Source organism: Blastomonas sp. CCH9-A1 (genome assembly GCF_001557175.1).
GTDB classification, from domain to species: domain Bacteria; phylum Pseudomonadota; class Alphaproteobacteria; order Sphingomonadales; family Sphingomonadaceae; genus Blastomonas; species Blastomonas delafieldii_A.
Genome location: NZ_LSHM01000050.1, coordinates 1 through 55,580 on the forward strand (window position 1 = coordinate 1; position 55,580 = coordinate 55,580).

At 64.0% G+C, this 55,580-nt stretch carries 53 protein-coding genes and 1 pseudogene; 33 read left to right on the plus strand and 21 right to left on the minus strand.

Annotated elements, in window-relative coordinates:
* Nucleotides 1–166: 166 nt before the first annotated feature.
* From AX725_RS14340 to AX725_RS14365, 6 genes are read right to left on the minus strand one after another with little or no spacing between them, the layout of a single operon-like run.
* Complete coding sequence (locus AX725_RS14340) at nt 167–481, minus strand: DUF3768 domain-containing protein (protein ID WP_066114725.1); 315 nt, start codon at nt 479–481, stop codon at nt 167–169.
* The gene (locus AX725_RS14345; RefSeq protein WP_066114728.1) at nt 478–1,440 is read right to left on the minus strand and encodes an adenine nucleotide alpha hydrolase family protein; all 963 of its coding nucleotides are present in this window, start codon (nt 1,438–1,440) and stop codon (nt 478–480) included. Before AX725_RS14345 ends, AX725_RS14340 begins: the two co-directional genes overlap by 4 nt.
* On the minus strand, nt 1,437–1,757 hold the full coding sequence (locus AX725_RS14350; protein WP_066114730.1) for a DUF5983 family protein: 321 nt from the start codon (nt 1,755–1,757) through the stop codon (nt 1,437–1,439). Before AX725_RS14350 ends, AX725_RS14345 begins: the two co-directional genes overlap by 4 nt.
* Nucleotides 1,754–2,392, minus strand: coding sequence for a DUF7007 domain-containing protein (locus AX725_RS14355; protein WP_066114732.1), 639 nt, complete (start codon nt 2,390–2,392; stop codon nt 1,754–1,756). The genes AX725_RS14350 and AX725_RS14355 overlap by 4 nt, the downstream gene beginning before the upstream one ends.
* A 45-nt stretch (nt 2,393–2,437) precedes the next feature.
* Nucleotides 2,438–4,831, minus strand: coding sequence for a DNA cytosine methyltransferase (locus AX725_RS14360; RefSeq protein ID WP_066114734.1), 2,394 nt, complete (start codon nt 4,829–4,831; stop codon nt 2,438–2,440).
* 44 nt (nt 4,832–4,875) lie between these two features.
* Nucleotides 4,876–6,174: a DUF8535 domain-containing protein gene (locus tag AX725_RS14365; RefSeq protein WP_066114736.1), complete on the minus strand. Its 1,299-nt coding sequence runs from the start codon at nt 6,172–6,174 to the stop codon at nt 4,876–4,878.
* 75 nt (nt 6,175–6,249) lie between these two features.
* Between AX725_RS14365 and AX725_RS14370 the strand changes: the two genes are divergently transcribed.
* Entirely contained in the window at nt 6,250–6,735 is a 486-nt protein-coding gene (locus AX725_RS14370; protein ID WP_066114740.1) for a hypothetical protein, read from the plus strand.
* A gap of 28 nt (nt 6,736–6,763) precedes the next feature.
* Here the strand turns inward: AX725_RS14370 and AX725_RS14375 are convergent, their stop codons facing one another.
* Genes AX725_RS14375 through AX725_RS20965 form a run of 3 tightly spaced genes read right to left on the minus strand, consistent with a single transcriptional unit; the run spans nt 6,764 to nt 8,372 of the window.
* Nucleotides 6,764–6,970 carry a hypothetical protein gene (locus tag AX725_RS14375; RefSeq protein WP_066114737.1) on the minus strand — a complete coding sequence of 69 codons (207 nt, stop codon included), beginning with the start codon at nt 6,968–6,970 and terminating at the stop codon, nt 6,764–6,766.
* A 46-nt stretch (nt 6,971–7,016) separates the two neighbouring features.
* A complete protein-coding gene (locus AX725_RS14380; protein WP_066114739.1) occupies nt 7,017–7,661 on the minus strand; it encodes a DUF6927 domain-containing protein in 645 nt (214 codons plus the stop codon).
* A 15-nt stretch (nt 7,662–7,676) separates the two neighbouring features.
* On the minus strand, nt 7,677–8,372 hold the full coding sequence (locus tag AX725_RS20965) for a hypothetical protein (RefSeq protein WP_156458501.1): 696 nt from the start codon (nt 8,370–8,372) through the stop codon (nt 7,677–7,679).
* Between the two features lie 65 nt (nt 8,373–8,437).
* Between AX725_RS20965 and AX725_RS20970 the strand changes: the two genes are divergently transcribed.
* The 3 genes from AX725_RS20970 to AX725_RS14395 are packed head-to-tail and all read left to right on the plus strand — an operon-like array spanning nt 8,438 to nt 9,678.
* A complete protein-coding gene (locus AX725_RS20970) occupies nt 8,438–8,614 on the plus strand; it encodes a hypothetical protein (protein ID WP_156441990.1) in 177 nt (58 codons plus the stop codon).
* A gap of 9 nt (nt 8,615–8,623) precedes the next feature.
* Nucleotides 8,624–9,307, plus strand: coding sequence for an AAA family ATPase (locus AX725_RS14390; protein ID WP_066113939.1), 684 nt, complete (start codon nt 8,624–8,626; stop codon nt 9,305–9,307).
* On the plus strand, nt 9,304–9,678 hold the full coding sequence (locus AX725_RS14395; protein WP_066113936.1) for a hypothetical protein: 375 nt from the start codon (nt 9,304–9,306) through the stop codon (nt 9,676–9,678). The genes AX725_RS14390 and AX725_RS14395 overlap by 4 nt, the downstream gene beginning before the upstream one ends.
* A 10-nt stretch (nt 9,679–9,688) precedes the next feature.
* Here the strand turns inward: AX725_RS14395 and AX725_RS14400 are convergent, their stop codons facing one another.
* The 4 genes from AX725_RS14400 to AX725_RS14415 all read right to left on the minus strand — a co-directional run bounded on the left by AX725_RS14400 (nt 9,689) and on the right by AX725_RS14415 (nt 18,093).
* Nucleotides 9,689–10,642: an ArdC family protein gene (locus AX725_RS14400; RefSeq protein WP_066113933.1), complete on the minus strand. Its 954-nt coding sequence runs from the start codon at nt 10,640–10,642 to the stop codon at nt 9,689–9,691.
* 124 nt (nt 10,643–10,766) lie between these two features.
* Nucleotides 10,767–12,869 (minus strand): ParB/RepB/Spo0J family partition protein, encoded by a 2,103-nt coding sequence (locus AX725_RS14405; RefSeq protein WP_082741368.1) that lies wholly within the window; start codon nt 12,867–12,869, stop codon nt 10,767–10,769.
* A 73-nt stretch (nt 12,870–12,942) separates the two neighbouring features.
* Complete coding sequence (locus AX725_RS14410; protein ID WP_066119167.1) at nt 12,943–17,184, minus strand: strawberry notch-like NTP hydrolase domain-containing protein; 4,242 nt, start codon at nt 17,182–17,184, stop codon at nt 12,943–12,945.
* A gap of 69 nt (nt 17,185–17,253) precedes the next feature.
* Nucleotides 17,254–18,093: a DUF7146 domain-containing protein gene (locus tag AX725_RS14415; protein WP_066119169.1), complete on the minus strand. Its 840-nt coding sequence runs from the start codon at nt 18,091–18,093 to the stop codon at nt 17,254–17,256.
* Nucleotides 18,094–18,230: 137 nt separating this feature from the next.
* Here AX725_RS14415 and AX725_RS14420 point away from each other — a divergent pair, with 137 nt between their 5' ends.
* Nucleotides 18,231–19,115, plus strand: coding sequence for a lytic transglycosylase domain-containing protein (locus AX725_RS14420; RefSeq protein ID WP_066119173.1), 885 nt, complete (start codon nt 18,231–18,233; stop codon nt 19,113–19,115).
* On the opposite strand, the gene AX725_RS20630 is transcribed toward AX725_RS14420, so the two are convergent.
* From AX725_RS20630 to AX725_RS14435, 4 genes are all read right to left on the minus strand, one after another.
* Nucleotides 19,082–19,357: a hypothetical protein gene (locus AX725_RS20630; RefSeq protein ID WP_082741369.1), complete on the minus strand. Its 276-nt coding sequence runs from the start codon at nt 19,355–19,357 to the stop codon at nt 19,082–19,084. The genes AX725_RS14420 and AX725_RS20630 overlap by 34 nt on opposite strands.
* 78 nt (nt 19,358–19,435) lie before the next feature.
* Nucleotides 19,436–20,797, minus strand: a complete 1,362-nt coding sequence (locus AX725_RS14425) for a helix-turn-helix domain-containing protein (protein WP_066119177.1) — start codon at nt 20,795–20,797, stop codon at nt 19,436–19,438.
* A gap of 391 nt (nt 20,798–21,188) precedes the next feature.
* Nucleotides 21,189–21,416: a hypothetical protein gene (locus AX725_RS14430; RefSeq protein ID WP_066119180.1), complete on the minus strand. Its 228-nt coding sequence runs from the start codon at nt 21,414–21,416 to the stop codon at nt 21,189–21,191.
* A gap of 92 nt (nt 21,417–21,508) precedes the next feature.
* Nucleotides 21,509–21,997, minus strand: a complete 489-nt coding sequence (locus AX725_RS14435; protein WP_066119183.1) for a hypothetical protein — start codon at nt 21,995–21,997, stop codon at nt 21,509–21,511.
* Between the two features lie 386 nt (nt 21,998–22,383).
* Here AX725_RS14435 and AX725_RS14440 point away from each other — a divergent pair, with 386 nt between their 5' ends.
* The 20 genes from AX725_RS14440 to AX725_RS14535 all read left to right on the plus strand — a co-directional run bounded on the left by AX725_RS14440 (nt 22,384) and on the right by AX725_RS14535 (nt 42,264).
* Nucleotides 22,384–22,692, plus strand: coding sequence for a hypothetical protein (locus AX725_RS14440; RefSeq protein WP_066119259.1), 309 nt, complete (start codon nt 22,384–22,386; stop codon nt 22,690–22,692).
* A 33-nt stretch (nt 22,693–22,725) separates the two neighbouring features.
* Nucleotides 22,726–23,010 (plus strand): type IV conjugative transfer system protein TraL, encoded by a 285-nt coding sequence (traL, locus tag AX725_RS14445; protein ID WP_066119186.1) that lies wholly within the window; start codon nt 22,726–22,728, stop codon nt 23,008–23,010.
* Nucleotide 23,011: 1 nt separating this feature from the next.
* Nucleotides 23,012–23,590, plus strand: a complete 579-nt coding sequence (locus AX725_RS14450; protein WP_066119189.1) for a type IV conjugative transfer system protein TraE — start codon at nt 23,012–23,014, stop codon at nt 23,588–23,590.
* Nucleotides 23,587–24,411 carry a type-F conjugative transfer system secretin TraK gene (locus AX725_RS14455; protein ID WP_353646944.1) on the plus strand — a complete coding sequence of 275 codons (825 nt, stop codon included), beginning with the start codon at nt 23,587–23,589 and terminating at the stop codon, nt 24,409–24,411. The genes AX725_RS14450 and AX725_RS14455 overlap by 4 nt, the downstream gene beginning before the upstream one ends.
* On the plus strand, nt 24,408–25,718 hold the full coding sequence (locus AX725_RS14460; RefSeq protein WP_066119192.1) for a TraB/TrbI/VirB10 family type IV secretion system protein: 1,311 nt from the start codon (nt 24,408–24,410) through the stop codon (nt 25,716–25,718). The genes AX725_RS14455 and AX725_RS14460 overlap by 4 nt, the downstream gene beginning before the upstream one ends.
* A 14-nt stretch (nt 25,719–25,732) precedes the next feature.
* The gene (locus AX725_RS14465) at nt 25,733–26,542 is read left to right on the plus strand and encodes a DsbC family protein (protein ID WP_066119195.1); all 810 of its coding nucleotides are present in this window, start codon (nt 25,733–25,735) and stop codon (nt 26,540–26,542) included.
* Nucleotides 26,539–27,294: a hypothetical protein gene (locus AX725_RS14470; protein ID WP_066119198.1), complete on the plus strand. Its 756-nt coding sequence runs from the start codon at nt 26,539–26,541 to the stop codon at nt 27,292–27,294. The genes AX725_RS14465 and AX725_RS14470 overlap by 4 nt, the downstream gene beginning before the upstream one ends.
* Before the next feature lie 3 nt (nt 27,295–27,297).
* Nucleotides 27,298–29,850: a type IV secretion system protein TraC gene (gene traC / locus AX725_RS14475; protein ID WP_066119201.1), complete on the plus strand. Its 2,553-nt coding sequence runs from the start codon at nt 27,298–27,300 to the stop codon at nt 29,848–29,850.
* Nucleotides 29,851–29,912: 62 nt separating this feature from the next.
* Nucleotides 29,913–30,281: a hypothetical protein gene (locus tag AX725_RS14480; RefSeq protein ID WP_202185047.1), complete on the plus strand. Its 369-nt coding sequence runs from the start codon at nt 29,913–29,915 to the stop codon at nt 30,279–30,281.
* Nucleotides 30,278–30,829 carry a TrbI F-type domain-containing protein gene (locus tag AX725_RS14485; protein ID WP_066119209.1) on the plus strand — a complete coding sequence of 184 codons (552 nt, stop codon included), beginning with the start codon at nt 30,278–30,280 and terminating at the stop codon, nt 30,827–30,829. The genes AX725_RS14480 and AX725_RS14485 overlap by 4 nt, the downstream gene beginning before the upstream one ends.
* Nucleotides 30,830–30,850: 21 nt before the next feature.
* Nucleotides 30,851–31,390, plus strand: a complete 540-nt coding sequence (locus AX725_RS14490; RefSeq protein WP_066119212.1) for a S26 family signal peptidase — start codon at nt 30,851–30,853, stop codon at nt 31,388–31,390.
* Nucleotides 31,387–32,046, plus strand: coding sequence for a type-F conjugative transfer system protein TraW (traW, locus tag AX725_RS14495; RefSeq protein WP_066119215.1), 660 nt, complete (start codon nt 31,387–31,389; stop codon nt 32,044–32,046). The genes AX725_RS14490 and traW overlap by 4 nt, the downstream gene beginning before the upstream one ends.
* Entirely contained in the window at nt 32,046–32,339 is a 294-nt protein-coding gene (locus tag AX725_RS14500; protein ID WP_066119218.1) for a hypothetical protein, read from the plus strand. Before traW ends, AX725_RS14500 begins: the two co-directional genes overlap by 1 nt.
* Nucleotides 32,336–33,343: a conjugal transfer pilus assembly protein TraU gene (traU, locus tag AX725_RS14505; protein WP_066119222.1), complete on the plus strand. Its 1,008-nt coding sequence runs from the start codon at nt 32,336–32,338 to the stop codon at nt 33,341–33,343. The genes AX725_RS14500 and traU overlap by 4 nt, the downstream gene beginning before the upstream one ends.
* An 11-nt stretch (nt 33,344–33,354) precedes the next feature.
* Nucleotides 33,355–34,098, plus strand: a complete 744-nt coding sequence (gene trbC, locus AX725_RS14510; RefSeq protein WP_066119225.1) for a type-F conjugative transfer system pilin assembly protein TrbC — start codon at nt 33,355–33,357, stop codon at nt 34,096–34,098.
* Nucleotides 34,095–36,152: a conjugal transfer protein TraN gene (locus tag AX725_RS21555; protein ID WP_066119228.1), complete on the plus strand. Its 2,058-nt coding sequence runs from the start codon at nt 34,095–34,097 to the stop codon at nt 36,150–36,152. The genes trbC and AX725_RS21555 overlap by 4 nt, the downstream gene beginning before the upstream one ends.
* Nucleotides 36,152–36,583, plus strand: coding sequence for a hypothetical protein (locus AX725_RS14520; protein ID WP_066119231.1), 432 nt, complete (start codon nt 36,152–36,154; stop codon nt 36,581–36,583). The genes AX725_RS21555 and AX725_RS14520 overlap by 1 nt, the downstream gene beginning before the upstream one ends.
* A gap of 4 nt (nt 36,584–36,587) precedes the next feature.
* Nucleotides 36,588–37,421: a conjugal transfer protein TraF gene (traF, locus tag AX725_RS14525; RefSeq protein WP_066119239.1), complete on the plus strand. Its 834-nt coding sequence runs from the start codon at nt 36,588–36,590 to the stop codon at nt 37,419–37,421.
* On the plus strand, nt 37,421–38,902 hold the full coding sequence (locus AX725_RS14530; RefSeq protein WP_231733296.1) for a conjugal transfer protein TraH: 1,482 nt from the start codon (nt 37,421–37,423) through the stop codon (nt 38,900–38,902). The genes traF and AX725_RS14530 overlap by 1 nt, the downstream gene beginning before the upstream one ends.
* Before the next feature lie 35 nt (nt 38,903–38,937).
* Nucleotides 38,938–42,264 carry a conjugal transfer protein TraG N-terminal domain-containing protein gene (locus AX725_RS14535; protein ID WP_066119245.1) on the plus strand — a complete coding sequence of 1,109 codons (3,327 nt, stop codon included), beginning with the start codon at nt 38,938–38,940 and terminating at the stop codon, nt 42,262–42,264.
* A gap of 53 nt (nt 42,265–42,317) precedes the next feature.
* Here the strand turns inward: AX725_RS14535 and AX725_RS14540 are convergent, their stop codons facing one another.
* Together AX725_RS14540 and AX725_RS14545 are read right to left on the minus strand one after the other, a co-directional pair.
* Entirely contained in the window at nt 42,318–42,593 is a 276-nt protein-coding gene (locus AX725_RS14540; protein WP_066119250.1) for a hypothetical protein, read from the minus strand.
* A gap of 96 nt (nt 42,594–42,689) precedes the next feature.
* On the minus strand, nt 42,690–43,073 hold the full coding sequence (locus AX725_RS14545; protein WP_353646945.1) for a hypothetical protein: 384 nt from the start codon (nt 43,071–43,073) through the stop codon (nt 42,690–42,692).
* Between the two features lie 31 nt (nt 43,074–43,104).
* Between AX725_RS14545 and AX725_RS14550 the strand changes: the two genes are divergently transcribed.
* Nucleotides 43,105–43,746 (plus strand): SOS response-associated peptidase family protein, encoded by a 642-nt coding sequence (locus AX725_RS14550; RefSeq protein ID WP_502686120.1) that lies wholly within the window; start codon nt 43,105–43,107, stop codon nt 43,744–43,746.
* A gap of 6 nt (nt 43,747–43,752) precedes the next feature.
* Here AX725_RS14550 and AX725_RS14555 read toward each other — a convergent pair whose 3' ends face one another.
* Nucleotides 43,753–44,346, minus strand: coding sequence for a recombinase family protein (locus AX725_RS14555; protein ID WP_066119256.1), 594 nt, complete (start codon nt 44,344–44,346; stop codon nt 43,753–43,755).
* Between the two features lie 354 nt (nt 44,347–44,700).
* Here AX725_RS14555 and AX725_RS14560 point away from each other — a divergent pair, with 354 nt between their 5' ends.
* The 7 genes and pseudogenes from AX725_RS14560 (at nt 44,701) to AX725_RS21790 (ending at nt 54,340) form a co-directional block, all read left to right on the plus strand.
* Nucleotides 44,701–44,946 carry an AbrB/MazE/SpoVT family DNA-binding domain-containing protein gene (locus AX725_RS14560; protein ID WP_066114286.1) on the plus strand — a complete coding sequence of 82 codons (246 nt, stop codon included), beginning with the start codon at nt 44,701–44,703 and terminating at the stop codon, nt 44,944–44,946.
* Nucleotides 44,943–45,332 (plus strand): type II toxin-antitoxin system VapC family toxin, encoded by a 390-nt coding sequence (locus AX725_RS14565; protein ID WP_066114282.1) that lies wholly within the window; start codon nt 44,943–44,945, stop codon nt 45,330–45,332. The genes AX725_RS14560 and AX725_RS14565 overlap by 4 nt, the downstream gene beginning before the upstream one ends.
* 97 nt (nt 45,333–45,429) lie before the next feature.
* Nucleotides 45,430–50,346 (plus strand): DEAD/DEAH box helicase, encoded by a 4,917-nt coding sequence (locus AX725_RS14570; RefSeq protein WP_066114279.1) that lies wholly within the window; start codon nt 45,430–45,432, stop codon nt 50,344–50,346.
* A 9-nt stretch (nt 50,347–50,355) separates the two neighbouring features.
* A complete protein-coding gene (locus tag AX725_RS20980) occupies nt 50,356–50,796 on the plus strand; it encodes a hypothetical protein (RefSeq protein ID WP_066114276.1) in 441 nt (146 codons plus the stop codon).
* A 42-nt stretch (nt 50,797–50,838) separates the two neighbouring features.
* Nucleotides 50,839–51,570, plus strand: a complete 732-nt coding sequence (locus AX725_RS14580) for a DUF5131 family protein (protein ID WP_066114271.1) — start codon at nt 50,839–50,841, stop codon at nt 51,568–51,570.
* On the plus strand, nt 51,567–52,736 hold the full coding sequence (gene tcmP / locus AX725_RS14585) for a three-Cys-motif partner protein TcmP (RefSeq protein ID WP_066114266.1): 1,170 nt from the start codon (nt 51,567–51,569) through the stop codon (nt 52,734–52,736). Before AX725_RS14580 ends, tcmP begins: the two co-directional genes overlap by 4 nt.
* A 172-nt stretch (nt 52,737–52,908) precedes the next feature.
* Nucleotides 52,909–54,340: pseudogene (locus AX725_RS21790) on the plus strand (ISNCY family transposase).
* A gap of 41 nt (nt 54,341–54,381) precedes the next feature.
* Here AX725_RS21790 and AX725_RS14595 read toward each other — a convergent pair.
* Nucleotides 54,382–55,580, minus strand: a 1,199-nt coding sequence (locus AX725_RS14595) for a Tn3 family transposase (RefSeq protein WP_156458503.1), incomplete at its 5' end; no start/stop codon positions are given.

Genomic DNA, 55,580 nt, shown 5'->3' on the forward strand with positions numbered 1-55,580 from the left:
AGTTTGGTCCGCATCCGCCTTTGCTCGATCCGGGGATGTGAATACGGATTATGGTACGCGGCCACGGCCTCGACCGGATACAAGTCTATGCACGGATAGTGCATCAGCTGACCTCGGAACTAATGAAGCCAATCCTTGAGCATTGCGTGTGGGGGCCCCCAACCCGTCAACAGAAGGAACCGTTCAATGCGAACTTGACAAGGCCCGGATCATACAAGTCGATCTTGAACCACACGGGCGTGTCGCGGAACGTCATCTGCCCGAAGTCGCGCTCGCCATGGGCGTCGTTGACGAAATCGTGCTGACGCATGGCCTTCATCATTTCGGCCTGGGCGAGGAGCCCGCTTGGCGTGTCGTCCGAGCAGAACTCAGCGAGGCATGCCCGGGTGAAGTTGACGAGTGCGGTTCGATCGAGCCCTTGGCGCGCGCGATCGTTGAGGCGCGCGATCTGTTCGGCGCGGGTGAGTGTTTCGCTTATCATGCGGCCAGCTCCAGCTGTGCGTTGAATTGGGAGATCCAGTCCGCCAGGTGCGGGCGTTCCGGGAGCGGGATGTCAGCCGCGGCGTCCTGAAAGAGCCGCAGCGCAGTCGGCGCTTCGTGCGCGATGCGATCGATCTCGCCCGCAGGGAGCAGCTGCTCCGCGCGGATGAAGTCGGTCATTCGGCCAGGGCGCTTCTTGGTCGTGGTGCGCCAGAGGCCTTCCACGGTGCGGAGCCTCGGCGCGGCCCGGGCCTCGATCAGGACGATGAGCCGCAGGCACCATGCAGGGAGGTCGCGGATCTCGTCAGGCTGCGAGCCGCAGCACATGAAGCAGGCCGATTTCGGCGGGACCGGGAGGCCTTCGGCCTCGATCCGAGCGATGCAATCGTCGCGCGTCCATCCCCATTCCCGCAAGGGGTAACGGCATTCGAAGCGGTCGCTGGGGATGGTGAGCGCATGCGCGTGACGCCGTGTGTCCGCCGGCGAGGCGTCGTAGCCGATCAGGCGGATGACCTTCTGGCCCCGCGCCCATGCGTCGATGGCCGGCTGCCATGTTTCGACGAACTTGTCCTGGGGCGCGATCTTCCATTTGAGGCTGCAGCTGTGTCGGCCGAGGCTGATCGACGGCAGCGTGGCGTTGGTCAGCACGTTCTCGAGCAGGCTCATGTAGGGCGGCCAGTGCTTGAAGCGCTGCGGGACGTAGCGGCAGACCCGAAAGTCGATGCCGTGCGCGGCCATCCATGGCCGGATGACGTCGAGGTAGGCGTAAGTGGCTGGCTTTTCGCTCCCGGTATCCGCGGTGAGAACCAGATCGGGCCTTCGGCCCTGCGCGACGAGCTCGATGAGCATCGCGGTCGAGTCGACTCCGATACCGTAGGCGAGCACCACGGGCGGGTTGCGCAGGTCGAGCACGTCCACCGCGCGCCGCGGCCTCGTCGTGAGGAACGCCGGCGCGTTCATGCTGCGATCGGCAGCGACGCCGTCCAATCGTATTCGGGGAGCTCCGCGACAAGAGGTCCGTCGCAGTCCCACATAATCCACTGGCAGCCTTCGCGCTTGGCGACGTGGATCGCGGAGCGGATTTCCAGGGGCACGTCATGCGCTTCGGTAATGCCGACGTCGTCGCAGACGTGCATGAACCACCCGTAGTCGCCCTTTTCGAAGCACGACCAGGGGCACCGGGGCATCCAGTCGCGCGCCGTCGCGGGGTGCATGTGGGCCGTGCTGAGGACGAGCGAGCGCGCGATCTCGAGGCCGTTGCCGATGCCGCCGGTCACAGCGCGACTTCCTTGGTCGCAGGGGCATCGCCATCGATGCGCACAGCGCCGATCGCGTCGAACCCGTTGATCGCCGAACTGTTGTAGGCGTCCTTGTCGACGAGGCCTTGGATCGTCTCTCCGTCGGCGTAGCGGGCGAAACCGAGCGCATCGACGCCGGTCACGCGGCGAGCGACAACCCCGACCTTGCCCTTCGGAACCCAGTCGGCCCAATCGCCGCTGGCGCTTGTGACGACGAATTCACCGATCAGCGCGGTGTAGGCGGCGCGTCGTTGCAGGACCGGGCTCGCATCTTCCGGCACCGCTTCGCCGGTATAGCCGGCGAACCGGTCGGGATGCCACGCGCGGAGGCTCGATCGCGCATTGTCAGCGACAAGCGCTGCGCATCGACGTCCCGACGCGCGGTATTCAGCTTCGAACGCAACGAGGGCGAGGCACCAGTCGACGTCCTCTTCGTAGAACGGTTCCGCCAGTCGCAGCGCAGCGGGCATCGCGGCCTGACGCTCGTCCGACAGGACGATGCCGCCATGGCTGGCGGTGTGAACTTCCCACACTCCAGGAAGGATCTGCTCGGACTGTTGCGGGGAGCCCCACAGGGTCTCGACAGGCGCTGGAACGGATTGAAACTTGGGCATTGCTCGTCTCCTCAACCGGATCGGGCACCCCCTCCCCCTTCCCTTTCATCCCAGGGCGTCGAGCCGAAACGCGGATTGATCGTTGTCGATCGCCAAAGCCATCGCGCCGGGTTTGACCCAGATCTCCCGGGTGCTGAGGAAGAAGGTCTCCCCCTGCTCGGCCAGGAGGATCGTCTCACCGATCGTCTCGGCCATTCCGGTAGCGGCTGCGCCGGGGACCATGTTTCCAATCCATTCGCGCTTGGTGACGTCGCTTCCGTCGATGAGGTCGAACGCCTCCCGGCAGTGCCATTCGATGCCCTGCTCGCCCTCGACTGCGGTGAAGATCTCTTCGGGGTCGAACAGCGCCTGCAGCGCGGCAAGATCGAGTGTTGTGAACGGCCGATGCCATGTGCCGTCGGTCGCGATGATCCGGCAGACGAGGCGGTCGTTGGCGGCGGGCAACTCGAAGTGCTCGGCCTCGATATCCGTTGGGCGCGGGTCCGCCACCGAATTGAAGCCGTTGTCGTGGCAGGCCGATCCGCTCACGGAGTACGAGGACTGATTCCAGTCGACGACACCGTAATGCCCGCCGGTCTGGTAGTGCACGCGGCGTTCGTCGGCGACGCACGGTTGCCCTCCGGTGGCGCTGTAGCCGCCCGCGATGGTTCCCGACGGGTCGCTGTAGGGTGTGACTCGCAGGATGTTGCGATGCCGCTGGTTTCCCCAGCTGGGGCGGGGATCGGCGACGGCGAAGGCACCCTCGCCCGTCGAGCTCGCACCGATCACGGCTCGGCTGCTCTCCGAGAACGGCGTAACCTTGTATTTCCGGCTGCTGTAGGTCTCGCTGGTAGCGCCGCGCGGATCCGCGACAGCAATTCCGCCTGCTGCCCCGCCCGGTCCGGCTACCGCTGGTGACGGGGTGTCGAACGGCACGATGCGGAAGACGTTGTTGTACCGGGGGCGGTCGCCGGTCAGACGCGGGTCGCTGACCGCATAGGGGCCGGTTCCGACGCTGACGTCGCCTTTGACGCAGGCCGCGGGCTTGTCCCAAGGGCGCACGCCGAGCTGGACGCTGCGGGCATGGCCATTCACGCGAGGGTCCGCGACCGAGAAGGCCCCGGTGCTGGGTTTCGGATCGCCGGTTACCGTGCCGGTCGGCTCGCCCGACCAGGTGTTGACGCCGAGGACGTGGCGATGCGTCGCGGGTCCGTAATTCGGCCGCGGGTCGGCAACCGAGAGCGCTCCCCCTGCCGGGTGACGAGCACCCGTGACGGCCTTGGCCGGTCGGACGAAGTCGGCGACAGCCAGAATGTTCTGGTGGGTGCCCGCGCCGTGACCCGGTCGGGGGTCGGCAACGCTGTGCGCTCCGTTGTGCGGGCTGCTCGCGCCGGCGACGACACGGCTGCTGTCCGCCCACGTCCGAACCCCTAGGGCCTCGTTGTGCCAGGCCTCCTCGGGGCGGGGATCCGCGACGGCAAATCGGCCCTGCCCCGGAGCACGCTGCCCGGTGATGACGGGCGCGCTGTCGGTCCAAGCGTTCACACCAAGGGCGTTATCCCGCAGCTGGGCTTCGGGCACGATCCCGAAATCGCGCAGCTGCCCGTCGACGACGGCGAGATCGTTGAGGGCGCGCCAATCCTTTCCTGCCGGCACGAGCGCGAGGCGCAGCCAGGTCTTCCACTGCAGCGCCGGGATGCGGTGCATCGGCCCCGCGATCGGGTCACCCGGCAGCGGGAGCTTGCCGATCACTTCGCCGACGCCGCGAAGGCGATGGTGGCGCGGCTGATAGACGAACGGCGGGATCTTCTTCGTGTGGCGGGCGATCAGCAGCGCACGTTTGCGGCTCTGCGCCAGATTTCCGATGATGCCGCAGTCGTGAACGTCGATGTTGACGCTGTAGCCGTAGCAGCGGAACAGCGCGGTTATCTGGTCAAGGAGCCAGCGGCCGCGATTGAGGATGCGCGGCACGTTCTCGAACAGGATGATCGGGATGGGGTCATCCTGATATGCCTCGAGCGTCAGCCAGACACCGCGCAGCGCGAGGCGGTTCAGCGCTTGGTACTTGTCCGTTTTCGACTGCTTGGCGGACAGGAGGCCGGAGAAGCCCTTGCATGGGCTGGACTGGAAGAGGACGTCGACGTTTTCGCCGAAGATTCGCCGAATGTCTGCCGGCGCGGCCTCGCGCCAGTCCGACGGGGGTTCGGCGCCGTGGAAGGCGCGATACTGCTCGCGATCGAACAGATCGAGGACGGTGCCCGGAGTGCCGGTGATCCGCTCGAAATTGCGGATGGCGCCGGGGTCGACGTCGATTCCGCCGGCGCAGACGAACCGACCCTGCATCGGGCCGACGCGCACCTTCGCCTTCTGGAAGCCGATGGCCCCGCCACCGATCCCGCAGAACAGGTGGGCGTGGCGGATGTCGCGGACGATCGTCGGCGAGGAAGTGAAGGGAACCATGGCTCGTCTCCTGTTGGATTCGAGCCGCTCTTCCCCCTCCCCTTTCAGCCGATGCCCAGGTTCGCCTTCAGGATGGCCTCGATGCCGTGGTCGCGAAGCGTCGCGGCGCGCGCAAAGACGGTTGGGCCCAGCTCGGCCAGCGCGGAGATCTTGCGCTGCTTGGCGTCGATGTAGTCGGGTTCGTCGTTGGCGATGACTTCGAGCGCCGCCTCGATCAGTTCGCCGGTACTGTTGTCACGGATGTCGAGGACGAGATCCGGCCTTAGCGGACCTGCCTTGGTGGTGAGATCGAAGAGAGGGCGCTTGAAGCCTATGTCGATCTGCCGCCGACGCCAGCGGTACTGAAGGTCGAGAAGGCCGATGACGGCGTCACGCTCGGCCTGGTTGTGCACCACGATGAAGCTGGATGGGCGGGCGATCGGCTGAGCATAGCCGCGGAGCGCGGCAAAGCCGTCACGCGGGTTGTGTTCGCCTACGACGACGAGGACGAGGTAAGGCGGTCCGACCCGCGCTCCGGCATATTGGACCCGCGTTTTGACCTCGAGCTCGCGGCCTTCGGCGAGTGTGATGGTCGTTCCTGAAATGTCGAGAGCGTAGAGCGCAAGGAAGGCTTGCGGTGCCAGGCCCGAAGGCCATTTCGCCGCGGCTTTGCGCAGGCGGGCGAACACCACATTCCGATCGTAGGGGTCGACATGGGTGTAGAAGTGCTTCGCGAGGGGAATACCTGGCGCGATGTCCAATCGCTCTGCAGCGCGGCGTAGGCGAGCGAATTCCTTCGCCATCGAAGTGTCCCGTCCTTGATCCGGAGGGAGGGGTTCGACGACGTTGACGTGCGCCATTTCCATGAGGAGCCACAGCAGGCGCGCGAGACGCGGTATCGCAACGCCCCGGGTTCGGTCGTCGGGCTCGCTGTCGTCCGGCATGGCCGCCAGCTTCTCCGGCGCCAAGCGGTGCGCGTTGAACAGGCCGTGCGGCTCATCGATCGTCGAAGGGATTGCGCTGCGCTTTTCGCGGAATCGCTGTGGGGCCTGCTCGCGGTAGAAGGGACAGTCTGTCAGATGCTCGGGGCGCTTCTGCCGGGTGCTGGTCAGCCGCCGAAGATAGTAGGTCTCTGCCTCGGACAGGTAGGACGGCGACATCAATGGCGGCGGCGTTTCGCCGCCCAGGCAGTCGCAGGCGATCCACTGGCCGTGTGTCCGCGCTTTGACGACCATCGTGACGCTGGCCCGATGATCAGCGTCAGTGCCCTCCCCTTCGTACCAGCGCACGAGCGCGTCGCGGACAACAATTGGCACGTCCGTGCGGAGAGACAGGCCTCTCGAATGGCGAGGCACCAACCACATGCGCGACACCTACCGCATTGATCGTTGACGGTCTAGTCTGTTCACCGTATGTTCATGGACAAGGAGACCCTCGTCATGAAGCGTTCGATATTCATCAATCGGTTCGATCTTGACATCACGCTGCGCGATGCCAGCGTCGACCTGGGCAATCACCCGACCCGGCGCATGCTTGCGGCGGCGGCGATCGGTATGGATGTCGAGGACAGCTATTTCTCGACGGTCGAGCTGCGCGAAGCGGTCGAGTGGGTCCACGAAGGTGTGGCGGGCGCCAAGCTGAAGCTGTCGATGATCCTCGGTAACGAGTGCGACGATTTCCAGCGCTGTCTCTACTACATTCTGGCGGGCCGGGGCGTCGTGCAGATGCTCGACGACCTCATGTGGCTGGAAGAGTTGCTCAAGGCGCGCGGGAAGGTCGCTGGCAAGCTGGCCAAGCGCCGCGTCGCCACGATGCCGCTGGTCAAGCCTTATGTCGCGAGTGAGCCGGACGGGCCGGTGGTAAAACCTGACCGGGATTTCCGGCAGGGTGCCTCGTGGTATCTCGATCCGACTCTGGCCGAGTAATAGGTCGATTGAGGGTGGTCAGAGTGCGTTACGAGCGCACCTCGACCACCACCCTTCCCGAGGTCTCTGACGGATCGCCAACCCGAAAGGGCTGCAACGGGTTGCCGGTGTGAATGACGGCCGTCGGCTTGCCGAGGACATCCAGCAATCGGCCCGCGACCCTCTGGGCATGGGTCCGGCTGCAGAGATCCTGGCGCTTTCTGCTGAGCTGGCCGTTGGTTGATGCGGCGGGCATGATCGAACTCGCTTCCTGATGTGAGGGTGATCGTGGCGGGTAACGGTCAGAAAACCGTCCGGTGGACCTTCGTTTGCGGCACGACCGAAAAGGCCATGCGCGCCATGTTTGTGACCCGGTAGCGGGCCGAGCCATGCTCGCTGATCGCCAGCGCCGTCTTGCGCCCGCGCTTCCGGACAAAGAACTCCTGTCCTTCGTAGCCGTCGGTAAACTTGATCGGCGAAGCGAAGCGTATTCGCATGCCGTCCTCGAGTTTCGCCGTCGGCCGTGCGAGATTGCGGATGCAGCGCCGGCGCCATTGCAGGGCGGAATGGTTCTCGGTAGGCGAGAGGAGCGCCAGGATACGCTCCGGGCATTCAGCCTCGTTCGGCCCGGCGGTCTCGTCCATGTCCTTGTACGCGAAGACATAGCCGTCCTTGGCGCGCGGATTCCAGCGCACGAGGCACACGACCGCGAACACCGGCCCATCGACGCCGTCGGTCGTCGGTGCCACCGCGGCGTAATAGACCTTGTTGCGCAAGCACGACGACGCGATGACCCGCAGGCCCTTCCGGCTTGGAAGCGGACCGCCCTCCCCTTCGGCCTCGGCCGGTTCGTCGATCACGCGCTCGTAAGTCAGCTGTGCATCGAGATAGGCCTTGGGGGTCGAATGCGGGTGCATGCTCGACAGGGGCATGGATAGCCATCCCATGGTATTATCCTTTCGTCAGAGAATGACCGGCTGCACGGCAACCGGCAGGTGGAGCGTCCGGCGAAGCGTCCGCGCGAATTGACCGATGTCGGCGAGGAGGCCGATCTCGCCGGTGGTTGCCGAACCCTCCCACCCTCCCCTGCGGGTCGCGGTCCTGAGCCAGCGGACTTCGCGGCCCGGCATCAACCGTTCGGGCGCAATCGTGACGCGAAAGTGATCCGTCTGAAGATCCAGGATCGGCACGGGCCCCTGATCGGAGCGTGTTCGCAGCTCGTAATCGGCTGCCTCCAGATCCAGCGCATGCGCGACTGCGCGCAGACGATCGCGCGCGGCGCTTCGATAGACTTTCGTCAGATGAGCATCATGAGCAAAGCCGCGACGCACCAGGGGGATCAGGACATCGGCCGATCGCAAGGCCGCAATCCGCCTTCTACATAGGGTTCGCAGATCCCGGTCCTCACTGTGCATCGCTTCGGGGTCTTGACCAGCGGCAACCCGGCCCAAATGGCGCGCAAGGAGAAGGACGGCGGGATCGCGCTCCGGATCGAGACCCGCGTTCGTCGCGTCGGCTATGGCGTCGTTGACGGCTATCGTGCAGGTGGCGACCACGCGCAGAGCGTCAGGCTGCAGAGCGCGCTCAAACCGGAACGGCAGGTCGTATCTGGTGAAGGGTGGCACCGGCGATCTCCCAAAGCTGATCGCCTTTTCCACCCCTCTCCCCTCTCCTGGCGTTCCGGTGTCCTGCAAGCAAACGTGCAAGCCAACGTGCAAGCATCATGATCGCGCAGGCGCAAGCGATTGCGCAGGCTATTGCGCAAGCCATGACGCAAGCACTAGCGCAAGGGCTTGCAAAAGCGAAAGCGCAAGGTAATGCGCATGCGCAAGGTAAAGCGCAGGCGCGAGCGGAAGCGATTGCGCTTGCATCGTTGCAAGCTGGAATGCTTGCAGGATAAGGAGCGTGTATGTCGGTGATCTCGGTCAGCAACTCGAAGGGCGGTGCGGGAAAAACCACCCTGGCAATGATCCTTGCCGATCAATTGGTCGAAAACGGGCTCAGCGTTGCGGTGATCGACGCCGATCCAAATGGCATCATCACGAAGTGGGCGGCGAAGCGTGCCGAAGCGGGGCGCGAAATGCCGTATTCCGTGACGTCTCAGCCAAAGGAAGCCGCGATGATCGAGACGATCGCGCAGCTCGCCAACGAGAATGACATGGTCATCATCGATCTCGAGGGCACGGCGTCTCGGATGATGTCGCGCGCGTTGATCCGATCGCACCTGGTGCTGGTTCCGTTCAACCAGTCGCCAGTCGATGCCGAACTGGCCGCTGCCGCTGTGTCCCTCATTGAGGAGGAGGAAGAGGCGGTGGAGCGCAAAATCCCGTTCCGATTGGTACGAAGCCGCGACAGCGCCGCCTTCGCCACGAAGACGTCGAAGCGCATCACCAGCGCGATCGAGCAAGCCGGTCTGCCGATGCTTCCGATCGGCGTGGTCGAGCGCGCGGCGTACCGCGACATTTATGAATTCGGTCTTCGGTTGAGCGAGCTCGATCCATCGCAAACCTCGGGTGTGCCCAAGGCCATCGAGAACGCACAGGACTTGGCGCAGGCCGTTGTCGATAGCCTGAAGGAGGACCACCGCCGATGACCAGCTTCGGTTTCGGAAAGCCCGCAGAGAAGCGTGAAAAGACCATCGACAAGGCGGGACTGCCTCGGGGGCCGATCGTGGTAGATCCGGCTAGCGAGCGGGACGCCGTGGCGCGCGGCGAGCAGCTTGGTTATGTCGATCGTGGCCAAACGGACACGGAACCGAGTACCGTGGCGGGTAGGGGAGGGCGCAAGCGTCCGCCTGCGCCTCCGTCTCAGACCCTGTATATCAGGGCTCCCCAGGAATTGGCCGAGTGGTTCGAGCGTTATACGGAGCAACGCGGCCACCGCGCGTTGTGGAATTCGATCGAGGATTTCAGGAAGCTCGTGGAGCAGGCGGCGACCGCCGATGCGGAGCGACCGGCATCCTGACGAGTTGGCTTTAAGCCGGCTCTTCGATCTCCGTTGCGCGATCGTTCTCCGCGTCGCATGGCTCCTCGGGCGGGCGGAAGGCCTTGAGGTAGTTGAACGCCTGTTCCGCCTTCGAGGCGGCGTGTATGATCGCGCTCGCGTCGCCTTGAAGGATGCGCAGCCAGTGTTCGATATAGCTCGCATGGTTGTCGTGAAGTTCGCCCGGTAGGCCGAGGTCGGCGCAGACGAGACACTGGCCGATCGACGCGACGAGTTCCTCGAACGCATAAGCGTTATCGCCGAACCGCTTACCGAACTTGCGTTCGAGACGGCCGGTCCCGCCGGACCAATGGATGGACTCGTGGGCGCGGGTGCTCGCGTACAGATCGTCCGAGTGGAAGGCGCCCCGGGGCGGCATCTGGATGTACTCGCCGACGGGTGAGAAGAATGCCGCGTTTCCGCCGTGCCGGACCTCCACGGGGATTGCGTCGAAGAACGCGTCGATAGCGCCGCGGTGAGCGCTTTCCTCACGAGGCTCGGGCGGCGCCGGGGTGGGGTAGTATTGCGCGGGAAGCCCGTCGATCTGGTCGGCGTTGAAGACGTTGTACGCCTTGAGAAAACGGATCGCGCGGTTCTGCTCCTCGCCAGTGATCCTGTTCGTGTCGGTCTTGCTGATCTGCGAATAATACACGCTCAGCGACGAGGCTTCGCCCTTGCGGACCTGACCGCCGAGTTCTTGGGCCTGGCGATAGGTCATCCAGTACCGGCTGTTATACCCGTTTGCATCGGCCATGGCCCACAAGAACAGCGTGTTGATGCCGGTGTAGGCGGTGCCGCAATGTCGGAGCGGGCGGCCGCCGCCGCTGGTGCGGTCCCACGGCCTCGCCCACGGCAAGACGCCGGCTTCGAGCTTTGACAGAATGAGGGCCGTGATTTCGCTGGCGATGTCGCGGCGCGGGCGGGAAATGCGTGAAGGCTTGCGCATGTGAGAACCTTTCAGCGGGGAAGGGCTCGCGCGGGTGCGCGAGCGGATTGGAAAGCGGTGAAAAAATGGCGGCAGCCGGGGTGTCGCGGCTGCCGCCAAGTCGCCCAGGAGAGAGGCGAGGGGGCTATTCGGCGGGCTCGAGCGCCTCGTCGGGATGCTCGACGTCGAAATCGTTGATGTCATCGCCGAAGTCGTCGGCGGGATCGTCATCCGGATCTTCGTTGCTATCGGCATCGGGATCGAGATCCGTGTCGTCGGCCGAAGTCTCACCGGTGTCGTCGGCCTCGTCGTCGTCGTCCGAGAGGCCGTCGATGGTCGGACGCTCGATGTCGAAGCGCATGGCGTCGGGCACCCAGGCAAGGGCCGCTTCCTTGGTCTCGGTCTCGGTGATCGCTTCGCCGGCGAAGATCTTCTCGCAGGCGGAGGAGACCTCGCCCTTCTTGGACGCGCTGTAGCGTGCGGCCAGGACCGTCCCGCCGACCTCGGTCAGAAGCGCGAGCAGCGTGCCCTTCGCGACGCGGTCGAAGAAGTTGGCCGACGTCGGCCGCCACCACTGCGCGACGTCGATCTCGAGGATCGTGGCGAGGCGGGCGTGGAGCGGATTGGTCGTCGCCGAATACTCGGGCTTCGCCTCGAGCGACCCTGCGACCATGACCGCGAGCCAGGCAGCCTTAGCGTCGTCTTCGAGAGCTCGGAAGGCTTCGAAGCGCGCGACGACGTCACCAGCCTCGATCCAGCTGCTGTCCAGCGCCTCGCGGGCCTGTTCCATGGCGATGCGGGCCTGCGTCGGCTCCATCTCGCCGCCGATGACCGGATCCTGCGGCCGCGGCGCCTTCATGGTCGTGCCATAGCGATCGTATCCGCGATTGCCGTCGATCATGGCGAACAGCGCGTAATCGAGGGCGAGGGCAGGGTTGGCCAGAATCGACGCGGCGAGAATGTCGCGCCGCTGCATGGCCAGTTCGTCCGACAGGCGGGCGCTGAGCGGCTTTCCACCGGGTGCCACGGCTTCCGGGGCGGGCGCTGCCGCGGTGCCGCGCTGCCGGCTCGATCCGTCGTCGTCGTCGTCGTCGCCGGTGCGGATCGGCGTCTCGCTGAAGTAGCTGGTTTCCAGCTTCATCGTGCCGTCGGGCGCGAGGGTGAGGAAGGTGCCGACCTGTGCCTTGAGTTCATCGGTCAGGACCGAAGGACGGTCCTGCAGCTCGTCGTATTCACGGTCGAGCTTCTGATACTCTTCCTCGAGGACGGCGGCCGCAGTGTCTTCGAGCCCGCCCGCCTCGATCTGCTCGGCGATGTCGTCCATGCGCGCGGCGATTTCTTCGACGCGCGCCTCTTCGGCTTCGGTCATCGGCGTGGTCGGCAGCGTGACGCGATGAAGATCCGCGGTCGCGTTGTAGATGTGCGAGCTGGCGATCGGGCGGATCCAGGCCAGGCCGGATTCCGTGCCGAGCCGTTCGGCCTCGGCCTCCATGATCTTGCCGACCAGTTCGCGCGCGATATCCGGGTCCGACCAGCGGTCACCGTCCTCGCTGAACAGTTCGCGCTCGACGGTGCCGCCCGCGGCGACGTAAGCGTCTTCGCCGACGAGGATCGCGATCGGATCGCTCGCCTTCAGGGCATCGCCGGCGATGGCGCGACGGATCTGGTCGGGCGTGGTGTAGCCGTAGCGGGCGTACTGCTCGTAGATCCGGACCTGCTTGGCCTGGTCGTCGGTGGACGCATAGGCTTTCGCCATGTCGAGCGTCATCTCACCCTTGGCGAGCGCCTCGAACACTGGGTCAGCAAGCCCAGCGAGCCGCAGGCGGCCTTCGACGAAGCGGCGGGTTACGCCGAAGCGCTTCGCGACGCCATCGACGTCGCCGTCCATGCCGAGGAAGTGCTGGAACGCGCGGCATTCGTCTGCGGGCGTCATCGCCATGCGCTGGAAATTTTCGGCCAGCGAGGTTTCGCTGAGCATGGCCTCGTCGCCTTCGAGCACCTTGCAGGCGATCTCGGTGTTGGGATCGATGCGGGCGCCCTCGACGAGCAGCTGCAGGGCGGCAAGCCGACGGCCACCGGCAAAGACGGCGTAGTGGCCGCGCGGCTTCTTCAGCGGGGTGACGAGCAGGTTCTGCAGCACGCCGCGCGCTTCGATGTCGGCCGCAAGCTGCTCGATGGAGGTGGCGCCCGACTTGCGGACATTGCTGTCCGAGAGCCGCAGCTTCGAAAGGGGGATCAGTTGGGTCATCGGTCTTCTCCTGGTGGATGGCCCGGCAAAACCTTCACCGGACACCTTTCCCGATCCCCCTCGTCTTTCCTCTTCAGGCCGCCTCCGGATTGGTGGAGGCGACCAACCGCTCGATGATCTCCGAAGCGCGTTCCGCGGGGACGAAGACCCGCGTGCGGTAAGAGATGATCTCGCTGAAACACCCGAGCGACTTCAGCCAGGGGAGCTGGCTCGCGGGCGCGCCAACGATCTCGATGCGAGGCGAACCGTTCACGCGCGAGCGTTTCAGCTCGCAGGGGAAGGGCCGCTGGATGGGCATCGCACTGCCGCCGACTACCGCTGCGGTGATCTGCGCAGGCGTGAGTGACGAGGTCTGCTCGACGCCCAGCGTCGTCAGCAGCTTCGCGACGTCCTTCGGGAACACGATGCGGCCGAGCCACGAACGACCTTCGGCGTCGACGATCCGGTTCACCTCGAGGTGGTCAGAGGGCAGGGCAGACCAGATGGGCAGGAGGAGGCCGGTCGCCAGCTGGACGGTTTCATGGTCGAGCCGTGTGGCTGCGTCCTCGGCTTCGGCGGTCCACCCCTCTTCGAAGGTCTTTCGCGAGCAGGGTTCCCACGCGGATTCGAACATGTCGAACTCGCGGAGATATTCGCGCCGGGTCGGCCGCATGAGCTCGATGCGCGGGACCGATGTGCCGTCGTCGGTCATGCCCGACCGCGCCTTGGTGCTCAAGGCGACCTTGCCCGAACGTCCGTTCCTGAGGAATCGCGCGGTGCTGTCGCTGTCGGCGATGCGGATCGCGCGTTCGAGGCTGACCGGATGCCGCCGTCGTGCGACTTCGATCGTCAGGAGGTGCGAGGTGGCTCCGCTCACCGGATCGGTGCGCAGCACCGTGTCCTCGAGGACGGTGGCGGTTTCCACGGGCATGGTCTCGACACCCACGTCGAGCGTACCTGCCTCGCGGGCGGCTGCCACGCGTGTTTCGACCAGCGCCAGGAACTCGTCGAAGATCAGGTTCTGCAGGCCGATGGGGAGCGCCAGCAGACGGTTGAGCCAGCGCTGGATGGGCGGCAGATCCTCCTTCAGGATCCCGTCGCTGTCGGTGAGCTCCAGACCGGTCCGCTCGGTGAATTCGGCGAAGCTGATGCTGGTCAGCTTGCCCCCGACAAGGAGATGGAACCAGGTGATGAGCGCCGACTTCGCATAATCGCTCTCGAGATTGTCTGCTGGATCGAACAGGTTCTGGCCGCCGGTCTGCCGCTGGCCGCGCGTCAGGGCACCGAGGCTGTCGAGGCGCCGCGCGATCGTCGATGTGAAGCGCAGCTCGCCCTTGCAGGACGTCGTAACGGGCCGGAACAGGGGTGAGCAGGCCTGATGTGTCCGGTGGGTTCGCCCGAGGCCCTGAATGGCCCTGTCGGCTCTCCAGCCCGGTTCCAGGAGCAGATGGACGCGCTGCTGCTGGTTCGGCACATCGAGACTGGCGTGATAGGACCGGCCAGTGCCGCCCGCATCCGAGAAGATCAGGATGCGCTTCGTGCCCTCCATGAACGCCGCGGCGTCGGCCTGGGTCGACCGGGTGGTGCGTGTTTCCAGCTTCTGGCCGCCGTGACCGGTGGGAACGAGGCGCTTGGTCCTGCCGGTGACCTCAGCGACGTTGTCGTGACCGAACCGCTCAAGGATCGCGTCGAGCGCCGCCTTGATCGGGGGGAGGGCGCACAGATGCTCGATCAGTTCGGCGCGCTTCGCTTCCGCCTCGGGATTGACGACGGGATTGCCGGCGGCGTCGAACATTGGTCGCGAGCGAACCTCGCCCGTGTCATCCGTATAGGTTTCCATCTGGCGGGTCGGGAAGGCGCGCGTGAGGTAGTCGATGACGTATTCGATCGGGCTGAGCTCAAGCTCGGGATCGGCGCGTTCTTCCGGAGACAGCTCGTTCAAGCGCCGTGTCAGGATCGATTCCGCTGTGGTGACAAGCTGCAGCACGACCGAGGTGCCGTCGGCAATATGCTGTTCGACAGCGGCGATCACGGTCGGCAGCTTCATGGCCAAAAGTACCTGCCCGAAGAAACGCTGCTTCGTGCTTTCAAAGCGGGAACGTGCCGCAGCCTTCGCGCCCGAGTTGAGCGTCGACTTGTCGAGTTCGTCGACCACGCCGGTCAGTTCGAGCGCCGCTTCCATGTTGCGGTGGATGATGCTCCATGCGTCGGCGTAAGTGTCGTAGATCGCGATCTGCTCCTCGGTGAGCTCGTGCCGCAGGATCTCGTACTCGACGCCGGCGAAGGACAGCGCGCGCGCCATGTAGAGGCCGGTTGCCTTCAGGTCGCGGGCAACCAGTTCCATGGCCGCGATCCCGCCCTGACGGATCGACGAGATGAACGCCTCGCGATTCGCGAAGGCCGTTTCCGGACCCCACAGTCCGAGCCGGACGGCGTAGGCGAGGTTGTTGACTTCGGATGCGCCGGTGGCCGAGGCGTAAAGCACCCGCGCGGCGGGGAGCCTGTTCTGTAGGAGAACGCCGGCGATGCCCTGCTGCGAACCCTTCTTTGTTCCCATGGCGCCTTCGCCGCCGGCAACGCCGCCCATCTCGTGGGCTTCGTCGAAGGCGATGACGCCCTCGAATTCGTCTCCCGCCCACTGGATGATCTGCTCCAGGCGGCTCGCGTCACCACGCATCGACCGCAGCGTCGGATAGCTGACGAACAGCACGCCCTCGTCGAGCGTGATCGGCTGATCGATCTTCCAGCGCGAAAGCGATTGCACGTCGGCCGCGATCCCGCCCAGCGCGGTCCAGTCGCGACGGGCGTCGTCGAGGAGAGGTTCGTTCTTCGAGATCCAGATCGCGCGGCGGCGACCTTGCAGCCAGTTGTCGAGAACGACCGCAGCGACCTGGCGTCCCTTGCCGGCGCCGGTGCCATCGCCGAGGAAGAAGCCCTTGCGATACCGTGCGCCGTTCTCGTCGAGCAGCAGCCCGACGCCTTCCTTGTCGGGTCGGAAGCTCCCGGGGATCCATTGCGTCCACGCGCTCCCGGCGTACACGACAGTTTCCAGCTGGGAAGCTGACAGCAAGCGTTCGCTGACCGTCCGCTCGGGCAGGTGCGGAACGTGGTTGGGGATGGGGGCGGGGATGGAGCCCATCGCTACCGACTCGACAAGCGCCGTCGGGTGTTCGCCAGCGGCCGCGAACACGATCCGGCTCGGCCGATAGGGCAGATAGACCCCGGTCTGTTCCAACAACGCGGCGGGAGTCTCGAGCGCCTCGTAGGCGACCGGGAGGACGTTGTTGCGCACGGGTGCGCGGAAGGTGCGCGGCTCGGCAGGCTTTGCCCTGCGGGCGCTGCCGAACAAGGACACCGCCTTGGGCGCAGCGGGGGAGGGGGCTCGTTCGGGGATGAGGGCACAGCGCGGGGTCGGCTCGACAGTGTCGAGCAGCTCGACCGTGGTCTGGCGCTGGATGGTCGACGGAAGACGATCGCCGGGGATCTTGTCCATCACGTAGAGACGGACGGCGATGCCCGTGCCGTGCTTCGTGTAGGCGCGTTCCAGTCGGAGCGACGTGCGCACGGTCATCGGTGCCAGCGTCGTCTTGAGAATGTCGCCCATTTTCGCGGAGGTGGTGAACCAGTCGGGCATGATCGCGACCAGGCGGCCTCCGCCCCGCAGATGCCGGATCGCTGCGGCGAGGTGACGGACCGCTGCAAGATGGTCGGCACCGCGCCCGAGCGAACGCGAGAACGGCGGGTTCATCAGGATGAGGGAAGGGCGCGCCGATTTTGCCAGCAGCGTCGGAATAGCAGCGCCGTCGTACCCGGTGATGACGGTGCCCGGAAAGCTGTCGGCAAGTCGCGAACGGCGTGCGGGATCGAGCTCGTTGAGCTGCAGTTCCTTCACGCGCGGAAGATGAGCGACCAGAAGGCCGTTGCCGGCGCTCGGCTCGAGGACAATGTCGTCAGGCAGGGGCTGCGCGAGATAGACAGCCATCGCGGCGAGATCGGCGGGCGTCGAGAATTGCTGCCAGTCAAGCTGATCCTCGCTGCGAACCGTCTGGGTCGGCATGCGGGAGGCGAGGGCGATCGCCGTTTCGATCGTGGTGCGGTCGGGCGCTCCGCAAGTCCGTTCGCGGAGTGCGAGCACCTGAGCGTGTTCGAGGATTTCGAAGCTGTCTCGCTGGCTCCACTTGCCGTCGGCATCGGATCCGCCGTGGGTGGTCTTCATCGCATCGTTCAGCACGGCGCGGGTGATGGCCTGGTCGGCAAGGATCAGCTCGGCCAAGGTGCGGGCGGCGGCAAGTGGCGGCGAGCGGCGCTGTTCGGCCGCGTCGAAGAGATCGGACATGGGTCGGGACTCCTGGGCTGGCCCGATGCAGATCACACCAGGCTCAAGTCTCCCGTTCCCTCTCCCCTTTCACTGATCCGCCAGGACTTCGGCCCAATCGCCGTATCGTCTTGGCGGCGGCATTCGCCGGACTGTCAGGCCCTGATCGCGATATGCGCGAAATGCGATTCCGCCAGCCTTGCGGCCTTCGCGCCCGTTGTCTTCGGCGAGGATCACGCACGACACAGTCGCGGGAACGCTGAGGAGACCGAGGCGCTTGGCTCCAAGGGCGGCCCAGCAGGGAACGCCGTGCAGCTGCATGAAGGCCGACGCGTCCTCGTAGCCCTCCGCGATCGCGAGCGTGTCGGTGACCGGCATGCCGCGCCAGCTTCCCGTCCCGGTCTCGCCGATGAGCATTTTGTCGAGATAGCCGCCGCTCTCGAGGTCCAGGAAAATGCGCTGGATCGCTGTGATCCCGACGTCGTTGCGAACGCCGACAAGCAGCGCGGGCAGGAAGACCGTGAGCGGCTTGGCGCCTTTCGGACACCGGGGATGATAGCGCAGGTCGGCAAAGCGTGGGTTGAGGCGCCGCCCCAGCAGATAGCGTTCGGCCGCGGTACCGGCGATCGGGCGACCTTCGCTCCACATTCGCGTGATGAGCAGTCCTGGATCGCGCGGCTCGGTGATCTCGGGGCGGGAATAGGTCTGCCCCGGTCGAACCCTGCGCAGTTCGCGAAGCACATCGTCCAAGGCACAGCCGGCGAAACAGTGGACGAGGATCCCGCGGTCACCCTGTCGAAGCGATAGGCTGGCTTCCCCGTCGGCATGGCTCGGGCAGCGGCACATGGCCGTCGCGCCGTGCCACTTCCCGCCGAGCGCGCCGACAAGGTTGACCAGTTCCTGGGTGGGCGGTCGAGCAGTAATCGGCATCGTCGCCTCCTTTCGCCCGCTCAGACCCCTCTCTGTCTTTGGCCTCGGTGCGATCCTTGGACTGGGGAGGGGGGCGGAATTTTTTTCCGGATTGACCAGGAAGCCAAGAACCGGCCTTTTCTATCACGGAGGGCGGGATGATGAAGATCTCATTCGCAACTGTTCTGTTGGCGTCAGCGGTTATCGCAGCGCCGGTCAGTGCTCAGCAAGTTCAGCTCATGAACTTCGACGGGGCCGAGCCCGGCGTGGTCCTCAATGTGGGGCCCTCGCCGCGTACCGAAGTGCCACCTGCAGCAGTCCAATCGCTGGAGAATGCGCTCGCGACCGATTTCGGTGCGATTGGTGCGCCGGTTCTTCAGGATGCCAATTACGTCGTCGAGCCCTCGCGGATCGATGTTCCGCTGTGGATGCGCAGCGGCGTTCCGACAGGGCGCATGACGATCCCGTCGGTGGGTTCGCTTGGAAGCGTCGCGGGCAACTGCGCGCAGCCGGTCTATCGGCCGCGAGGCGATCTCGCCGCCAGCACGGAGCAACGACGGGCCGCCCTGTTCCCGTTGATCGCCGCGATCGCGTGCGAGCAGAACATTCCCGTCGGTCTGTTCGACGCGCTGGTAGCCCAGGAAAGCCGGTACAATCGCACGGCGCTTTCGCCGGTCGGCGCGATGGGGCTGGCACAGCTCATGCCAGGCACGGCCCGATATCTCGGGGTGACCAACCCCTGGGACGTCGTCCAGAACCTGCGCGGCGGTGCAAAGTACCTGCGGGAGCATCTCGACGAATTCGGCCGCGTCGACCTTGCACTGGCTGCCTACAACGCAGGACCGGGACGTGTTCGCCAGCGGCGCGCGGTGCCGCGCATCCTTGAGACGTTGAACTACGTGGCGACCATCACGAGCGCGTGGAGCGGGGCAACCCGGCAGGTCGAGCTCGTTCGTGCCGATCAACCGTCAGTCGTACGAAACCCGTTCAGGCAAGCCGCTGTCCTGGCCTACACATCGCCGAGCACCGCGAACCCGATGTGATGAGCGTATAGGCCGGCGATCACCAGAATGACCGGAGCCCCGGTCAGGTAATTGACCTGCCATCGCCACCACAGTTTGGGTGCCGCCAAGACTCGATTGCGCCATGTCGAAAAGGGCAGCTCCAACGTGCCGGTTCGTAGATCGTAACCGGTCTTCGCGACAGCACAAACGGCGCACATCGCTACAACCAAACCGACGCCCGCGTAGAGCGAAAGCCATGCCTGATAGGTAGCAATTGGCATTGTCGTTGATGAGCCTCGCGGTTGTTGTACCGTTAACCGTCATATCGCCCAATGGTTTCTGGCTGGTTGACAGGCGGCTCACACGCTTTGGCCCGTTTTACTCTTCACGCGATGCAAACCCAACGATTCGCGGCGGCCAAAGAGCGTGTGCCCGATGTTGAGGTCATCCTCGCGCGCGCGTTTCAGCATGCCGCGGAAGTAGATCTCGGTGGTCCGACGGATGTCGCCTTGGACGAAATGCTGCCCCGCGATGAGGAGGCACAGGGCGGTTGCATCAGCCCCTATCGCCTTCACAGCGCGGTCGACCGTGTTGGCCTCGACCTTGATCATCGCGCCGATGGCAAAGGCGGTACGGCGCATGTCGCGCTCTTTGATCTGCACCAGACCGTCGATGAAGGGGAAGAGGTGAGGGACTTCGGTCCATTCGAACCCGCTTCTCTTGATCCCGAACCGGTCGTCCTGTTCCAACGCTTGAGACGACGGACCACGATCGCCGCTACGTCCTTCCGCCAAGCCATCTACAGTGACTGACGTTGAGTGATCGTTTGTATAGGCGGGAACAGACTCGTCTCGTTGGACCGGACCATTTTCGTCCCGTGGCAGTTCGCGATCACCAGGGATCGCCTGTGAGAGAAGGCCGTGGAGAAGCGCTTCGGCGTGTGCGGCGGCAGCCTGAAGGCGCTCCAGACGCCCTTTGCGTGCGTTGTCGCGCTCCTTCGCGAGGTCGGCCGCCTTGCCCTCGGCTAGTACGGCATCCTCGGCGCCAATGGCGCCCGACAGGAGTATGCGCCTGATCGCTTCGAGGGCCACTGTGATCCGCTGGGGCAATTCGCAGCGCAGTCGCAGCCGTTCGTGTTCTTCGTCGACGAGCAGCTCGATTGCATCGACTAGGAAAATGAGAGGGGCGAGGGACCAACCCGAAGCATCGACCGTGCCGTCGAATCTGCGGCGCCAATGCCGTCGGCCGTTGCGTTTGCTGTTCCAGCGCATAACCAGGCCGTGCTTCTCCAGCTGGCGGAACATCCGGCCCGGGTTCTGCAGGCCGGTGCGTTCCTGCAACTGCGCGTCGTCAATCCCCACGACTGGCCCGGTCGGAGACCAGAAGTCCGCATCGCAAGCTGTGAGCTTCAGGAGCGAGACGATATTGCGCCATTGGCTGCGCGTTGACGGGTGCGAGACCGCGCCATGCCGTTCGAGAAACAGCGCGGCTCGAAGAACGCGATCGCGGACGGCCTTCCCGCGCGCGGCGTCTGGGATTGCCGGGAGCATGGCAAGTCGCGCGGCTACGAGACCCTCCCACTCGGCTCGGTCGCCGCCAGTTTTCATTGGCGCCGGAAGCTCCAGCCCGAGAGGCTCACAGTCGAACATCGGGAGGATCGGCAACAGGCTCCCGATTCCCCCTGATACGCCCCTGCGGACCTCGTTTTCGGCAATACTCATCCCTTCGCTCCCTCGCGATCGAAGAGCGGCCGCAGACACAGGCCATCGCCGCGAAAATCACGGTTCAGACTTGCCATTTGTCGGGCGGGAGCCTAGGTAGGCGATGCGTATTTCAGCTGGGGACGACCCAACCGGTCGCTCTCCCAAGCGTCACCCTCACAAAGCCCGGCCACTGGCCGGGTTTTTTTTGGTCTGTGGCCGTTCCCTCCTTCTTCCTTCTACATGCCGACCAGGTTCCGGTCGGCGGCTCATTCGGCGGTTCGCGAGCAGGCACAGCTCAGCTGTGCGCAAAATCGCTTGCGCCAAATCCGGTCTGTCTCTAGGAGGGGCGTCGACAGGACGATCCTCCAGACAGGATTTCAAAAAAGGCCCGGCGGCAACCGGGCCTTTTTTATTGCATCCCAAGCTCCATCTGGGCGCTGTCCGCCGGCAAGCGGGCATCGTCTAAGGTGCCGTGGATTAGGTGAAGCAACACCTCGTTGCGGGACTCCGCTCCGAGGGCTGTCTTAAGCCGATCGATCCGCTCGACAGTCTGGCTGGGCAAGCAGACTTCCAGGAATTTGAATCCCTGATCGCGCAGCTGGCTGCGTTGCTGGCGTTTTTGCTGAGCTGATGCCACAGGTACCTCCGCCTGACGTCCGTTCGAATCCAACGGAACTAGTTCAGACTCGGGACTAGTCCTTGCACAACCAGCTGGCAAGTAAGAATGTGTTAACCTGCGGCCTTCTGACGGGCGGGCGAGTGCAGATGCACCGAAAACTGCTCGACAACGCTGTGCCCAGCTTCGCGCGCGACGCGCTCGATGGTCGGCTTCGAGAAGGCGGCAAATATCGCGCGCTTGTCTGCGTCCTCATCGGCGTCGAGCGTGGTCACCAGATCCTGCAGGAACACCACCGCGGCATGGGAAGCGTTCTTGAAAGCGGGATCGAAATAGAGATCGCCATTGCCGGCAATCTCGATCGCCAAGAACAACCGCGCGCGGTCGAGGGCGAAGAGTTCGATCAGAAGATTCGCGATTTTGGAGCAGATCGGCGCACGTCCGTTGCGGATCTTGCTGACGAGACTGGTCCCGCGCCCAATAAAGGCAGCGACCTCGGCGTTGGTGATATTCTGGCGGTGCCAAGCCTCGAGAATCACATGCTTATAGGCCTCGAGCAGCGCGACGTTGTGTGGCGAGACTAGGAAAGCGTGACCGGGCATAAAGCGACCCCCTAACGCTCTTAAAATGACGAACGGGGGTCGTGGCTGTCAACCAAAAAGGCGACGCGAATCACGATTAACGGTGCCCTTCTACGCAATATAATTGCAATAGAAAGCACGTTCTGGCGTGTCGAGGAATTTTCTTCCTAGGGGGTCGGAAACGGAACTGCTCGGCCTAAGAATAAAGCTCCTCAAAGTGCGAACCCAACTGCTCTCCTTGAGAGCCAATTTCCCATGGTGGGGAAGGGGGCTGCCAAGGTGCGACGAGTCGAGTCGCTCGACCCCTCAATACGATTGAACCGCGAAAAGGTTTCCCGTTCCCTAACGACGGCTTCGCAATCCTGCGCGAGCTTAAACCTGGGGAACTGCAAATGACTGCACTCTCGATGAAGAAGGAGCTGCCGATCAACGGCATCCTCCTTGGCCTCGCCGTACTGGTGCTGGCCATGATCCTCGGCGCCGGCGCCGCGTATGCCGGTGCCGACACCACCTTCGACACCGCCCTGACGAAGTTCACCGACTTCCTCGAGGGCTCCGGCGGCAAGATCATCACCGTGATGAGCCTGGCCGGCGGCATCGTCGCGCTCGCTTCGGGCCGCTTCAGCCTGGGCCAGGTCGCCGTTCCGGTGGCCGTCGGCGTCGGCGCCGGCACCGGTGTTCCGATCGTCACCTCGACCGTCACCGCGACGATCTGAGACGCAGGCGCAATCTGGAAGGCGGCTTAGCCAATGGACCGGTACACCATCCACTCGCATCTCGATGATCCGGAGCTGATCGGCTTCTGGACGCTGGATGAATTCCTGGCGATGGCGATCCCATTCGTCTGGGGCATTCTCAGCCAGCACATCATGATCGGGTTGATGGTGTCGGTCATAGGCTGGTGGGGGTTTCGCAAGCTTAAAGCCGGCAAGGCCACATCGTGGGTTCTCCACATGGCCTACTGGTACCTGCCAGCAAGCTTCACCGGGCTAAAGGCAACGCCGCCTTCCCACCTTCGACTGATGGTGGGCTGACATGGACTATTCAATCGGACTTGCGCAGAACCAGCGCGTCCTCAAGCAGCGCAACGCGCTCGGCATCACGGCCATCGTCCTCGCGGGCCTCGTCGTGATCCTCTTCATGGTCGGCGCGACCCGCGATCGCGAGGTGGTCCTCCAGCCCATCCTGCGCAGCCCGCTGACGATCTCGTCGACAGGCGTAAGCCCCGAATATCTGGAAATGGTGACACGCGACACGGCGCTTATCGCGCTGAACCGGTCACCCGAGAATCTCAATTACTGGATGGAATCGCTGCTCAAGATCGCAGCGCCCGAATCCCACGGAGCGCTGAAGCGCGACCTGATGAAGGTCGTGCAGGAACAGGGCGGCTCGAGCATCAGCCAGTATTACACGATCAGCAGCATGAAGGTGGACCCCGAGCGCCTGACCTCGGAGGTTTCCGGCACGCTGCACACCGTCGTCGGCTCGAAAGCCGTCACCGCCGAAATCAAGCGCTTCCGCTTCATCTGGAAATATTCCGGCCTGTCTCTGCAGCTGCAGGGCTTTGGGATGGTGAAGCCTGCCGAGCGCAACGCGCTGGGGAGTGAGGAATGATGACCGCGATCGCCTTCGGGTGCCTTGGCACGGGCACCGTCTTCGCCTCGAGGCACCTGTGCATCGCCTCGCGCGGGATCGGCGCAACGCTGATCGCGGTCGGCCTGTTCGCCCTGGCCACTCCGGCTTATGCCGACGAGACGCTGCTCGCCAAGGACAACAGCGAGGTTGCTTGTACGATCTCCAAAAGCGGTCTGACGCGGGTCAGCCTCAAGGATGATCGGTTCGCCTCGGTGTCGAAACTGACGACGGGGGTGGAGACCGAAGACTTCTCGGTCGTCAACGAGCCGACCCGCGGCGATATCTACATCTCGGTCCCTGAAGGCTACAACAACGCCGGGGTTTCGTTCTTCGGTACGACGGCCAAGGGCTACGTTTACAAGTTCGCGTGCCGCCTGAGCGGCGACGGCGCCCAGCAGGTCTTCGTCGAGAACCGCGAAATCCTTGGTGAGCAGCCGACGGAGCTGGCACGCGCCGCCAGTCCGCGCGATACCTCGGCCGCGCTCGTTCAGGCGATGTATCAAAGCCAGTCTCTCGACGGGTTCGAGATCCGTCAGCCGTCGATGAACGCGGTGATGGTCGGCGACCTCAAGGTCCAGATGATCACCGAGTATCGCGGTCTCAATCTGGCCGGACGTGCGCTCAGGATCGAGAACACCGGCAAGAAGCCGGTCAAGCTCGACGAACAGGTGCTGGCACCGACCAATGCCATCGCCGTCAGCGTCGCCGAGCCCGATCTCGCCGCAGGCGCGGTCACGACCGCGTACATCGTCACCCCAACAGGACAGATCGCCGCCAGCACGACGGAAGGACGGCCATGAACCTCTCCAATCCCTTCAAGCGCAAGCCCAAGCAGCTCGATGGCGACGATACCGTCGATGTCGAGGATTTCGGAACGAACGACGAGGTCCGCAAGAAGCAGATGATGCTCATGGGCGGCGTCGGTGCGGTCGCCCTGGTTCTCGGGTCGATGTATATCTTCGACGACGGCGAGGATGACCCGGCGAAGGTCGACGAGAATGGCCAAGAGATCCAGATCGCGACAGACGACATGGTCAATCGGAACATGTCGCAGCGCGAATGGCAGGCCGCGTCGGAAGCCCAGATGCAGGGCATGCAGAACCAGCTGAAGTCGGTGGACGGGCAGGCCCGCCAGATGGATGCGTTGCAAGCGCAGATCGCCGCGCTGCAAGCCGAGAACCAAGGCATGGCGTCCGACGGCCAGCGGGTCATGGGGGCCTACGAACAGGAGAACGCCCAGCTTCGCCAACAGCTCGCGCAGCGCCAATCCGCGCCTCCGCCCGCCGCGATGCCCTACTACGGCGTTCCGCCTCAGGCGCGTGGCGCGGCGGCTCCGCCGCAGGCGCAAAGCGCCGCCGGGGCGGCCGCCGCCGCCGCAGTGTCCGCCTACAGCCCGCGCAACATCAAGATGGTGTCCTTCGAGACGGGGTCCGCCGGGAATGCGACGCGGATTTCGGGTGGGAGCACCAGCTACACCGACAGCCCGAACTATCTTCCGCCGAACTCCATCGCCAAGGCGCGTGTCATCGTCGGGGTCGACGCCTCGGCGGGCGTCAATTCCCAGACGGACCCGCTGCCGGTCGTCCTGCGCATCACCGGTCCCGCGCGATCGGTCTATCGGGACGGCAAGCTCCTGACGACGCGTATCGAAGGATGCTTGGTCAACGGTGCGGCGCGCGGCGATCTCTCCAGCGAGAAGGTCTATGTGAAGCTGCAGCGGATGACCTGTCCGCAGGCGAACGGTCGGTTCGCGGTGTCGGACGTCAAGGGCTTCATCAGCTTCGCCGGCAAGACGGGTGTGCGGGGCAGGGTGGTGAGCCGGGAAGGTTCGCTCACTACCCAGGCCTTCTTCGCCGGGCTTATCGGCGGCATCGGCAATGCGTTCCAGAATGCGCAACGCGTGCCCGTGTTCGGTGGTGGAGAACCAGAGCTGCCTTCCGCGAAGAGCGTCGGTGTCAACGCGATTGCGGGTGGTGCGCAGGAGGCCGGTAAGAACGTCTCGCAATATCTGATCGAGCGCGCCGAGCAGTATCAGCCCGTCATTGAGATGCCGACCGGCATCGATGTCGAGATCGTCTTCCTCGACGGCGTCTTCATCCAGAACTGAAAGGGTCGAAACCCATGCTCAATTCAACCCAGGCCGGTCTTGCTGCCCTCTCCATGATGGTCGGCGTTACGGCTACCACATCGGCCCCCGACGTCGCCGAGCTGCTGAAGGCCCGGCTTCCCAAGACGCAGGTAACCGCGGTCGATTGCAAGAAGATCGGCTCGCTCTGCGAGGTCGTCGCCGGCGACAACCTGTTCTACGTCGACCCCTCCGCACGGTATCTGGTCATCGGCCGCGTGTACGACATGCAGACGCGCCAGGATCTGACCGCGGCCCGCCTGCTCGACCTGAACCCCGACATGCTCGTTGGTGGCGCCGCCAAGGCGGCAGCGGGCGGTGCCGGCGGCGACGCGGCCAGTCTGGCTGCGGGCGGGGCGCGCCGTGAAGTCGAGGCGGCGCCGGCGCAGAAGGTCGATCTGTCGAAGCTGTCGGACAAGGGCGCGATCGTGTGGAAGCGCGGCGGTCCGACGCTGACGGTCTTCTCGGACTTTCATTGCGGCTATTGCCGCGCCCTTTCGCAGCAGCTCGAGGGCATGAACGTCACCGTCGTCGAACGCCCGATATCGGTCCTCGGCACGCGCGACGTGGCCGATCGCGTCCTGTGCGCCAAGGATCAGCCGCGCGCGGTTCGGGCGGCATACGCGCAGGAGCCGGTGCAGGGCAGCGGCCAGTGCGACACGACGGGCCTCGATGAGAACGAGGCCTTCGCGAGGAAGCATGGTTTCACGGGCACGCCCGTCCTCGTCCGCGCCGACGGCGCTGTCCTCGAGGGCTACCGACCGCGCGCGGCCCTGATTGCCTGGCTCAAGGGAGACGCATCATGAAGCGCAGCGTTCGTCCGTCCGTAATCCGTCTTCCCGCCTGCCGGGTCAGCGAGTGGCGTCGTCGTCCAAGCGCGCAGGCTGTCGTCGGCCTTTGCGGCGCGATCGCCGCGCTGGCGGGCTGCACGACGCTGGGGACCAACATCAACGGCAGCTTCGCGTGCGGAGCGGTCGGACAGGGGACATGCGCTCCGGCCACGGTGATCGACGATCGGGCCCTCGCCGAGATCACCGGCGATGCCAGCTACATACCCGCTGGCCCTTTTCGCCCGGCCCCCGAGGGCCGTCCCGCGGTCGTCGCCGCGAACGCCTCTCAGCAAGTCGCGACCGCCGGCTCGCCGGTGCCCGTAGGCCAGAAGGTGCTTCGGATCGTGTTTCCCGGCCACGTCGATGGCGGTGGGCGCTACCACGAAACCAGCGTGGTGCGCGCAGTCGTCGACAATGGATCGTGGATGCAGGCGAGCGCGACGCACGGCGTTCCTCTCGCCAGCACGGTCAACCTGACGGTCAGCCCCGACGTCCTCGCGCAGCTCGACCAGGCGGCGTTGGACGAAGCACCCAAGCAGGTGAGCGCGCTCGATCCGAACATGCCGAGCCCTGCTGCTGTTGCGGCGGCGCGGGCGCGCGGCGCGGCCAAGGGCGGACGCCTGTCCGTTGGCGCCGGCCCTGCCCCCGTTGCGGCAACCGAACCGAAGGTCGCTCAGGTCGGAGTGGTCAACCGGCCCGCGGCCTTCAATCCCAAAGTGGAGGACTGACGCATGGCCGCCAAACGAGGGTTCATCGCCCGCCTGCTTGGCGACGATCGTGCGCCCGACGAAGGAACGCCCGGCCACGGCGCACCGATGCTGGCGCAGTGGCTGCCGTATCGGAGCTACGACCGGAAGAACGAGATCTTCTACCAGACCAACTCGATCGGCTTCACGCTCGAGGTCGCGCCGCTGGTCGGAGCCGACGAGCGCACCGGCGAGATCCTCGCGCAATTCTTGTCCGAGGGGCTGCCGCCGGCATCGCGCGTCCAGATCCTCGCGTTTCAGAGCCCGCGCGTCGGACAGACGATCGCCCGCTACGCGCTGCCGCGCTTCGCCGCTGGCGGCGTTCATCGCAAGATCGCCGAGCATCGCTCCAAGTTTCTCGCGGAAGCGGCCTGGACCTCGCTGTCGGCCGACGGACCCTTCCACGTCCGGCAGCACCGGGTGATCCTCTCGGTATCGTTCAAGCTCGGCAAGGGCACCCTCGAGGAGCTGATCACGGTCCGCGACAGCATCACCTCGCTCCTGCAGTCGATCGACATCTCGGTCGCGCGGTTCTCGCCAATCGAACTCATGGCACTGATCGACGATCTCACCGCGCCGGCGTTCGACGTGTCCGATCATCAGGTGGAGTATTCCGACCTCGACCCGATCGCCGACCAGTGTGTTCGCCGCGACGTCCAGACCGCCGTCGGCCCCGATCGCATCCTGGTATCGGTGGAGCCGCTGCGCGCCGTCACAACGCTCGCCGGCGATACCGAGTACGAGGAGATTCGCCCCGATACGTTCGATTACCGCTTCTTCTCGGTCCGCAATTTCCCGAAGCGGTGGGCGCCGTGGGACTCGCAGAAGCTCATTGGCGACATGTTCTCGGACAAGCTCCGTCCGGGTTGCCCAACCGTGACCAGCCTGTGCCTGCGTTACCAGGACGAAGAATCCGCTTCATCGAAAGCGGGCTACAAGTTCATGCGGACCTCGTCCCTCGCCGACAGCAAGTCGGCACGGTTGCTTCCCCAGCTCAAGGACCAGAGCCGGGAATGGGAGGAAGTGACCCAGCAGCTGCGCCTCGGCCGCAAACTGGTCCAGGCCTATTACACGGTCGGCATCATGAGCCCGAAAGGGCGCGGCGACGCGAACGAGCGCACGATCAAGTCGATGTATAAGGCAGCAGGCTGGGATCTCCTCGACGAGCGCTTTCTCCAGATGATGTCGTTCATGAGCATCATGCCCATGAGCCTCGCCAATAATTTGGACGACGACCTTGGTCGCATGAAGCGCTGGCGCACCATGCTCACCACCACGGCGGCGAACATCGCGCCGTTGCAGGGCGAGTTCCTGGGCGGCAACATGCCGCATCTGATGTTCATTGGCCGCCGCGGTCAGCCGTTCTTCTGGTCGCCGTTCGAGAACAAGGCGGGCAACCACAACGTCGCGGTGTTCGGCAAGTCGGGCTCGGGCAAGTCGGTCGCGCTGCAGGAGCTGTGCGCGGCCCTCGCCGGCATCGGCGCTCGCGTCATCGTCATCGACGACGGACGTTCGTTCGAACACATGGGCAAGATGCTCGGCGGCAATTTCGTCGAGTTTCGCCTGCGCGACGGCTTCAGCCTCAATCCCTTCTCGATGATCGACGTCTCGATGATCGCCGAGGACGAGGATTATCTCGTTGATGCACTGGCGATGCTCAAGTCGATCATCGGCCAGATGGGTCGCCACATCGATCGCCTCAACGACACCGAGCGGGGCCTGATCGACAATGCCGTGAACAGGGAATGGGAACAGCACGGTCGCAACGGATCGATCGACGGCGTGATCGCCATTCTTAACGAGATCGGGACGCCCCAGGCCGAGGATCTCGCCACGGCCATGTTCCCGTTCTCGTCGCGCGGGACATACGGCCGCTTCTTCATCGGCGAGGCAACGGTCGACATGTCGGCCGCCATGACGGTCTTCGAGCTATCGGACCTGTCGAGCCGCGAGGAGCTGCGATCGGTGGTGCTGACCGCGATCATGTTCCTCTCGTCGCAGACGATGCGGCGGATCGATCGCCAGATCCCGAAGGCTTTGCTGATCGACGAAGCGTGGCAAATGCTCCGCGGCGGCTCGATGGCCGATTTCGTCGAAACCTACAGCCGCACCTGCCGGAAGTACGGCGCATCGCTCATCACCGCCACACAGTCGCTGAACGACTATTACAAGTCGGAAGGGTCGCTCGCCGCGCTCGAAAACTCCGACTGGTCGGTCATTCTGCAGCAGAAGGCTGAGACGATCTCGGACTTCCAGAAGCACGACCGGTTCGACATGGATCCCTATACCGAATCGTTGCTTCGCTCGCTGAAGCGCAACGGGGTCGAGTATTCCGACATCATGATCAAGGGGCCGGACACGCTCGCTGTCGGCCGCCTCGTCCTCGATCCCTTCTCGGCCACGCTGTATTCGTCGTCGCCGGTAACCTTCGGCCAAATCGAGCAGCTGATCGAAGACGGCTTCACCATGGACGAGGCGATCGAGAAGGTCGCCTTCCCCGAAGCGCAGCATGACTACGCGCTGGAGGCGGCGGAATGAACGCCCCGGCCTTCATCCTGTCCCGCACCGACAGAGCGGCGCCGGCGCCGAGGATCCTCCCTATGGATGAACCCCTGCCGTCATCGCTCCCGGCCTCTCTACGATCGCATGCGGCGGGTCGGTTGTTCGCGGACGCCTGCTACGTCGCGCTGCGTGTCGCTGGGTGGCTCGCGGTGACGTCGCTGGCGGCGATGGGTCTCTACGTCCTGTTCTTCCTCGCTCTGGGCAACATGAGCGCGGAAGGGTTCTTCGCGCAGCTCGCCAATCTCGGGAACCGTTTCACGGCCGCCGACACGCTTCGCCGCGACTCCTTCCTCTCGATCGTCGGAACGGTTTCGACCGTCCTGTTCCTGATCGTTGCCGCCGCGCGCTTCCGCTCGCTGCTGGCCATTTTCGTCACCCCAGCCCCGGCCCGAAAGGACAGGCCATGACCGACACGATGACCCTTTCCCGCGACACGGCGACACCGATCGCGCCGCGTCAGCCCGAGCTCGACCTGCCCTCAACGATCAGCACCGCGCCCCTCGTCCCTCCCGCGCCTAAGCCTCGACGCGACAAGGGTGCCAAGGGACTGCCGCCGTCGGCGTTCGCGATCGCGGCGGCGGTCATCGTTGCCCTGCTCTGGGGTGCGTGGGTGACGAAGTCGATCATGGCACCGCCTGAAGCGGTGCCGATGGCGAGCGTGCGCTTGCAGCAGCTCGTCGGAGAGTATGTGCAGGCCCAGGCGCGCAGCGCAGCGCCGCCGGAAGCCGTCACGCAGCAGACGCAGGCGTTCATGGCGGCGCTCGGCGGCGAGCTCAAGCGCCGCGGTGAGGACGGCACGACGGTCCTGGTGGGCGAGGCGGTCCTGTCGTCGAACGTGCCGGACATCACCGATCAGGTGCGCAAGAGCATCTACGCCAAGGTGCCCATGCCTGCGGCGGCCGCGATGCCGGCGCCCAGCCCGGCAGCTCCAGCCCCGATGGGCTTCGGTCAGTAAGCGGGCGAGGGGAGGGGCAAGATGGCCACCGCCGCCGTTTCCGTCGCACCTGCGGGACGCCGGGAGAAGCGCATCCGTCAGTGGGGCGCGGTCGCCTTGGCGGCTGTCCTTATGGCCAGCTACAACAGCCTGACCGCGTGGCAGGAGAGCCATGCGTTCATGGTCAACGCGAGCGAGAGCCTGCCGAATTGGGCATTCTTCGTGAGCGAGAACAAAGTCCCGGCCAAAGGCGAATATGTGTTCTTCACGCCGCCGCAGGGTGAGCTGGTTCGCCGGCATTTCGGGCCTGATCAAGGCCCCTTCGGGAAGCAGGTGATCGGGATGCCTGGCGCGGTGGTCGAGCATCGGGGCGAATGGGTCTATGTCGACGGCAAGCGCGTGGCGCACATGAAGCCACGCTCGCGGTTCGGCGAGATCCTGCACCGCGGCCCGACCGGGGTAGTCCCCGAAGGGTGCTATTACGTCGGCACGCCACACCCCGACGGGTTCGACAGCCGCTACGCCGAAATCGGCTTCGCCTGTCGCAAGGCGATCCTCGGCACTGGGACACCCATCCTGTGAGAACGGCAGCGATCCTCGCGACGGGCGTGACCTTGCTCAGTCTTTCCACCGTGCCGCCATTCGTCATGAGCGCTATGGCGCGCGACCATGGCGTGATGGGGCAGACCTGGCCGGTGATCGAGCCCGATCTTCTGACCACGATCGACGCCAAGCTGAAGTCGCTCGAGGCGAGCGGCGGTATTGCGCGGATGCAAAAGGAGCTCGCGGCCAAGACGGAATATCGCGTGCGCAACCCGCAGCCGGTGGCGGGACTCGGCGCAACGCAGGAGCCGCGCGCGTGGCTGTTCGACCCGTCGATCGTCGTCGCCGACGATATCCGGGATGCGAAAGGCAACCTGATCGCGGCGCGGGGAACGAAGGTCAATCCGCTCGGGCTCGTTCAGCTGAAGACCGATCTGGTCTTCGTCGACGGTCGGGATCCGGCACAGATTGCCTGGGCGACCTCCAAATGGGAGTCGACCAAGGCGAAGATCATCTTCGTGGCCGGATCGCCGTTCGACCGCATGGGCGAATACAAGCGCCGCTTCTTCTTCGACCAGCAGGGCAAGCTGACGCAGCACTTCGGCATCGCGCATGTTCCCGCTGTCGTCAGCCAGGAGGGCGAAGCGCTCCGCATCCAAGAGCTGCTCGCTCCGAAACCGAAGGGCGGTGCCTGATGCCGCTCTGGCTTGACCTGCTCCGCACACCGATGGCCGCGCCGGAAACCCGCGCGCTGAAGTCGATGCGCATGACCATTCTGGTGGCCTGCGGGCTGCTCGTCGGCTCGATCGCGGCGCTTGCCCCCCTACGTGCCGCGATCGGGAACGTGGCTGGGGGGATGATCGCGGCCGAGCTGCTCGTCATCGCGGTGCTGGTACCGATCTATGTCGTCACCAAGAACCGGGCCGATAATCGCTATCTCGATGAACTCGGGGAGGCGTCCGACCGCCCCGCGGAGACGGCGTCATGATCCGGCGGCTCCTGGCGTCCATGCTTGCCGCGCTCGCGCTTGCCCTGTTGCCGGCACCGGCGCAGGCCGCAGGCCATTGCGAAGGCAAGTTCGTCAACCCGATCACCGATATCTGCTGGAGCTGCCTGTTTCCGATTTCGCTGGGCGGCGCGAAGCTGTGGCCGGGTCGTCCCGACACAAGCAACCCCGCCTTGCCGGTCTGTGCTTGCGGTTCGCCGGTGCCCCGCATCGGACTGGCAATCGGATTCTGGGAGCCGGCCCGGCTCGTCGACGTCACGACCAAGCCGTGGTGCTTCCCCAATCTCGGTGGAATGAAGCTCGATCCCGGGCTCGATATCGGACACGGCCAATACACCGGCCCGGAGCTCGGGGGCGGGCGAACAGCGAACACCGCCAACTGGCAGGCACACTACTACGTCTATCCGCTGCTCTACTGGATGGAGATCCTGACGGACTTCCTGTGCTTCGAGAGCGCCAGTTTCGACATCGCTTACATGACCGAGATCGATCCCCTGTGGAACGATGACACTCTCACCACCCTTATCAACCCGGAAGTCGCGCTGTTCGCCAATCCGCTCGCGGTCGCGGCCTGCGCCGGCGATTGCGCCGCGGCCACCGCCAAGCTGCCCGTCGACGAGATGTTCTGGTGCTCGGGGTGCAACGGACCGATGTTCCCGATGAACGGCAACATCGCGGCGCACAATTCGCCCGTTCAGTCGTCGCGTCTCGCGGCCGAACGCCTGCTGTTCAAGATGCACCGGCAAGGGCTGGCCTGGGGCACTGCAGGGTCGAAGGCACTCTGCGGAAAATACATCCAGCCCATTCTCAAGAAGTCGCAATACCGCATCCAGATGACGAACCCGATTTCGACGGTCAGCGGGAAATATGCCTGCTCGTCGATCGGCGCCTCGACGCTGCCGCCTGACGCGGGCCGCAGCTACCCCGTCAAGGGCGAGGACTTCGGCTACCTGCTGTGGCGCAAGCGCAACTGCTGCATGCTGTGAGGGGACGGACGATGCGCAAGGCTCTCCTGACACTGGGCATCATCGCCGCCGGCACCGGGGTCGGGGCCGCGCTCGCACAAACCGTGGACGGTCTGGATCTGGGTGCGATCCAACGCCGCGCCGACGCGCAAGCCGCCGACGCCGCCATCCTCTCGGACGAAGTCGCCCGTCGGGCGAAGGACTACCGGGAAGACGCAGAAACGATCCAGTCGGCCGCGATGGAAAAGGTGAAGGGCCTCGAGCCTGCAACCCTCGCCAAGGGCCCGAAGGGTCCGGTGGACTTCGACGAGCTGGTCGCTTCGGCCGCAAGCAACCTGAAGGACAATCGCGGAACAGCGCCGCAGTTCATGGTGTTCGTCAGCCTCTCCATGCCGGAGCAGGCGCTACGCCAGATCATCAACGAGACGTCAGCCGCCGGGGGTTTCGTCGTGTTCCGGGGCTTCCCGAACAACTCGGGCAAGCAGTTCATCGCGGCGATGTCGAAAGTCGTCGAGAAGGACGATCAGTTCGCGTCGATCGGCATCGACCCACGTCTGTTCCGCGCCTTCAATATCACCGCGGTCCCGACTTACGTCGCCGTCTCAAGCGATTTCAGCCCCTGCGACGGGCTCGCCTGCAAGACCACGCCGCCGCCCTTCGATTCCATCTCCGGAAACGTAACGACGAGTTACGTCCTGCAGACCTTTTCCGACGACAATGGACCTGGCGCGCTCGTTGCGCGCGCTGCGCTCAAGAACCTGCGGGGGGCCAGGTGACGACGTGGCGCCGCCTTCTCGCAGCGGGGATCTCGGCCGCGGCGCTGGTTCCGATCGCGACCGCTGGCGCGCAACAGAGCCAGCAGACCCAAGCCAGTGGCGGCTACTATGATCTGAAGAACTACTCGTACTTCGAGCCGCAGCAGCCGCTGGAGCCTCGGCTCCCCGTCGATCCTGTGCCCGTCGATCCCGTTCCGACCGACCCGACGCCTGCGCCGACACCGACCCCGCCGCAGACGCCGTCGCCGACTCCGTCACCCACTCCTTCCGCGCCTTCCCCGACGCCGGCACCGCCGCCGTCGGGACCGAGCGGCGGCGGGCCCGTCCCGACCGCCCCCTACACCCCGAGCGGTCCGATGACCTTCCCGCAAGGCGACGTCGCCGCAGCGCGCGCCGATGCGAATGCGTTCGGCAAAACGAAGCGCGGTGAGAACGGCGGGCTTGCGACGTCGACCGATCTCGCCGCGACCGTACCCGGCTATACGGGCGCCAAGCTCCCGCAGGAAAGCCTGGCGGACGATCCCGATGGGCTGACAGCGCAGGGGACGACAGCGGCTGTGTCGAGTGACACGTGGCAGACCGTCACCAACCCGGCACGAACGAAGGTGATCGTCGATCCCGACGAGCTGGTGCGCAGCAAGGCGATCGCCGCCGACCCTGACGCCTATCTGCAGGGGCAGTCGCTGGGGGGCAGCACCGGAAGCTGCACCCCGCTGCCGTCGTCGGCACCCACCGAATATTACGAGGCGATGTGCAACGTCGGCTCGACGGTGACCGAGACGCCGCGCACCTGCACGAACCGGATGGAAGCCGTCACCACGTCGGTGAGCGCTTACAAGTATTTCTCGGTGCCCGACAGCGCCTACGGGACGCCGCTGGCGCGCTACGGCGCGATCGCGCCTTACGTCTCCTCGGGCGTCTGCAAGCCGACCGGTGTGTCGATGCTCGCCTGTGCGGCGCACACGATCTGGGGTACGTCCACGAACAAGTTCTGCAACCGCTACAGTGCGACCGAATATGTCTGCACCGCGGACATCGCGATCGCGGCCGATCCGATCCAGAACAGGAAGTACCCGGGCAAGAGCTATCACGAGCAAACCACGACCACGACGGTGACGACCAAGAAGGTCGATGGCTGCGCGGGCCTGGAGGCTGATACCACCTGCACGCCCAAGTCGGCCGAGGTCTGCACCGAGCCCGGCGAAACCCGCATCATCGGCGGCGTCGCGGTGACCGAGGCCTGCTGGGCTTGGCAGCGCGACTTCACCTGTCAGGCGATCACACCGGCATCCGACTGCAGCGATCTCGAGACGAACCCGAAGTGCTCCTATGTGCGGGACGAATGCCTTGACGATCCCCAGTCCGGTCCGTGCCAGGTGTCGACCAAGGTCTATCGCTGCCCGCTGCCCCCGTCGGGCGGTACCGGCGACACGCAATATATCTGCGGCGACGACGTCTATTGCATCAACGGCGACTGCGAGCCGATCGAGCGCGAGGCGTCGACCGAATTCAAGGACGCGCTGGTAGGCTTGCACACGCTCGGACAGGCCAACAAGGAATTCAACGAAACGACGATGACCCTGTTTTCGGGCACCCGCGAGACCTGCACCCACAAGCTGTTCGGCATCTCCAATTGCTGCTCGGGCAAGGGCGTGCCGCTACTCACGCCGTTCGTCTGCTCCGCGGCTGAACGCGAGCTCGACAAAAAGGACGACAAGGGCCTGTGCCATCGGGTCGGGTCGTACTGCTCCGACAAGGTTCTCGGCATCTGCGTGACGAGCAAGGACGCCTACTGCTGCTTTGAAAGCAAGCTGAGCCGGATCCTGCAGGAACAGGGCCGAGTCCAGATCGGCAAAGCCTGGGCAAAGCCGAAAGACGAAACCTGCAAAGGCTTCACGCTCGCCGAATTCCAGATGCTCGACCTGTCGGTCATGGACTTCAGCGAGGTCTATGCGGAGTTCATCGACGCGGCGAAACTTCCCAACGAGCTTGAAACGACAACCCAAATACAAGAGCGCATCGAGGCGTACCTCCAAGCAAATGGGAAAAAGTGATGGCCTCGATAACCCCGCTCGCGAGCGGACGCGGATTGCCCGACCTTTCGGTCGTGGAATTCGCCATTATGATCGCGCTGCTGCGCCTCGGGCCAAGGCCTGCTCCGCTACTGCTCGGCACCCTGTCAGAATGGTTCGGCCAGGATGTCACGCTCAGCGATATCCAGCCTGGGGTGCGGCGCCTCGTGCATCAGCACTTTCTGCGTTTGGAAGCGGGTGGAACACTGCGTCCGCAGGCGCGATCGGTTTCGCCTGTCGCGACGTCGTTTTCAGCGATGATCCGCATAGTCGGGACCGAGTTCCGTCGTGCTCTGGACAGGAGCGAAGCCCCAATCCTGGATCTCATATTGAAGCAGGTCGCGGAGGATCGGCGTCGCGAGGAAGAAGCCGGCAAGCACGGCACGTCACACAAGGAACCGGACAAGGATTAGCACGATGAAACAGGCTATCGGAATTCTTCTGGCGGCAACCATGGTCGCCACCTCGTTCGTCCCCGCGATCGCCACTGCGCAGGAGCGGGCGATGGGCAGCGACGATGGCCTGGTGCGAGTCCAACAGGGTGGCGACTTTTACTGCCGCGAGCGCAAGCTCGGCACATGGTTCTATTGCGAAAAACCGAAAGATGCGCCGGACTCGGCGAAGCCCGATGCTGTGCCGGTCGTTCCCGCCGCAGCGCAGCTGACGGCGATTGGAGAGCACCTCGAGGAACTGAAGGCGCGGGCCATCCTGCAGCCGACCACGGAGAACGTCTCCGAATACATCTCCTTCCAGCGGGCGCAGCTCGATCGCGCGTCCAACTTTGCAGACGTGTGGCGTCGAGCCATCTGGCAGAACCCGGAGCTCGATTATACGCTGCAGCGCCCGATCAATTCGGTCGGAAAGCGGACGTGGGAAGCGTCCCGAACCGCATCGCGTGATGCTGCGCTCGCGGCCGTCAACCAGCGGTACGGGGTGTTCTATTTCTTCTCGTCCAGCTGCGCGGCATGCGAGGTCTTCTCGCCCATCATGAAGGGGGTCGCCGACCGCTACGGCATGACCGTGATGGCGGTTTCGGTGGACGGCGGGCCCAGCGCGGTGTTCCCGCGATACCTCGTCGATACCGGGCAGTTCCAAGCCATGGGCATGGGCGGCAAGCAGGTGCCGGCGCTGGTCCTCTACGACACCGTCACCAAGCAGCCGATGCCCATCGGGTACGGGGTCATGGCGGCCGATGAGGTCATGGACCGCATCTTCACCCTCACCAACGTCGAGCCGGGGAAGGACTTCTGATGGCTGATCCTGCATCCTTGCCCGCTACGGGGCGCGCTTCCCGTCTCGCTCGGCGTCTCGGACGCCGGTGCGCGACATCGATCACCGTGCTTGCGGCGATGAGCTGGGCGGCGACGCCCGCTCTCGCCGACGTCAACAGCGAGATGAACTCGTTCTTCAACTCCGCCGGCGCCGCCGCGAACGTCACGGGTCCGACCGCGTTCGACGGGCAGGCAGCGGGCTACTATTCGGGCGGCAGCCTGTGGACGCGGTTCCCGACCAAGACGATCAATCCGATCAACATTCAGCTGCCCAAGGCAAGCGGCGGGTGTGGCGGCATCGACCTTTTCGGAGGCTCGTTCAGCTTCATCAACACCGATGAAATCGTCGCCACCCTAAAGGCGACCGCCAACAACGCTATCGGTTTTGCCTTCCAGCTCGCGATCGATTCCATCTCCGCGCAGATCGGCGGCGTCATGAAAGACATGAGCCACAAGATCCAGCAGATGAACGAGTTCAACATGTCGAGTTGCCAAGCGGCGCAGGCCGCGGTCGGCGCGCTCTGGCCGAAGATGGACGGTGCGAGCCAGACTATCTGCCAGAACCTCGGCCGCAGTTCGGGCCTGTTTTCCGACGAAGCGAAGGCACGACACGAGTGTCAGGGTCAAAACACGCGGTCGAGTGTCACGGCGTCGTCGACGGACGCGCAGGCCGAACTGCTCAAATCGAAGAACCTGACCTGGAATGCGCTCATGAGCCGCTCCGCCACCGCACCCAGCGTCGAATATGCTGAGTGGCTGATGACGATGGTCGGAACGATCATACAGATCGCTCCGGCTTCTGAGGCAGAGCCGGGCAAGTTCCGTTTCATCGGTCCGGCCAGCTGGGACACCTACACCGCGCTCCTTGATGGCACGGCGTCCCACCCTGCGCAGGTCTATACCTGCGGGGGCGAAACCGGGCCCGACCAGTGCCTCAATCCGCAACCCCGCAGCCTCACCGTCACGAGCGCGATGGCCTACAAGAATCGGGTCAAGGCGATGATGGAGAGCATGACGACGAAGATCCGGACGAACGGCGTATTGTCGGGCGACGAGGTCAACCTGCTCGGTATGAGCAGCATTCCGCTCTACAAGATTCTCGTCGTCAACGAGGCGTCGCATTTCGGGCTTGGCCGCGGCGACGTCGACAGTCTCGCCGAGATCGTCGCCGTCGATGTGCTCATGGCGCAAATCGACCGGATGCTCGACGATGTGAACCGAGCCCAGGTCGGTTACGATGCGCCGGATCAGGCTAACTTCAATGCCTGGCGGGCTCAGGTCGAGGACGTCCGAAAGAACCTGTCCGACAAGAGCCAGCAGCTCGCCTCGAAACTGTCGAACACATACCGGATCGTCGAACGCACGCAGATGCTCGAGGCGACCTTGAAGAACACCATGAGCCCGCAGCTGTCGTCATCCCTCCGGTTCGGCCGTGGATTGTCGGCGCAGGGTCTGAGGTAGGCGCCGGCGTAGCCGGCAGAGGGGAAGGGTAGGCCATGCTCGAGATCTTCACGGTCGGCGGCGGCGAATATCTGGTCAACACGTTCAACGCCGTTGCGGCGTGGAGCGGGGGCGGGGGCTTCCGATCCATGCTGCAGGTCGTCTTCGTGATGGGCCTTGCCTACTCCCTCTTCGTGGTCGCCTTCTCGATGGACTGGCGCGCGTGGCTGAACTGGTTCATCCAGGCCACCGCGATCTACATGATGCTGCTGGTCCCGACCGTCACCGTGAAGGTCACCGATCGGATCGATCCCAGCCTTGCGCCCTCGGTTGTCGACAACGTGCCACTAGGGCTCGGCGTGATGGCTTCGTTCACAAGCCAGCTCGGCGACTGGATGGCCGAGACGGCCGAAACGGTCTTCGTCATGCCCGCCGCGCTCAAGATGAACGCCGGCGGCATGATCTACGGCGCGCGCCTTCTCGAAAAAGCGCAAAACTCCTTCCAGATCACGGACCCCGTCTTCCGCGCGAACATGGATGAGCATTTCAAACAGTGCGTCTTTTACGACGTCCTGCTCGGCTTCACGCCAATGGAGAAGCTGACGAACTCGTCGAACCTGTGGAGCGACATCGGGCCCGGTAGCACGGCCCGCGCGCAGAAGTGGCTGGAGAAGACCGCAGGCGGTACAGTCGATTCGTACATCATCCCATGCAACGACGCCTACGGCCGCATGTCCGCGCAGTGGAACGCGTTGCTCGACATCGACGCGACCAAGCTGGCGAAGGTGACCTATCCCAAGATGGTCGACTCTGCGGCACTCGCGCGCCTCAAAGCCGATATTCCGCAGGTCGCGGCGGCAATGCACGGGACGAGCGGCGACGCATATCAGTATCTGCAGCAGGTCTCGACGATCGACGCTTTCCTTGCCGCGCGGGAGAGCTTTTCGGACGCTGGATGGGACGCCTACGCTTCGCAGCGCGCTGACGCCCAGGCCCGGAATACCTACACGTCGATCGCTCAGCAGGCGATGACGTGGGTGCCGCTGCTTGGCATCGTCCTGCAGGTCGTGTTCTACGCGATGTTCCCGGTGATTTTCCCGCTGTTCCTTTTCCCGCGGACAGGCATCTCGACGCTGAAGGGCTACGCGACAGGCTTCTTCTATCTCGCCAGCTGGGGCCCGCTCTACGTCATCCTGCACATGTTCGTGATGAACAGGGCGGCCAGTTCCTACGCGGCAATTTCACCTACCGGGCCAACACTATTGGTGGTCGACGGGATCACGGCCGTAAACAACGATATCGCGACGGTCGCCGGGTTCCTGATGATGAGCGTGCCGTTCTTGGCCGCCGGCATGGCGCGCGGCGCAATGGCGATCGCCGGGCATGCAACGTCGATGCTGGCGCCGGCACAGAGCGCTGCCGAGGCGGCCGCGTCGGAGCGGACCACCGGCAATTACAGCTATGGCAACATGTCCTATCAGAACCTGACGTCGAACATGCGTCAGGCAAACAAGTGGGATGAGCGGCCATACATCACTGGCGGGTTCGCGAGCAGCAGCTTCACCAATGCCGATGGCGGGGTTGAACATGGCTTCGCGAACGGGGATTACGCGTATGACACCCGGCAAGGTATCTCGAACCTTGCGTTCACCCCGACCCGGACCAGTGGCTTCGATGCGGCGGTCTCGCGGACGCTTTCGGAAGGGCAGTCGCTCGTTGACTCCCGGCGGCAATCGGCATCCGAATCTTGGCAGGCGACGGTGCAAACCGGCACGGATCTGTTGCGAACGGCCGAGCAGCGCGCATCGAGCGGAACGGAAACGGGATCTGGCTTCAACAACAGCTTGAGCCGGATGCACGATGTGTCCCGTGGGATCTCGAGTGGGCTGCAATCTCGGTTCGGCCTTACGGAAGCCGAAGCGGATCGGATTGCGCGTACTTCGCAGATGATCGGGGAAGGGAACGTCGGTCTCTCAGGTGGCGTTGGGAAGGGGAGCTCGCTGCCTGGTCTGAGCGCGCAAGCAACGGCCGGTCTGGCCGCACGCCTCGTAACGTCCGCTCAAAATGAAACGGGTCGGACGATTACCGCGGATCAAGCTCTGTCGGAAATCCAAGATTATCTGTTCCGCGAGACCAATACGAGTCAGGCGCGCACTGCGCGGGACGACTTCCAACGGGAGACCAGCAGCAGCTCGGACAGCCGCGTGCGGTCCCTATCGGAACGGCTATCGGCGGGCGTCACCGAGTCGCGTGGTCTCACGCGAGAGGCGGCCATTAGCGAGGAGACGTTCAAGCGAGTGTCGGACGATCTGCGCGAGTCTTCCTCGAACGGGTACAGCCTCAATCAGAACGACACGCAGGAATTCGTCACGTATGCGCAAGAACGCCTTCGCGCCGATCCCCTCCTGTCCTCGCAGGGGTGGACGCCGGGCATGGTCATGCCTCGCACGGAGGGACAGCGCCAAGTCCGCGACATTCTGCTGAACGACTTCGTCAACAGGCAGATCAACGATGCCCGCGAAAAGATGGGGCTGCGAATCCCCGATCGGTTGGACACCGGCTTGACCGGACCGTCGATCACGTCGGCCGAGGGTGTCCGTGGCTGGGGTGGTCGGCAACAAGCCGCCGTGCGCGGCCAAGGGCCCGATGTTGATGTACGCGCCAGCTCTCGTGATCAGGGACTTGCCGATGATGTGCAGGACCAAATTCTCGGTGGCTCGGCTCGTGTAATGCGCGAAGGGTTCGACTTGGACGGACGTGTGAGCGACGCACGCGGCCGCGGCGCAGATCTTGGGGCGCATGTCGACCATCGCAATCATCAATCGCTAATCGAGACCATGCCTGTCGTTTCGCCGCTGATAGAGGGCGCTCGCGAGCGAATTGGTGAAGCCTCTGACTGGGTCCAGAATCAGCTTGGCATGGGCGGGGGCAATGTCGGCGCCGGACCGGTGCAGACGGTTTTGCCGCGATCAGGCGCAGGTTTCAGGAGCTATTCGCCACAGAGCCAGCAGTACGGCACGGCGTCGCTCGTGAGCGAGCTGGCACAATCGTCCGCCGCATGGTCCGCTCGTGGCGGTTCGCCAGTTAACATTGGCGATATCAGCCGGCGGGGTGGGGGAGACCTTCCAGGCCATGACACGCATGAGGTCGGACGTCAGGTCGACGTTCGACCGTTCCGACACGACGGTTCGAACCAGCCCACCAACTGGCAGAGCCGGTCCTATGATCGCGAACAGACGCGCAACTACATCGAGTTCATGAAGGAGCGTAACCCCGGAATGACGGTGCTCTTCAACGACCCGGTCCTCGTCCGCGAAGGTCTGACCAAGCCGTACAGGGGACACGACAACCACCTGCACCTGAATTTCGGCAATCGAGGATAAGCAAACGGCGCGGCAACGATGCCGCGCCGTTCGTTATGGCTGGCAAGCCATCTTCAGAAAATCAGGCTGAGGGCCACCGCGCCAAAAAGGCCAAGAGCGACCATCAAGCCGAACTGCTTCCAAGACAGCTCTTGTTCGGGAACCGGGAGATTCGACCCCGAAACCGGGGAGCCGTCCATCAGGTGGCGGCCCAATCCCGTAGTCAAATCGTAAGGGTTTGAAGGGTTGGAGGCGAAAGACCTGAACTCCGGCGCGGCCGATTCAAACCGACGGCTCGGAGCGTCGTCGAACGACGAGGTCGCACTTGGCCAGTTATCGAACGACGACATGGTGATATCCTTCCGGCAAAAGGATATCACATTCGGAGGCTCGAGGACAAGCGTTCTCTGTCCGTTCTTCGGATTGGCGCCGGATCGAGGCTGTGTCTATCGCCAAGGAACAACGGTGCCGGTGGCCAGCATGGCCGCACCAAGATCGCGGCCGTTGGGCAGGCGACAGGTCGCAACGACCCGCTCGTAGCTGCTGCCGGTAGCCTGACACTGCATGGCGGGCGCGCGCACGCGGACATGGCCGGTGCTCAAAGTTCCTCGAGGTCCGCCCAAGAGAGCGACCATTGCGTCGCGCGCGGCCGCGCCGCTTGCCGCAGGGCAGGGGTGTCCTGGCTGGCAGGTCTCGTCCATCTCCCGCGCTGCTATATTGCCGACGCGAATTTTCGGACCCTCGACACACCAAATTGGCCCGTCTCCGTCCCAGACCGCGATCGGGGTGCAAACAAAGGCAGCAGCGGCGGCAAGAATGGTGGCGGGCATGATCTCTTCTTCTATCATACTGCGATGACAGTTGAAGATTCCTGAAGGCCAGGAGGCTTGTATTTGTAACCTGTATCGCATGACCAAGAGCTCGGCCGAGGTCGCTGGGTTGTTCAACGCCGCGCCCGCTGCAGCGAGCAACGCGCCGGGAGAGATCTATCCAGGCTACCCCGGTCTGGTCGTAGTCGACGGATCGATCCGATCGATGGTGTGGGGCTTTCCGCTGTCGCTGAAGAGCAAGAAGACGGGCCAGCCTCTGAAGCCGAAACCGGTCAACAACGCCCGCACCGACAAGTTGAGCCAGTTTTTCTGGCGGGACAGCTTCGAGAAGCGACGCTGCCTCATCCCCCTTACCGAATGGGCAGAGGCCGAGGGCGCCCGAGGGTCCATGACGCGCACTTGGCTGTCGCTGCCGGACGCGGAGCTGTTTGCCGTCGCCGGCGTATGGCGGTCTTCGGATGAATGGGGTGATTGCTATTCGATGGTGATGAAGGACGGCACTGGTGCCGCGGCCGAAGTCCATTCCCGAATGCCGGTTATCTTGCGAGGCGACCAATATCCAATATGGGAACGCGGTTCAGCCGCTGAAGCGTTGACCCTTTGCGAGCTGCCATACCAAGGAAATGTCGAAGTCGATCGAACGTCGGTGCCCTGGGTGCGGACGGGGAGCTAGAATGCACTACTGCCCGGAAGCGAGTTTGGATTCCATGCGCTGTATGGTTCGATAGACGGTCGGGCGCGACACCGAGAACAGCTCGCTGAGTTCACTGATCGAGTGCTCGCCCCCCTCGTGCAGCTGGTGCAGGTGGCGCTGCTGGCGATCGGTCAGCTTGGGGGGCTTGCCCTTCAGCTTTCCCTTCGCCTTGGCGACCTTCATACCTTCCCGCGTCCTCATCCGGATCAGGTCAGCTTCGAATTCAGCGAAGGTGGCGAGGATGTTGAAGAACATCTTGCCCATAGGATCGCTCGGATCGTGGATCTGTCGGCCGAGGGCGAGGGCAACACCGCGCTTCTCGAGCTCCTCAGCGATCGCGCGCGCATCGGGGACCGATCGGGCTAGGCGGTCGAGCTTCGGTGCGACCAAGGTATCGCCGGCGCGAACGGCGGCGAGTGCCTGCGCAAGCCCTGGCCGATCGCGCGAAGTGCCAGTGAGGCCGTGATCGGTATAGATCCGGTCGGCCGACACCCCGAGCTCGGCCAGAGCATGGCGCTGGGCCGTCAAATCCTGCTTGTCGGTCGAACACCGTGCGTATCCGATCAAAGTCCCGGTCATCTGTAACGCTTAGCGCCCCATCAGTGAGAATCTAGTCGTACTACTTAAATGAGACGGACTGGTCGACCCTAATTTCGGAGGACGGAGGCCAAATTCTATCGATTAGCGATTGGGCCAAACTTCGCGTCCGTTAAGCGACCCCCTTTCGTACACATTAGTTACCGCCCGACTATGGGTTGCTTGGCCCGATCAAGGTGGTTGGAGGAACCGACTTAGGCGTCCAATCGGATTCTTGGCGCAAACAATGTGATATGACATTCAGTGTCGCCATAGACACTTCTGGCTGCTACGGTCAGTCGCTGGCGTCGCTGACAAACCATGTCGCTGGCGACATGGCGAAGATCGGATTAACGGATGACTGTTCAAGTGAACATTACCCCAAACGGGCGAATGAGCCTTCCCGCTGACATACGGAAGCGGCTCGGTCTGGTCGGGGGAGGGGCCGTCTATCTCGACGAAACTCCCGACGGAGTTGTGCTGCGCACAGCGGCTCAGGCGGTCGCGCGAGCCCAAGCGCTGGCCAAGCAATATACCGGCGAGAATCCCGCATCGTCAGTTGCAGCGTTTTTGGAAAAGCGGCGCGAAGAGAGTGGCGAATGAGCGAGGTCGTGCTTGATGCCTCAGCTCTCATAGCAATGCTGAAAGGAGAGAAGGGGGCTGACAAAGTCGCCAACGCAATTGCCGAGGCGAGAGTAAGTGCGGTCAACTACGCGGAGGTAGTGACCCATTTCGTGCACGCCGGCATGCCGGAGCGCGAGGTCGATGCCATGCTCGATCCGCTGCCGATGACGATTGTGCCCGTCGACAAGGCGCTTGCGCAGATGGCCGGTCGACTGCGAGCCGTCACCGCCGACCTCGGCCTGTCGCTTGGCGATCGCTTTTGCCTCGCGCTGGCGCGGCGTGATGGCCTTCCTGCCTGGACAAGCGACCAAAAGTGGAAGTCGATCGCCGACGCGGCCGAAACGAAGGTGGTAACTTTCCGGTGAGACTGCTTGAAATTAGTTTGTGACGGGATGATCGGCAACCTGATCGCCTTCGTTCGCCGCGGATCTGGCAATAAGATAATGAGGCAGGCTTTCCACTGTGACCACACCCTTCAACGAACTTCTCAATCAGTATCGGTCAGCCGCGCGGTCGCAGCGCGAGAAGGGGACCTACTTCGAGCGCTTGACCAAAATCTGGCTTGAGCACGCACCGACCCAGGCGGGCCGCTATGCGCGAGTTCTTACCTATGCCGATTTTGCCCATGAACGCGGCGAAAGCGGCACCGACACTGGCATCGATCTTGTCGCGGAGCTTGCCGACGATCCGGGCCGATGGTGCGCGATTCAGTGCAAATTCTACGCTGAGGGGTATCGGCTCCAGCGCGCCGACATCGACGGCTTCCTCGCGGCCTCGGCGCGCGCACCGTTCGCGCGACGGCTGTTTGTTGATACGACCGGGGTCAATTGGACCGAGCACGCCGAAACTACGTTCCGCGAACAGGCTATAGAGACGCAGCGCATCGGACTGACCGAGCTTGCGGAGAGCGGCATCGACTGGGCGGCATTTTCTGCCGACGGGACTGTGAGGCCAATCGCCAAGAAGCGCCCACGTCCCGACCAGGTGGAGGCAATCGAGTGCGTCACCGAGAAGCTTGCTACCGCCGATCGCGGCAAACTGATCATGGCCTGTGGCACCGGCAAGACCTTCACCGGACTCAAAATCGCAGAGGCGATGGCGGGGCGGGGCGGCCGCGTGCTGTTCCTCGTGCCGAGTCTGGCGCTCATGCAGCAGACCGTGCGCGAATGGTCGATCGACAGCGAGGCACCACTGCGATCGTTCGCAGTCTGCTCTGACACTCAGGTTGGCGTCCGGCGCGCCAAAGACGACACCACTGACATCGATGCGCACGATCTGGAGATCCCCGCCACCACCAACGCGTCGGTGCTCGCGGCCAAGGCGACCACGCCTGACGTCGCCCGAATGACGGTGATCTTCTCGACCTACCAGTCGCTGCCAACGATAGCGGTGGCGCAGGAGAAGTTCGGGCTGCCGGCCTTCGACCTCATCATCTGCGACGAAGCGCACCGCACCACCGGCGTCACTTTATCGGGAGAGGACGAAAGCAACTTCGTTCGTGTGCATGACGCGAATTACATTCGCGGCGCAAAACGGCTCTACATGACGGCGACGCCGCGCGTGTACGGGGAGGCGGTGCGGCAGGTCGCACGCGACGAAGATGCCGCGCTCGTTTCGATGGACGATCCCGCGCTCTATGGTGAGACGCTGTTTACGCGCAGCTTTGGCTGGGCGGTCCAGAACAACCTCCTCACCGACTACAAGGTGATCGTGCTCGCCATCAACGAGGCTGACGTTGCCGCTGGACTTCAGGCGCGCCTCGCCGACGACGACAGCGCGCTCGTGCTCGACGATGCGACCAAGCTGGTCGGCTGCTACAAGGCTTTGACCAAGGCGGATTTCGCCGGGGAGGCGAATGGCTCCCCGAGGCCGATGCGGCGGGCGATCGCATTCGCCAAGAGCATCGCAGCCTCTAAGACAGTCGCAGCCGAGTTCGGGCGGGTGGCGGCTGACTGGCGGGCCTCTCTTGAAACGGTCGCGCCAGAGCTTGCGGAGGAAATGCCGCCGCTCGAGGTTGCTGTCGAGCATGTCGACGGCGGGTTCAACGCCAAGGCGCGCGATCATCTACTGAGCTGGCTCAAGGCTGACACAGGACGCGATGATGAGTGCCGCATCCTTACTAACGCGCGATGTCTTTCAGAGGGCGTTGACGTGCCCGCACTCGACGCGGTTCTCTTCCTCCATCCGCGCAAGAGCCAGATCGACGTCGTCCAGGCGGTCGGGCGCGTCATGCGGCGCGCTCCGGGCAAGGAACTGGGTTACGTTATCCTGCCGGTCGGCATCCCGGCGGGTGTGGCAGCCGAGGACGCGCTTAACAGTAACGAGAAATACCGTGTCGTATGGCAAATTCTGAACGCGCTCCGCAGCCATGACGAGCGCTTAGACGCGACGATCAACAAGATCGACCTCGGCGTCGATCCGGGCGACCGCATCGAAATCATTGCAGTCGCCAACGAGTTGCCGACCCGGGCGCAGAACGCAGGTGGCGGCATCGGCATCGGTGGCGAGGGCGGGGCGGGGGACACTGATCCCGGTGACGAACGCCCTGCGGCACCAGGACCGGCTCAGGACAGCCTTGCCTTCCGGTTCGACGAAGTCAGCCGCGCGATCATGGCGCGGATCGTCAAGAAGTGCGGCACCCGCACTTACTGGGAGGAGTGGGCCAAGGACGTTGCCGGCATCGCTCAGGCGCAGGTTACGCGCATCGCAGCGATCGTCTCCGCTCCGGACAGTACAGAGAGGGCGGCCTTCGAGCGCTTTCTGGCCGAGATCCGCGACGATCTCAACGACAGTATCACCGAGGCCGAAGCGATCGAGATGTTGGCCCAGCACTTGATCACCCGGCCGGTGTTTGAGGCGCTGTTCGAGGGCTACGACTTCGCCGCCTCAAATCCGGTCAGTCGGGCGCTCGAAAGCGTGCTGAGCGTTCTCGATCGCCACAATCTTGACCGGGAAGCCGAGGGCCTCGAGAGGTTCTACGCGAGCGTCCGGTTGCGCGCCGCCGGCATCGACGGAGCAGCCGCCAAGCAGAAGATCGTTCTTGAGCTCTACGACAAGTTCTTCAAGACCGCCTTTCCGACCCTCTCAAAGAAGCTGGGCATCGTCTACACGCCGGTGGAAATCGTCGATTTCATCATCCGTTCGATCGACGAGGCGCTGCGAGACAGTTTCGGGCAGACCCTGGCCTCCGAAGGTGTCCACATCATCGATCCCTTCACCGGAACCGGCACCTTCGTCACCCGGTTGCTGCAGTCGGGCTTGATCCCACCAGACCAGTTGGCGCGCAAATATGCGCACGAGATCCACGCCAACGAGATCGTGCTGCTTGCCTATTACATCGCAGCGATCAACATCGAAGCGACGTTCCACGAGCTGTCGGGCGGCGACTACCAGCCTTTCCCGGGCATCTGCCTCACAGACACCTTCCAGCTCTACGAGAGGGACGATCTGATAGCCGAGGAGTTTCGCGACAACAGCGGTCGCCGGACGCGGCAGAAGGCACTCGACATCCGGGTCATCATCGGAAACCCACCGTACTCGGACGGGCAGGAGACGGCGAACGACAACGCCGCCAACGTCGCTTATCCTCATCTCGACGGGCGGGTGCGCGACACCTACGCGGCGCGCTCTAGCGCCCGGAACAAGAACGGGCTCTACAACAGCTACATCCGTGCGATGCGCTGGGCGTCTGACCGGATAGGCGACCGCGGCATTGTCTCGTTCGTCACCAACGGGGGCTGGGTCGACGGCAACTCGGCTGACGGCATTCGCCGCTGCCTTCAGGAGGAATTCGCCGAGCTCTACATCTTCCATCTCAAGGGTGATGCACGAACCTCTGGCGAGCAGCGCCGCCGCGAAAAGGATAATGTCTTTGGTGTTGGCACGCGCACACCGATCGCGGTGTGGCTCTTCGTCAAGAACCCGGACGCCGATCACCACGGTCGCATCCATTTCCACGCTGTCGACGACTATCTGACGCGCGAGCAAAAGCTGGCGGAGGTCACGCGCCTGGGCAGCATGAACGGCGTGGCCACCCGGCAGGGCTGGCGCCTGATCGAGCCAGACGCGCATGGCGACTGGCTGAGCCAGCGCGATGGCAGCTTCGCCGAGCTGATGGCAATGGGCGACAAGGACGGGAAGGAGCGAGTCAAACTGTTTGCCAGCTACTCCGCCGGCGTGAAAACACAGCGGGACTGGTGGGCTTTCAACCCGTCACGCACGGCGCTCGGCGCCAATATCGGACGGATGATCGATGCGTATAACGCGGAACTGATGCGGTTCGATGCGGCGCATCCTAACGCGACGCGGAAGGAGCGGGAGGACGCGATCGACCGGTTCGTTGACACCGACAGCCGTAAGATCAGTTGGACTCGCGCGTTGAAGGACATGGCGGTTAAAGGGCGGCCGCTAGCCTACAACGAAGCCGCAAGCACGCGGTCGCTATATCGGCCCTTTACGCCTCAGGCTCTCTACTTCGACCGCGCTTTGAACGAAATGGTCTACAAGATGCCGTCAATCTTTCCGGCGGCAGGCTGCGAAAACCAGGTGATCTGCATTTCGGGGGTTGGCGGAAAGGTTGCGTTCGGAGCGATCATGGCGGACGGCGTGCCCAGTCTGCACTTCGCCGACATGGGCGGCTCGCAGTGCTTTCCCCTCTGGCTCTACGAGCCCGCCGCCCCGGACGCCGACCTCGCCCCCGAAGAGACTTTCGGGGAAGGGGAGCGTCGCTACCGCCGCCGTCCCGGCATTACACCGGAAGCGCTTGACGCCTACCGCACCGCGCTCGACGATCCGGCGCTCGGCCACGAGGCGGTGTTCTACTATGCCTACAGCCTGCTCCACGCCCCCGACTACCGCGCCCGCTTTGCTGACACGCTCGCGAAGGAGCTGCCGCGCCTGCCAGTGCCGACCGACCGGGCCGTGTTCGACGCATTCGAGCGCGCGGGCCGGGAGCTCGCTGACTTACACTGCGGTTTCGAAACCGTCGAACCTTTCCCCGTCACGCTGGTCCAAGGCGATCTGCGGCTCATCAACATCCCGGACCCCGCCACCTTCTGGCGCGTCGACAAGATGCGTTTCGGAGGCAGGCAGGGGGACTATGATCGCAGCATCATTCATTACAATCACAACCTTACCCTGACCGGCGTGCCGCTCGAAGCTTACGACTACGTCGTGAACGGCAAATCGGCGATCGAATGGGTGATGGAATGGCAGGGCGTCCGCACCGACACCGCGTCCGGCATTACCAAGGACGCCAATGCCTATGCGCGCGAAGAAGCGGGCGACCCGCGATACCCGTTCGACCTTCTGGCCCGGGTCATCGCGATAAGCCTGCGAACGCGCGAGATTGTGAGTTCCCTTCCGACATGGCAGGCCTGAGACAAGGTAATGAGCCGCTATCGCAGCCAGGTTCGCGAGGTAATCAATCGCAATTCGCTGGTCAGCCTCGCGTTGGCGAATGGCTACAACGCCTTCCTGCCGGTGTACGACGGCGGGATCGATTTCATCCTCTACAACGAGCAGACGGGAGATACGAAGCTCATCCAGCTCAAGGGGCGCTGGTTGATCGATCGCAAATACATCGGTCGAAGCCTCTGGCTAGCGTTCCACGATGACGGCTGCTGGTACGTTGCTCCGCATGATGAGATGGTGAAACATGCCGAGGCCTACGGCTATACCAAGAGCGCGAGCTGGACCGGTGGCGGCGCTTACAGCGTCAAAGGTTTGACGAAGCAGATGCGCCTCGATCTCCAGACCTATCGATTTCAGCCGCTTGAGGCGGTCTCGGAAGAGGCTGCGGATGCCGAGGCCGGATTGGAATTGCGCTGAGAGCTTAGATATGACAGTTTCTGTTTTGTTCTGGAAGTAGGTATGGCTGACGGTAGCGCGATCGAATGGACCGATGCCACGTGGAACCCGGTGACGGGCTGCACGCAGATCACGCGCGGTTGCGACAACTGCTATGCGCTTCGCTTCGCCGAGCGATTTAGGGGCGTAGCCGGTCACCCGTTCGAGAATGGGTTCGATCTCACGCTCAGACATTCACGTCTCGAGCAACCCCTGAATTGGCGCCGTCCGCGGATGATTTTCGTGAACTCGATGAGTGACCTATTTCACAAAAGCGTTCCGCGTTCTTTCGTCGATCGCGTTTTCGACACGATGGAAGCGGCCGACTGGCACGTGTTCCAGCTCCTCAGCAAGCGCTCGTCGCGGATGCGCGATTATCTGCGTGTCAGATATGCGGACCGTCCTGCGCCGCTACATATCTGGCACGGAGTTTCGGTCGAAGAGGCCAAGGCGCGATCGAGGATCGACCATCTGCGCGCCGCGCCCGCCGGAGTGCGCTTTCTTTCAATCGAACCATTGATCGCTCCTGTAGGTGAGCTCGACCTGTCCGGCATACATTGGGTGATTGTCGGTGGTGAAAGCGGGCCTGGCGCCCGCGCAATGGATGTCGAATGGGTTCGCGAAATACGCGAGCAATGCCAGGGCCAGGACGTCGCGTTCTTCTTCAAGCAGTGGGGCGGTATTCGGCCGAAGACCGGGGGCCGGGAGCTCGATGGCAGAGAGTGGAACGAGTTACCGATACAGGTTGCTGCATGATCGAAATTGACGTTCCATCCCACTACGTTGGTCGCGAACAAGCGTTCGTAAAGCACCATTTCCTGCGCTCATATCTGGAGCGGCTCGTCCATAAAATTGCGAGCGTTTACGATCAAGTGGTCTATGTGGATGGCTATTCTGGCCCCTGGAAAAGCGAGGACGAAGCTTATGCCGACACATCGTTTGGCATAGCGCTTCAAAGTCTGACCGCCGCGCGGAAATCCTGGCTTGAAATGCCGCAGCGGCGCCGTGATGTTCGGATGACAGCTCACCTGGTCGAAAAACAAATTGGCCCGTTTCGCGAACTAAGCGGGATTGGAGCGCAATTTCCACAGGTGACCGTGCATCCGCATCAGGGAGACTTCGTCTGCCTGGCTCCCACGATCGCGAATTCGCTCCCGTCGCGTGCCTTCACGTTTTCTCTCATCGACCCCAAGGGCTTCAAGATCGACCTCGAGGCTCTGCGGCCGCTGCTGTCTCGCCCGCGGAGCGAAGTTGTCTTTAATTTCATGTTCGATTTCGCCAATCGATTCACGGTCCTGCCGTCGTTATCGAACACCTACGATCGACTTTTTCCCGGAGTTGACTGGCGAGCGCGTCTTGCGGCCGTGTCGGACGATCCCAGCGCCGGTCCTGCCGAACGCAAGGCGGTATTCCTGGAGTGTTTCAAGGATGCTGTTCGGGCGGTGGGCGGCTTTACCTACGTCGCTGATGTCGACATCCGATATCCGGGTAAGGACCGAACCTACTACTTTCTCGTCTATGGCACCCGCGATGCCAGAGGTATTGAGGTTTTCAGAGACTGCCAGGTTAAAGCACTGGAAGCACAATCGACGATCGCCGGGCAGATGAGCATCGCGAAGCGTGAGACAGCGGGTCAGTCTTCGTTATTCGGGACGGAATGGGAAAAGCCGTCAGTTTCACATCGGCAGTTTTTGGGCGAAGAGCGCGCCGCGGCCCGATCGACACTCCTAGAGATAGCCGCGAACAGTCCGGGTACTGCTTGGGGTTCGGTCTGGCCAAGGCTTCTTGCTGCCCACGCGATACGCAAAACCGACGCCGGGGCGATTGCCAACAGCCTCAGAAAAGAAGCTGCTATCGAATTCCCCGGATGGCCTTCCGGAAAACGCGTTCCGTCTGACGAATATCGCGTCTATGTTGTCTAAGGTCGGATAAGCCATTGATTTAACATAAGAAACATTATCAATCTGAAATCTATGGTCTGCAGTGTAAGCGCAACGTGGAAATGAGACTCTCCTGCAATTTAGAAGCGAGACGGTAACCTCGCCGGCAGGCTTCGAGTGTCATGGCCACCTCCATTTTGGAGGTGGCCGCACGATGACGGTGATGACGATGAGCGCAGGCGAGATATCGCGGTTCGACACGCTGATGCGGGTACAGCGCGGCGAGTTGCGCGTGATGGATGCGATGGCGGTCCTCGGCCTGGCGCGCAGCCAGGTATTCAAACTGCTCGCGCGGCTGCGCGACGAAGGTCCGTCCGGTCTGATCTCACGCAAGCGCGGACGACCGAGCAACCGCCGGTTCAGCGATGCGTTTCGCGGGCACGTCATCGCCATCGTCCGCGAGTGCTATGCCGATTTCGGTCCTACGCTGGCGGCGGAATATCTCGCCGAGCGGCACGGCATCTCCATCTCGCACGAGACGCTCCGCCTGATGATGATGGAGGCAGGCCTGTGGACTGCCAAGCGGGCAAAGCGCGCCCAGCTCCATCAGATGCGACATCGCCGCGACCGACGTGGCGAACTCGTCCAGGTCGACGGCTCGGACCATGACTGGTTCGAGGGGCGCGGTCCGCGCTGCAGCCTCCTGGTCTATATCGACGATGCGACCAGCGAATTGATGCACCTCGAGATGGCGGAGAGCGAAAGCACGTTCTCCTACATGCGCGCGACGACGGCGTATCTGAAGCGGCACGGTAAGCCGGTCGCATTCTATTCCGACAAGCACAGCGCCTTTCGGAACAACAACGCCACGGCGGAGGGTGACGGGATGACCCATCTCGGCCGCGCGCTCGACAAGCTCGATATCGGGATCATCTGCGCCAATTCGCCGCAGGCGAAGGGCCGCGTCGAACGTGCCAACGGGACGTTACAGGACCGACTGGTCAAGGCCATGCGGCTTGAAGGTGTCTCGTCGATCGAACACGCCAACGCCTTCCTCCCGACGTATCTGGCGCGGCACAATGAGCGGTTTGCCCGCCCTCCCCGGGTCGCCCTCGATGCGCATCGCCCCCCTCGCCCCATCTGACGACGTCGACGCCGAAATGGTCTGGCGCGAGGAGCGGACGGTCACCAAATCGCTCTCGATCCATTTCAACAAGACGATCTTCATCCTCGACCCGACGCCCGCAGCCCGATCGCTCGCCGGCATGCGCGTCCAGATCTGCGAGTATCCCGATGGTCGTATCGAGGTCCGGCACAACCACCGCACCCTCCCCTACACCGTCTTCGACAAGATGCGGCAGGTGAACCAGGCCGAGATCGTCGAGAGCAAGCGCCTGGGAGCGGCTCTCGCCATGGCGCAGGCCATGCAGGAGGTGAGGCCGCACCACCGGAAGCGGAACAACAACGAGCCGGCGCGCAGTTCCGGGTCCTTCACGATCTTCGCCCCTCCCCCGCAACCGGATCCCACGAAGGTGGACCGGCGTCGGCTATGCACCCCGAAGCTGAAGCGTGGCCCGCGGCTGTCGAACGACGAACTGATCGCGCGTGGGCTGGGCGAGTACATGGGAGCACCTCAAGGTTTGTGACACGGACAGCGGTAAGCTGAACAGGTAGCGAACAGGGCGGCTCAGGCCACCTTGGCTCCGGGTCCGCCGGCGATGTTGAGTGCGCGGTAGCCGTCTTGATCGAGCTCGGCAGCGGCGTTTTGCCAGAGGTAATCGCCGGTCAGGCTGATGTGTCGCCAGCCTAGCGGGGCTACATGGGCGAGCAGCTCGTCGGGCGCGGGCTCGCCGCTGGCGCGCAGATGCTCGACGGCGCGGCCCATGTAAAGCGTGTTCCAGTACACGATCGCGGCGGTGACCAGCGTCAGCCCGGACGCTTTCAGCGCCTGGTTCTCGAACTGCGGATCGCGCAGGCGGCCCTGTTTGTGGACGAACACGGCTTGGGCGAGCGTGTGACGCGCCTCGCCCTTGTTGAGCCCAGCCTGACACTGCTGGCGGAGCGCCCTGGATTCTAGCCAGTCGAGCGTGAACAGGGTGCGCTCGATCCGGCCCAGCTCCTGGAGCGCGAAGTCGAGCCGGTTCTGGCGACGGTACGCGGCCAGCTTCTTCAGCATGACCGACGGTAGCACCACGCCGGCCTTCACGGACGCGGCGAGCCGGACGATCTCGTCCCAGCTTTCGCGGATGGCAGCGATGTTGAACGGGCGCCCGATCAGCTTCGCGAGCGCCTCGGGGCGGGCCGTGCCCGGGAACAGGCCGAGCCGGCGATCGGCTAGATCGCGCAGGCGGGGCACGAACCGGAAGCCGAGTAGGTGCGCGAGCGCGAACACGTGGTCGGACGCGCCGCCCGTATCGGCATAGTGGGTCGCGGGTTCGATGCCGCAGCCGTGCGCGACCAGCCCGTCCAGCACATAGGGCGCCTCCGCCGCGGTCGCCGAGATCAGCCGGACATGGTAGGGCGCGTAGGTATCGGCGACATGGGCGTAGATCTTCTGCCCCGGCTCCCGGTCGTAGCGCGCGTTGGTGCTGCCGGCCGCGCCCCGCCTGCCCGAGCGGAAGAACTGCCCGTCCGAGCTCGACGCGGTGCCGTCGCCCCACACGCGCGTGAGCGGCAGCGCGGCTTGCGCGTCCACCAGATGGCGCAGCCCTGCCGCGTAATTCTCTTCCGATACGTACCAGCCATGCGTCCAGGCGAGCTGGGCGTAGGTGACGCCCTGGCTGGCGTTGGCCATGCGCTCGATGCCGAGGTTCGTCGCGTCTGCCAGGATCGGGGGCCGGTGAGAGAATGTTCGAAAACGTACGCTAAGCATCCCGACCGTTCCGA

What these genes read in the sequence shown, in the direction of transcription:
- AX725_RS14415 (WP_066119169.1), bottom strand. Translation starts at nt 18,093, where the DNA reads ATGCCGATTACTGCTCGACCGCCCACCCAGGAACTGGTCAACCTTGTC.
- AX725_RS20980 (WP_066114276.1), top strand. Translation starts at nt 50,356, where the DNA reads ATGAGCCGCTATCGCAGCCAGGTTCGCGAGGTAATCAATCGCAATTCG.
- AX725_RS14390 (WP_066113939.1), top strand. Translation starts at nt 8,624, where the DNA reads ATGTCGGTGATCTCGGTCAGCAACTCGAAGGGCGGTGCGGGAAAAACC.
- traF (WP_066119239.1), top strand. Translation starts at nt 36,588, where the DNA reads ATGAAACAGGCTATCGGAATTCTTCTGGCGGCAACCATGGTCGCCACC.
- AX725_RS14440 (WP_066119259.1), top strand. Translation starts at nt 22,384, where the DNA reads ATGAAGAAGGAGCTGCCGATCAACGGCATCCTCCTTGGCCTCGCCGTA.
- AX725_RS14560 (WP_066114286.1), top strand. Translation starts at nt 44,701, where the DNA reads ATGACTGTTCAAGTGAACATTACCCCAAACGGGCGAATGAGCCTTCCC.
- AX725_RS14370 (WP_066114740.1), top strand. Translation starts at nt 6,250, where the DNA reads ATGAAGCGTTCGATATTCATCAATCGGTTCGATCTTGACATCACGCTG.
- AX725_RS14395 (WP_066113936.1), top strand. Translation starts at nt 9,304, where the DNA reads ATGACCAGCTTCGGTTTCGGAAAGCCCGCAGAGAAGCGTGAAAAGACC.
- AX725_RS14520 (WP_066119231.1), top strand. Translation starts at nt 36,152, where the DNA reads ATGGCCTCGATAACCCCGCTCGCGAGCGGACGCGGATTGCCCGACCTT.
- AX725_RS20970 (WP_156441990.1), top strand. Translation starts at nt 8,438, where the DNA reads ATGATCGCGCAGGCGCAAGCGATTGCGCAGGCTATTGCGCAAGCCATG.
- AX725_RS14565 (WP_066114282.1), top strand. Translation starts at nt 44,943, where the DNA reads ATGAGCGAGGTCGTGCTTGATGCCTCAGCTCTCATAGCAATGCTGAAA.
- AX725_RS14465 (WP_066119195.1), top strand. Translation starts at nt 25,733, where the DNA reads ATGCTCAATTCAACCCAGGCCGGTCTTGCTGCCCTCTCCATGATGGTC.
- AX725_RS14540 (WP_066119250.1), bottom strand. Translation starts at nt 42,593, where the DNA reads ATGTCGTCGTTCGATAACTGGCCAAGTGCGACCTCGTCGTTCGACGAC.
- AX725_RS14485 (WP_066119209.1), top strand. Translation starts at nt 30,278, where the DNA reads ATGACCGACACGATGACCCTTTCCCGCGACACGGCGACACCGATCGCG.
- AX725_RS14500 (WP_066119218.1), top strand. Translation starts at nt 32,046, where the DNA reads ATGCCGCTCTGGCTTGACCTGCTCCGCACACCGATGGCCGCGCCGGAA.
- AX725_RS14420 (WP_066119173.1), top strand. Translation starts at nt 18,231, where the DNA reads ATGATGAAGATCTCATTCGCAACTGTTCTGTTGGCGTCAGCGGTTATC.
- AX725_RS14580 (WP_066114271.1), top strand. Translation starts at nt 50,839, where the DNA reads ATGGCTGACGGTAGCGCGATCGAATGGACCGATGCCACGTGGAACCCG.
- AX725_RS14455 (WP_353646944.1), top strand. Translation starts at nt 23,587, where the DNA reads ATGATGACCGCGATCGCCTTCGGGTGCCTTGGCACGGGCACCGTCTTC.
- AX725_RS14490 (WP_066119212.1), top strand. Translation starts at nt 30,851, where the DNA reads ATGGCCACCGCCGCCGTTTCCGTCGCACCTGCGGGACGCCGGGAGAAG.
- AX725_RS14355 (WP_066114732.1), bottom strand. Translation starts at nt 2,392, where the DNA reads ATGCCCAAGTTTCAATCCGTTCCAGCGCCTGTCGAGACCCTGTGGGGC.
- tcmP (WP_066114266.1), top strand. Translation starts at nt 51,567, where the DNA reads ATGATCGAAATTGACGTTCCATCCCACTACGTTGGTCGCGAACAAGCG.
- AX725_RS14535 (WP_066119245.1), top strand. Translation starts at nt 38,938, where the DNA reads ATGCTCGAGATCTTCACGGTCGGCGGCGGCGAATATCTGGTCAACACG.
- AX725_RS14555 (WP_066119256.1), bottom strand. Translation starts at nt 44,346, where the DNA reads ATGACCGGGACTTTGATCGGATACGCACGGTGTTCGACCGACAAGCAG.
- AX725_RS14360 (WP_066114734.1), bottom strand. Translation starts at nt 4,831, where the DNA reads ATGGTTCCCTTCACTTCCTCGCCGACGATCGTCCGCGACATCCGCCAC.
- AX725_RS14460 (WP_066119192.1), top strand. Translation starts at nt 24,408, where the DNA reads ATGAACCTCTCCAATCCCTTCAAGCGCAAGCCCAAGCAGCTCGATGGC.
- traU (WP_066119222.1), top strand. Translation starts at nt 32,336, where the DNA reads ATGATCCGGCGGCTCCTGGCGTCCATGCTTGCCGCGCTCGCGCTTGCC.
- AX725_RS14470 (WP_066119198.1), top strand. Translation starts at nt 26,539, where the DNA reads ATGAAGCGCAGCGTTCGTCCGTCCGTAATCCGTCTTCCCGCCTGCCGG.
- traC (WP_066119201.1), top strand. Translation starts at nt 27,298, where the DNA reads ATGGCCGCCAAACGAGGGTTCATCGCCCGCCTGCTTGGCGACGATCGT.
- AX725_RS14375 (WP_066114737.1), bottom strand. Translation starts at nt 6,970, where the DNA reads ATGCCCGCCGCATCAACCAACGGCCAGCTCAGCAGAAAGCGCCAGGAT.
- AX725_RS14380 (WP_066114739.1), bottom strand. Translation starts at nt 7,661, where the DNA reads ATGGGATGGCTATCCATGCCCCTGTCGAGCATGCACCCGCATTCGACC.
- trbC (WP_066119225.1), top strand. Translation starts at nt 33,355, where the DNA reads ATGCGCAAGGCTCTCCTGACACTGGGCATCATCGCCGCCGGCACCGGG.
- AX725_RS14435 (WP_066119183.1), bottom strand. Translation starts at nt 21,997, where the DNA reads ATGCCCGGTCACGCTTTCCTAGTCTCGCCACACAACGTCGCGCTGCTC.
- AX725_RS14345 (WP_066114728.1), bottom strand. Translation starts at nt 1,440, where the DNA reads ATGAACGCGCCGGCGTTCCTCACGACGAGGCCGCGGCGCGCGGTGGAC.
- AX725_RS14530 (WP_231733296.1), top strand. Translation starts at nt 37,421, where the DNA reads ATGGCTGATCCTGCATCCTTGCCCGCTACGGGGCGCGCTTCCCGTCTC.
- AX725_RS14480 (WP_202185047.1), top strand. Translation starts at nt 29,913, where the DNA reads ATGGATGAACCCCTGCCGTCATCGCTCCCGGCCTCTCTACGATCGCAT.
- AX725_RS14545 (WP_353646945.1), bottom strand. Translation starts at nt 43,073, where the DNA reads ATGCCCGCCACCATTCTTGCCGCCGCTGCTGCCTTTGTTTGCACCCCG.
- AX725_RS14410 (WP_066119167.1), bottom strand. Translation starts at nt 17,184, where the DNA reads ATGTCCGATCTCTTCGACGCGGCCGAACAGCGCCGCTCGCCGCCACTT.
- AX725_RS14450 (WP_066119189.1), top strand. Translation starts at nt 23,012, where the DNA reads ATGGACTATTCAATCGGACTTGCGCAGAACCAGCGCGTCCTCAAGCAG.
- AX725_RS20630 (WP_082741369.1), bottom strand. Translation starts at nt 19,357, where the DNA reads ATGCCAATTGCTACCTATCAGGCATGGCTTTCGCTCTACGCGGGCGTC.
- AX725_RS14405 (WP_082741368.1), bottom strand. Translation starts at nt 12,869, where the DNA reads ATGACCCAACTGATCCCCCTTTCGAAGCTGCGGCTCTCGGACAGCAAT.
- AX725_RS14425 (WP_066119177.1), bottom strand. Translation starts at nt 20,797, where the DNA reads ATGAGTATTGCCGAAAACGAGGTCCGCAGGGGCGTATCAGGGGGAATC.
- AX725_RS14365 (WP_066114736.1), bottom strand. Translation starts at nt 6,174, where the DNA reads ATGTGGTTGGTGCCTCGCCATTCGAGAGGCCTGTCTCTCCGCACGGAC.
- AX725_RS14400 (WP_066113933.1), bottom strand. Translation starts at nt 10,642, where the DNA reads ATGCGCAAGCCTTCACGCATTTCCCGCCCGCGCCGCGACATCGCCAGC.
- AX725_RS14340 (WP_066114725.1), bottom strand. Translation starts at nt 481, where the DNA reads ATGATAAGCGAAACACTCACCCGCGCCGAACAGATCGCGCGCCTCAAC.
- traL (WP_066119186.1), top strand. Translation starts at nt 22,726, where the DNA reads ATGGACCGGTACACCATCCACTCGCATCTCGATGATCCGGAGCTGATC.